We start from the raw sequence: 57,671 nt of genomic DNA on the forward strand, positions 1-57,671 counted from the left end.
GCAGAATTCACGGTGATGCTGGCAAAGGCGCTGAAGCTTCAGAACACAGAAGCAGCGTTGTCCTTCAAGGACAGTGACCGAATCGGTTCGTGGGCCAAGACAGCCGTTGCTCAGGCAGTAGCCCTGGGAATCATTCAGGGCGATAATAACAGCAACTTCCGCCCGGATGCGCCTATGACCAGAGCGGAAATGGCCGTTATGCTGGCTAGAGCGTTGCATCTCGCTCCTGTTGCCCGCTCCGCAGGATTTACAGATGACCGCGATATCCCGGCCTGGGCGGTTGGAGCAGCGGCCGAGATGAAGAAATCAGGACTGATGCAAGGCAAAGGCAACAATAGCTTCTTCCCGAAAGATGCCGCAACGCGGGCAGAGACGGTTACGGTTCTGCTGCGGATGCTGGAAGCTAAGTAAGTATAGCCAACCTTTCATCGCTATACGTTAGAACATAGCAAAGCAGCGATTCTCCTGTTAATAGGGAATCGCTGTTTTGTATTTTTGGGCGTGTAAACGGCTATGATCATAAGGAGATCAATGACAACCAGTACACTTATGCTATAATTTAATAAAGTGTTTTTGTGCTTAGAGAAAATTGGATAAAGGATGCATTGACCAACCATGTATGAGAATCAGACTTCTATGCACCACAAGCTCTTTATTATCGGCGCAGGTGCTGCCGGACTAATGGCCGCTGTTACTGCGAGTGATATGGGGATCGATACTGCCATTCTGGAGAGTAACGACCGGATTGGCAAGAAGATCTTAATGACCGGTGATGGCCGCTGCAACATTACGAATGAATCCACTACGACAGATACGGATGAAGCAGCCGCTTTATCGCGCAAGTATCACAGTAATCAACCCGAATTTCCGCTTGCGGTAGTGCAGCAATATGGCGTCGGCCAGACGATTGATTTTTTCTCCTTTCTTGGGCTTCCGCTGACAAGACTCAAGGGGGGCTTGATGTATCCGATGTCGCTGCAGGCAGCGGCGGTACTTGATATTTTCCAGCTGGCGCTAGAGGATCGGAATGTTCCCGTATACCTTAAGAATAAAGTGGTGGATGTTACTGCTTCGGCAGATCATCCTCGCTTCACGATAAAATGCCTAACCGAGACAGAGGAAGAGGTTGTGTATACTAGCGACTATCTGCTTCTGTCTACGGGTGGCAACACCGGTCCGAATGCAGGCAAAGAACCTCCGGGTTATACCCTTGCCGAACGTCTGGGGCACACCCTGATTGAGCCTTTTCCGGCCATTGTGCAATTGAAGCTGCAATATCCGAATATGAGGGCACTGTCCACTATCAAATCTCAGGGACAAGCCCATATCATTGTTAAGGGTAAAGTCATCGGCAGTGAACAGGGTGAGCTGGCCTTCACAGACTATGGGATTACCGGTCCGCCCATTCTCCAGCTAAGCAGGAAGGCTGCGTATCATTTGGCAAGAGGAGAACAGGTGAAATTGTCGGTGGATCTGACGCCGGGCCGCACAGAGGAAGAGTTAGTTGATTTTTTAGAAAAGCTCTGGGAGACCTTTGGGCACCGGACCGTGGCGGATTCCCTCGTGGGTATCTTCAACAAGAAGCTTGTTACGGTCCTGCTTAAGGAGACGGGCTTAGATCAACAGCCACAGCTTCTTTGCCAGAATCTGCCGCAGAAAACTAAAGAGAACTTTTATAGGCTCTTGAAGCGTTGGGAATTTAAAGTGACGGATACCAATGGCTTTACGAATGCGCAGGTGACAGCCGGCGGCATTGATACGTCGGAGCTCACCCGGGGAACGCTGGAATCCAAGCTGGTGCCCGGGCTGTATCTGGCTGGCGAGGTAATGGATGTGGACGGAGATTTCGGCGGCTATAACCTGCAATGGGCCTGGAGTTCCGGATATGTGGCCGCCATGGCGATAGCTAAGTCCATTCAATAAATTTATTAGGAAAAGGGATGCATCAATTAACATGTATAAGGATCAGACTTCTAGGCACCACGAGCTGTTCATTATCGGTGGGGGTGCTGCAGGTCTAATGGCTGCAGTTACAGCGAGGGATCAAGGTATTGATACAGCCATTATTGAAAGCAATGACCGGCTCGGGAAGAAAATAATAACGACAGGTAACGGGCGTTGCAACATTACGAACCAATCCACCGCCACTGGTACAGATGAAGCAGCTGCTTTATCAGTGAAGTATCATAGCAATCAGGCAGGATTCCCAATACATGTACTGCGGCAATTCGGTGTCCGCCAGACGATCGAATTTTTCTCCTCGCTCGGGCTTCCTTTTATGAGCTTGGAGAATGGCCGGATGTATCCGATGTCGCTGCAGGCGGCTTCGGTGCCGGGGGTGTTTAAGCTGGCCCTGGAGGACCGGAATGTCCCCGTATATTATAAACATAAAGTATTGGATGTGACCGCTTCGGCGGGACATCCGCGGTTCGCGATAACCTGCCAGACCGAGACAGAGGAACAGGTTGTGTATACCAGCGACTACCTTTTTCTATGTACCGGCGGCCTTACCGCTCCCAAAACAGGAACAGACGGTTCCGGTTATACACTTGTCCAGCGTCTGGGACACACCATGATCCACCCGGTGCCAGGCATTGTGCAATTGAAGCTGGATTATCCGTATTTAAAGGAACTGTCGGGCATCAAATTTGAGGGAGAGGCCCATGTGATCGTGAACAATGAGGTTATCCGCACGGAGTCCGGGGAGATTCTTTTTACAGACTATGGGATCTCGGGCCCGCCCATCCTTCAGTTAAGCAGAAAGGCTGCGTATAATCTCGGTATAGGAGAATCCGTGACCCTGTCGGTTGATTTGATGCCGGAGCGCACGGAGGAAGAGTTAATTGATTTTCTGGAGATCCACTGGGGGATCTTCGGACACCGGACCGTTGCCGATTCCTTCGTGGGCATCGTCAGCAAGAAGCTGATTCCCGTGCTGCTGAAGGAGGCTGGAATTGATCAACAGCTGCATCTGCTGTGTCAGGATCTATCCTGGAAAACCAAGAAAATATTCTATAAACTATTGAAGCGTTGGGAATTTAAAATCACCGATACCAACAGCTTCACGAACGCACAGACCACAGCCGGTGGCATCGATACGACGGAGCTAGTCGAAGGAACGCTCGAATCTAAGCTGGTGCCGGGGCTCTATTTGGCTGGTGAGGTGATGGATGTGGACGGCGATTGCGGCGGCTATAACCTGCAATGGGCCTGGAGCTCCGGATACGTCGCCGCGATGGCGCTTGCGGATCAGCGTGCCCGGACCACGTAAGAGTTAGAGGGGCGCTGACAATACAGTACTAATGAAGACATCTTTAGGGGTGTCTTTTTTTGGATTTTCAGACTCCAAAAGATCGCATGGTAAAGGTGAGAATAGAAAGCAAACCAGAATTTAAAATTAATGGCTCCCTAATTCTTCATATGTCCATGCAAATCATTGAGATTGCCATGGAGCATGGCTTTGAATCACAAGAAACCTACAGTCGTGCTTTTATGAAGCAGTTCGGAATTACACTGGGCAGTTACGGGTCTTCAAGCGAGGGTAAATCTAGGCTCCGGCACAGTAAGTCTGGTAAAATTCTATCTGTAGTCAAGTGAATTATTTAACCATAAGGATTGTGCTATAATATTATAAAATGAATTCAAAATCCGAGCGAGGTGCTGTCCTGATGCTGCCCCAAAGAGAAGAATTGAAACGGTTATTAAAAAAGGCTAATCGGCATGCGGTCGCAGAGGCCAAAAAGGCTGGAGCCTCCATCTATTATATAAAAGACGGTAAAAGGATACGTGAAGATGCCACTGGGCAAAAATTTGAGATTACTTACGATGTAGCTGGAAATCGGACTGAGCTTGTTAGTCATGATTGAGACGGAATCTGTAATGACAGTTTTTGCTGGCACTAATGGAGCCGGGAAAAGCACAATCAGTTTTCAGATGAAGGATTATGTTGGAACCATTATTGATCCTGACCAGATTGCCAAAAGAATTAACCCGGAAGATCCCAGAAGTGCAGAGCATATTGACCGGGTAGCTTCAAGAGTGGAACAGGGAGGAAACTGGATTGCTGAAGAAGATATCCGCTACAGATATGGCCAATCTTTGAGTAATCTTAAGCCTGCTTTGGAGATTTCTGATGAAGTCACCATAATCGATAACACCGGTGAACCTGAAGTTGTGGCGGAAATTAAACGCTCACAGATTAGCTTTTGCCGAGATGAGATTCCTGTGTGGGCTAAGGGAGCTTTAGAATCATACACTCATTGAGATCGCCTTCTTAGGGTGGTCTTTTTATTTTGGCAGATGTTGTTTTCCATATCATTCTGCTAAAATGTACATATGTTATAACTTTTATTACTGTTACAAGTTATAACTTAATGTAGAGAGATCATACTATAGGAGGAAAGAATAAAATGAATGGTGTGATCAAAGTGACGAAGGAGCAATCGAAGGTGACCCGTTATTCCCGAAAGATTGGGCGAATGGGGAATAGCTTGGGCGTGAGCTTGCCAAAAGCTCTGGCGGATAAATTGAATATCTCGCAGGGAGATGAAATCGAGTTTATTGAAAATGAACGTGGAGAAGTGGTGTTCAGGAAAAGCCGCGCGGCTCTGTTGAATGAACAGATCCGGCCTGAGGTGCTGGAGGCGTTCTTCGATGTGTTTGAAGAGGATCAGGGCATTCTTGAAGATCTAAGGGATCGTTGATATGGATACCTTTCTTACCAAGGAAGAGGTTATTACCGCACACCACTTCATGATGAAAAGAATGAATGACGCAGATCAGGCAGGAGTGAAGGATCACGGCCTGCTGGAATCTGCGGTACATAGACCGCAACAAAGTATTTTTGGCGAGGATGCTTATCCCTCTATATTTGATAAGGCAGCCGCATTGCTGGAATCGCTGGTCAAAAACCATTGCTTTCATAATGGCAATAAACGTACAGCCTATCTGGTCACGAAATCATTTTTGATTCTGAACGGGTACCATCTAAGAATGCAGCGGGGGTTTGCAGTAGAATTTGTTGTAGACATTGCCAAAGGCGTACATTCATTAGAAATGATCTCTAATATTTTGACAAAATATTCTGAGGAACAATAGAGGTAAGGTGTCCCCCTTACAAGTGAAGGAGGCCTTTCTATATGAGCAAAGCAGCAAAGCAGCAGCTGAACGATGGCCCTAAGATCCGCAAAGAAAAAATGATAGCTGCGAAAATGATCCGTATCTATTGCAAGAAAAAACATCATAAGAAGGAGCTCTGTGAGGAATGCCGGAATTTAAATGAGTATGTCATGAAAAGACTCTCCCGCTGCAAATTCGGTGAAGAGAAAACCGCTTGTGCGAAGTGTCCGATTCATTGTTATACACCCGTCTACCGCCAAAAATAAAGGGGGTTATGCGTTTCTCGGGACCATGGATGTTGCTGTATCATCCGTTAGAGTCCATAAAGCATATCCCCCTACCGGAGAAGTTAAAAAGACCGCTGTCCCGATAGTCGGCAGCCACCTCCCACGGTTGCCGGGCGATTGATGCTACACCTTCCCTTGCCCCAACCACTCCCGCTTCAAAATCGCAAACTGCTGGGTATTCTCGTACTTCAGCGTTCCGTCTTCGTTCGTGGTGAAGGAGATGAATTCCATGAAGCAGCCCTCCCGGCGCATGCCCAGCTTCTCGCAGAGCTTCTGCGATCTGAAGTTGTCGTCCTCGACGTAGGCGTAGATGCGTCTGGCTTCCTGCTCCAGGAAAAGGTAGCGCAGCAGCGCGCGGGCGCTTTCGCTGGCATAGCCGACGCCCTCGTAGGCCGGGTTGAAGTGCCAGCCTACGCTATAGGTATCGGGCTCCTCTTTCATGCAGAACAAATCGCCAATAATCGCCCCGGTCTCCTTCAGAGTGACGGCCAGATGGGAGTCGTCCTGACTTCGTTCAATTGCGGTGGCGATGGCTTCTTCTAACGTGGAGAGGCGTTCGCTCAGGAAGCAGTTCACCCGCGGATTTGCCAGATACTCCAGCATCCCTGGTGCATCCGTCTCCCGGAAGTTTCTGATGACTAAGCGGTCGGTAGTGAATTTTTGCATGATGATCCTCCCTAAATGAAGTGAGCGTGTTATTTACCGGCAAGCGGATGTGAACGGAATACTTGCCGCCAGTGCTTGTGAATGTGATTTCGCCCTTATGCTGGCTGATGATTTTGTGGCAGGTCTTGAGGCCGATTCCGGTGCTATGAACCTCATGGGCCTCCTTTTTTATAACATTCGTGATATCCATCAACAGCCAGCGGTCTTCGATTCTATACGCAATCGTTACGGCCGCAGACGTATCGGCATACTTCGTAATGTTGGAGAAAAGGTTATCGAATACCCGCCTGAAGGAGATCAGGTGAAGATCCACGCGGAAAGGGACAGGGGACGGCTTCCATGCTACCTGGAAGCCGTGATTCTCCAGCAACATCGACTGCTCATCGATTAACTGATCCATCAGCTGAACCCCATCGTAGGACTCGAACTCCAGATCATTCTCCTCTGTGTTGTACACGGTGAAATATTCGAATAGCTTGTCGGACAGATGCTTGATCTGATAGGCTTTTTCCCTGCTGTTATGAATGAATTTCGCTAACGCTTCCTGATCCTGATATTTCTTGTATTCGATGATGTCCAGGTAGCCGACCAATGCGGTGAGCGGTGTCCGCAGATCGTGGGACATGGCGGTGACCAGCTCGCTGTTGGCCAATCTGGCCTGCTCCTCGCTCTCCAGGCGCTCGATGAACGATTTCCTCATCTCATTAATGCTCTGGGCCAGAGACGATAGCTCATCCTTCCCCTTCAGTGTAATCGGATAATCCAGATTCCCGCCCTCCAGAATTTTAATTTCCTTCTCCAGCACGCCAATGTAAGAGGTCTTCTTGTTGATGAAGAACAGAACCAGGACGATGAAGAATAAGAATGACAGAATCACACCCAGAATCGTAATGAGGTTGTAGTACTTGTATTCAAAAAAATACTCCATATAGACCTTCGCAGTCGTATCCGCAAAGGTAACCGTAGAATATTGGGATTTGCTGAAAATGCTAGGGTCCGGTAGAAACCTTGTATTCTCGGTCTTGATGGTGTACCCGTCTGTAGAGTAGAGAAATTGGTTGTCCTTATAGAGATAGAGATTTACGTACTTGGTTTTCCTGACCCATTCAGCTATTTTTGCGTCATCCTTAAGCGACAGATGCTGTCCGGAGATATATTCTTGGAGTGCCGGAAGGGCTTGCTCTTCTTGCTTGTTGATGAACGAGCTTCTGGTCCGGTAATGCTCCAGCAGATCTTCGCCTGTGGACTGCAGCAGCAGGAACAGCATGGCAGAGGCTATGAAAGAACCGATCAGGCACAGGATTAATTTCAGTTTCAGCCTGCTCCACCGCAGCTTGTTATTCAATCCGGTACCCCTTTCCCCAGACGGTTTTGATGAACTTGGGATTCTGCGGGTCCTTCTCCAGCTTCATCCGCAGGTTGCGGATATGAACCATCACCGTATTGTTGCAGCTGTAGAAGTAATGCTCGCCCCACACACTCTCATACAGATTCTGTGCCGAGAAAATTTTATTACGGTTAATGGACATCAGCGCCAGCAGCTTGTACTCAATTTCGGTCAGGGTCAACTCCTTCTCATTCATCCTTACCTCGTTGACGGTAGTATTCACGCTTAGCCCGTTGAAGGTAATCACATCTGAGGGAGCGGAGGAATCCTCCTTGCCTTTGTACACATAATACCGCCTAAGCAAGGCCTTCACCCGGGACACCAATTCGGTGTAGGAGAAGGGCTTGGACAGGTAGTCGTCACTTCCGGCCGAGAAGGCCAAGGTTTTGTCAGAATCCTGGGTCTTAGCCGTCAAAAATAAGATAGGCGCGCTGGTCAGCTCACGAATCTCCACGCAGGCCTTAATTCCCGACTTCCGGGGCATCATCATGTCCAGAATGATCAGATCGATGGTATCGTCTACTTTATTCACGGCATCCTCACCGTCAACAGCCTCAATGACATGGTATTGCTCACTCTCCAGCAGCACCCGGACAATCTCCCGGATCTCGTGGTTGTCGTCGGCTATAAGTATGGTCTTCGCAGAATTCATCATTCCTCCATCCCCCTCCTTTCCCGGGCACTCGTCGTGCTTACATTATAAATTGTCCATAGCGCTTAAACCACCGGATGACAGGCGACTTAAGAATTCTTAAGGAATTCCATGCCCGGATCTTAAGAATATTCACCTAAGCTGGAGATATCATAAGCCAGTGAAGAGAGGGATTCGTAAATGGATTGGTTATTACAAAAAAATCGGGTCAGCAAGGTTCTCCTCGCCTCTGCGGGCCTTGTGACAATTATAGTATTCATCAGATACCTGCCGGAGCTCCTGCGCCTGACGATGTCGCTGGACGGCTTCCGCGATTATATCCTCTCTACGGGGAAGTTAGGGCCGGTTATGCTGGTGCTCTTCCAGATTCTCCAGACGGTAATCGCCCCGATACCGGGGGAGGTCGTTCAAATTGCCGGGGGATACATCTATGGCACCACGTTAGGTGCGGTCTTCGTTACGGGGGGAATGCTGCTGGGGGCGATGATCGCCTTTTACTTCACCAGATTCCTGGGCGGATCTTTCATTGAAGGCTTGCTGCGAAGGGAGAAGTTCAAGTGGATGCGGGGGATGATGGATAATAATAAATTCTCGGTTTTCCTGTTCATTATCTTTATAATTCCCGGACTTCCCAAGGATATGTTCATCTATGCAGCGGGTTTGACGACGATGAAGCCCCTAAGATTCTTTATGATCCTGCTCATCGCCAGATTTCCGTGGCTGCTGGCCTCCGTAAGCATTGGGGCTAATATCTACCACAAGAATTATGGACCCACCATCGTCATCTCCGCTATCTCCGTCCTGGCCTTTATCTTCGGATTAATCTATAAGGACAAGCTAATTGACAAATTATCATCCTTCAAAGGTGGCAAAAGCGGGCTGTAGCCGCAACATGCAGGAATGATGTCTGTAAGTTGGACATAGAGTGGTACTACAGGAGGCGTTGCATATGTTAATTCAGCTTAGTGTTGCTTTGGCTGCGGTTGCTTTTGTCTGTCTGGTTGCATTTGTCATCCTTACGCTGCGCAAGGGAATGACCACACTCGGCGAGACCAACAGGACGCTGGGCGAGGTGAGGAATGCGATTCATGGATTAACGGGAGAGGCGACCCAGCTCATTCACACGGCGAATCAGGTCACCCGGGATGTGAAGGGGAAGATCAAGACCATCGATCCGATCTTTGAATCGGCACACAATGTAGGGGAAGTTATTCAGACGGTGACCGAGACCTTCAAGAAGAACGCTACCGACATCGGCCAGAGCTTGAACCCAGAGCCGCCGGAGAAGGCTGCGGTCAAAAGTAAAAGCGGCCAGATCCGCGTCAATACGAAGTTTCAGTGAGCTTTCCATTATTGATGAAGAAGCGTCAGTTCAAGGCACCCCGGACGGGTGTCTTTTTGTATGCAGGTATCATTTCGCTGCAAAATAATCATTTTCTCATAATAGCGCATAATTGGAGGTGATATGAGCAAATGATTGTTTCAGCACTAATTCGGCTTCTGCTATGCTCGGGGTATCCGACAGGTTCATTTCCGTCTACTTCAAGGGTTCGGATCACCCGGTACAAGAGGAGGGCAGACACCGAAATTCCACAGGTTATTGCAAGCGGTTACAACTGTATTCTGCAACAAATTTAAATCGGGAGGCAAATCAATGAATAGAATCGTTGCGAAGGTAACCAGTATAGGATTGTTATTTTCTCTTGGACTCACTCTGTTATTCAGCGGGTGGGGGACTGCAGTAGTACATGCTGCGGGGCTTACGGTAACAGGCAGTGGAGGCGGAAATGAAGCTGCCTACGTGGAGTGGTCACCTGTCAGTAATGCATCGGGATATAAGGTATTCATCAAAGCGGCAAGCGCCGCAGATTCCCAGTATCAGCAGCTTCATAATGAACTGATCCGCAAATATGCCTCTTACTGGAGAGCAGATGCCGTAGGCCTTGCGGCCGGAAGCTATGTTATGAAGGTGGAAGCTGTGCTGTCAGGCGGGGGAACAGCAAATGCAGTGACGGGTACGCTGGCCGCCGCGCCGTATGACCGGTCAGGGTTTGCTTTTTCCACAGCTTCACCTTATGGTACAGGCTCCGGTGCTTATAATGACAATGGAACGCTGAAGAGCGGGGCACAGGTGCTGTATGTCACCTCTCAGAATGCGCAGACCGTAACACTTCCCGTTGTTGTCAGCAGTTCGGGTACAGTGCAGACGGGAGTTGGTCTTGGCGGCATTCTTACTCTTCGGCAAAAAGGCTATGATACCACCCCGCTTGCCATCCGGTTCATCGGACAAGTGAAGGCTGCTGATCTGAGCGGACAGTTGAACAGCAGCGGGTATCTTGAGCTCAAAGGCAAAACCAATTATACGGAAATGAACATTACCCTCGAAGGAATAGGGAAAGATGCGACTGCCTACGGCTGGGGAATGCTGCTCAGGTATACCGGAAATGTAGAGGTAAGGAACCTGGGCGTGATGTTATTCCCGGATGACGGCATTTCCATGGACACAGGCAACGCGAATGTGTGGGTGCATAATAACGATATTTTCTATGGATCAGCGGGGAGTGATGCCGACCAGACCAAGGGCGACGGCTCCACCGACCTCAAGAAAGGCTCCACCTATATCACCATTTCGTACAACCATTACTTCGATTCCGGCAAAGCAGCTCTGGTCGGACTTAGCGAATCCGCAGAATTCTTCGTGACCTTCCATCATAACTGGTTCGACCACTCCGACTCCCGTCACCCGCGGATCAGAGTAGCTTCGGTCCATGTGTATAATAATTTCTATGACGGCGTATCCAAATATGGTGTGGGCGTAACTACCGACGCTTCGGCCTTCGTGGAAGGAAATGTGTTCAGGAATACCAAGAACCCGATGCTAAGCTCCCTGCAAGGCACAGATGCTCTGGGCGAAGGCACGTTCTCCGGGGAGAATGGCGGGATGATCAAAGCCTACAACAACAGTATCACAGGTGCGGCCAGTCTGATCTATGCGAACTCGAATACCGGAACAGCTCCGGCAAACGCAGCTTCACACGATGCTTACCTGGCCTCATCGAGAAGCGAAGCCGTTCCCGGCTCGTACAAAGCACTTGTCGGCGGAACAGCATATAACAACTTCGATACGCTGGTGGATACAGGTGTCAGCGTAGCAGCTGTCGATAACGTAAGCGTAGTACAACAGAAAGTTACAGCGGGAGCCGGACGCCAAGGGGGCGGCGATTTCAGTTGGACGTTCAACAACTCCGTGGACGACGCATCCTATGCCCTCAATGCGCCGTTAATGTCTGCCATCCGCAGCTACACCTCGGGGCTGGTATCTGTGGGAGGCAACGCTAACCCGGGAGGCCCATCGCCGACTCCGGCAGCAACGCCTGTGCCAACGGTAACTCCGATGCCGACAGTGACACCGGTGCCGACAGCGACTCCGGTGCCGACAACAACTCCCGCGCCGACAGCGACTCCAGTGCCGACAACAGCACCTACGTCAACACCAGCCCCGGGAGCGGCGGTTCACAATTTTACAGCGTCCGGGACTTCGAGCAGCTTCTTTACCATTCAGGGCAATCTCTCTACCAGCAAGGGAACAGTGAATTACAACGGCCTGACCTTAACCCAATGCCTGAAAATCGAAAGCGCCACCCGCATCCAGTTCACCGCAGCCAAGGCCTCCACGCTAACACTGGTCTTCAACTCTGAGGGGACCAAGATTAAGGTGGATGGGACAAGCTATCCCATAACGAACGGCGTGGCCACTATCTCCCTTGCGGCAGGTACGCATACGATTACGAAGGATAGTACTGCTAATTTGTATTATTTGGTGGTGGAATAATATAACTCCTAACTCCATTATCGCTTGGTCATGGCGTCACTGGAAGTGATGGATTGTGTCATGATTCATGAACTGTACCATATTCACCGCATGAATCATGACCGTTCTTTCTGGCGGCGTATTGGTAGTATAGTGCTGGATCAGGAATAAGATACTTGAACACCGTATTGTGTGAAAAAGTGAGTGACTGCATCCATGTCCATGCGGTGATCGAACAAGTGCTCAGGATAATAAATGCCTGGAGCCATCGGCTCATCCGTAGACATCATCAGCAGTAAATTTTCGGCCTGCACCGCAGCGCCAAGCGCAGTCATATGGGTCTGACCGAGTGGATCGGAGACAGTCATCCTGCGTTCCACTACGTTACCCTTCGCATCCATGCCTTTCAACAGAATCACCAGGTGATGAGCACTCCCGGTTCCCGGATTGTACAATAATTTCCGTCTGAAAGGCTTGAATCGATCCCCACTAATCATCTTCCATATTCCGGTTTTGACCAGTCCTGCGAGTGCATAAGTGGAAACCTTATGATCGAAGGAGATGCGAAAGCTGGCAGAATCGATATGATGGGTACGAGGCAAGGTGACATGATCAGGAGTATCCAGTCTGTAACAGTGCGTCGCGTATCCATTTGGAAACTGTATTTTAACCGGGTCAGTCATGGGATAGACAAGCCGGCTCGTATTGGATTGAGTGATATGAAAAGGAATGCTCATCCGGTCCATAAAGGCTGCTGAATCCGGGCCGGCCTTATCCCGCAGGGAGTACAAGGCATGGATGTTAACTTCAACGTTCTGAAGCGATTTCGAGAGCATCATTGCAAACAGGGAGGCCGTTCCCGCCATCCATCCGGAAGAGAGAATCACGGGGGCATGAAGCTCTTCCTGATCTATTGTGCGGATCGCTTGCTGAAAAACTTCTGTCCAGCGTGTGACATCAATGAGTGGAATTTTTCTTCGTACTGCTGCTACCAGTAGTCGGTCATCCAGATCGTTCACCGCACTAATGATTAAAGTTATATTTTCTCCTGCGTGAATCAGCGGATCGACTGCCTGGGTATCAACAACAACCGTGTGCACCCGGTCCGATGGGAAAGGGGCTGCTTTGCCAGCAGAACGACCGCCAAGCACTAACTCCAGATCAGGGTGCCTGTCATGCAAAATGCGGGCAATCTGTACCCCTACAGCACCATAGCCTCCAGCGATGAGAACCTTTTTTCTATTCATTTGTTAACCTCCGTTTATAGGTTTATGTACTTATATGTTTAAACTATTGAACATAATACTGTGAAGAAAAGGAATGCGGTTCACCAGCGCGGCGTGCGCTAGCTCTGACATTCCACTTCTACGAGATGAACGAGCTGTTTGAGCAATTCGATAGCATCGTTGAACTCCAGTTTGTAATACATCTCAGTCCCTTTTTTCTGAACCGACAGCAGCCCGGATTGGCGCAATATTTTCAGGTGATGAGAGACTGTAGGGCGTGACATGGGAACATGCTCTGCAATCTGTGATACGTTCATGCTGTCTCGGTCAATGAGCAGCGATATGATTCGCTGGCGAACGGGATCTCCCAGACCTTGAAGATAAGGGCTTAGATTCTCGAAAATATCAATGACTTGTTGATTACCTATCGACTCGCTCATGGCTCACTCCGTTATAATGTTTAATTGTTTAAACGTATTATAGCCTTACATGCCACCAAAATCAAATTTAATATTCATGCCATATGAAAATAGCTGTTCCGCTTGTACGTTTTGAGTACAATAAAATGGGTGTATAATAACGATATTTTCTATGATGCCTGTACCAACGGCAACGTCTGCCCCTGGAGCAGCGGTCCACAATTTTATGGCGTCCGGGACTTCGAGCAGAGGTTCACCATTCAAGGCAATCTCTCCACCAGCAGAGGAACGGGCCGTCTTTTTTCTCTCGCCTTTGGGCCTATGGGAGAGGTGTCACTGTGCATCTCACTAGTGAGTATTACTATGATCATTATTTGCTATAATGAAAGGTATACGGGTAATACTCCATGTGAGAGGAGTGGTGAAGATGCTGAAGAATTTTTCGTTCCAGAGCTTTAAGAGCTTCGATTCATCTATCTTAGAAATTGAGAAATTAACCTCCATTATAGGTACTAATGCCGGCGGTAAAACCAATGCGATTGAAGGGATGAAGATACTCTCTGAGATCTCCTCGGGAAGAGAGCTGTCCATCATTCTGGATGGCTCTAAGAATGTGGATAGTGAGATCAGAGGCGGAAGTGTAGGCTGTCCTAGAATTGGGACGGATACATTTACACTAGGGTGTCTGGTGGATATTGATGAAGAGTACGACCTGGAGTATTCAATAACGATCAAAGTGAGCAATCGTGTTTTTGTGCTTGCCGAGCATTTGTTGAAGCTATCCTCTAGCGGCGCCAAACCGGTGACCGTTTTTCAGACTAAAGACACACCAGATGATTATAGCGATATTAACGTAGAATATAACAATGGACGTAAGGGGAGAAATCCCGAGGTAACCTGCATTCGTTCTGTTTCTGTACTATCGCAGCTATCGTCCAAGATGCCTACAACTACGGATAATAACAAGAAGAACGTGTCTTATATAAACCTGGTTCTGGAACGTCTGGGGAAGATCCTTTTCTTAGATCCCGTACCTGTCCGTATGAGAGATTATTCAAGGATGAGTGACCATGAGCTAAGACCTACAGCGGATAATATTTCTTCAGTAATTTATGAATTGTGCAAGGATAAAGGGGTCAAGCAAGAGCTGCTGAACGCCTTAAAGGATCTGCCGGAGAATGAAATTCTGGATATTGGGTTCATAGAGACTTCCATTGGCGATGTGATGTTCTGTCTGAAGGAGAAGTATGGTGAACGCTCGGAATTCGTGGAGGCCAAGCGTCTCTCGGACGGTACGCTCAGATATGTAGCTATTCTCGCTGCACTTATCACAGAGGACCCTGATACTATGATTGTGATTGAAGAGGTGGATAACGGAATCCACCCCAGCCGAATTAAGAGCCTGATCCAAACGATATCCAGACTAACCAAAGAGAGACAGATAGATGTCATCATTACTACACATAATCCAACCTTGCTGAATGCTCTGTCGAAAGAAGAATTGTTCGGGGTTGTTTTGTGTTACAGAGATCCTGACAACGGATCGAGTAAATTCTATTCCTTACCGGATTTGGAATCCTTACCGGTTCTTTTGTCAAAAGGTAATCTGGGCGATCTGACTGTCAGGGATGAATTAGTGAAGGCGGTAAAGAAGAATAATGAGAATAAAGTAATACTGAAGTTTAATAAGCATCTGGCTGCAAACTGAATAGTTTAATGATTGTTATTCAATCACTAAACTTGAGTTTCGATTTTATTTGTTACTAAATTTTCAATTGGTGTATATAAGTCGACGCTAGTTGCTGGCGTGGATAGCGTTACCATTAAAGAATATCTTAATTCTTTGTTCCATCGATTTAACCATGGTCGTTTTGCCCACCAGCCACTTATTGGGTAAACACCGATTATATTACTTGTTGCAAGCTCTGAAGCAGTAGTTTCCCAGATATCACTATGAAGGGATCCTTTATTTCGAGCATTTGGTCCTATTGTCCAATTTATACTACTTGGTTGAACCTTACCTTCATCCTCTTCCCGGGCTGCTTGATTGATACGTTTAATAAATTGTTCTTGTGTAGCTGAGCCATTAATATCAAACCTTAAGCCACAAGAGGAGTATGAGTATCTACTTTTCCAACCTACTTCGCCGGGACTCGGCTCAATAAAATAAGATAATGTTACCCTTAACTTTACATCAAGTTCACCAAGACTCAATAAAACTTCTTTTGGCCAAGGTAATTCATACAAGTGCATTTCATTTAATGAGACCGTACCCTTGCTTTTATTAAAAGGCACTATTGTTGACTGCATTACCATACTCACACTGTTTTTAAGGCTATTTAGTGCAACATCGAGATTAGGAACTCCATATCCACACATTCTGATCAAATCATGATAATGCTTTTTGTCAGATCCAGATAGTAACTGTTTTTTTAATCCTTCTGTCCAGTCTGCTGAATGTACTAGGATCCCCCTAACTGTTTCAGGCCATGCTTGAAGATATTTTTCTTGAATGAGTGCTGCCATCCAAGCTGCTTTTGCAGTTGCTGCGCTTGTGGCATTAAATACTGAAAATTGTTCACTTTGAAGTTTATGAGAGGTTGTAAGAACTGAATGATTTTCATCAGACCATGCTCCGAAACTATCCACCACCATATTTCCACCTTCTAACACAATATCCGGTTTGACTGGCCATTTAGTTTTATCCCAAACATAAGAAGTTGTGCTAAACGGTGATAATCCGCCTTTGGGTGCTAAAGGCTTATAATTATCATTTGGGGCATGTAGATCAGTATAAGCTCCAACTGTAAGAGCATTGCATGATTGTCCAGGATTTTGAACTATACTTGTATAATTGCTATCGGGATATTCAGCCTCGTTACTAATATCATTATTGCCTGCTGAAATAATAAATAATTTTTTGATATCATCAATATACCCTGATGTAAGTTCGTCGATTGATGCTGACCAAGATGAAGGGCGCCCATCATCTGATTGATAATTAGGAGCAGTGACTGCCATACATATTATTCTTTGCCTATTAGGATTATCAATGATTGCATTGCTAATTATTTGCCCTGTAATATCACCGTATAACTCAGGGGGATTTTGCCCCTTATCAGGAATGATTTTTAATGATTCAAGCCTATGATTTATTTTAACTTTATCAAAACCCATTAATGCTTCTTTCAAGTCACCATATGCAACAACTCCGCTCATATTAGTACCGTGACCACCAATATCTGAGCTTGTCCAGCTTAAATCAAACGATTTACAATCTTCATCTCTTAATACCGGATTTAGAAGGATATGACCGTTATTAACCCCTGTATCAAGAATACTTATGTATACATTAGTATCTTCTGAGACTTCCAATCTATCTAATAGGTCCGTTGCCCACTCAATTTGTTCGCTATTTTCAATGTCGATAAAGAACGAAATTGCTTCAGATGCTCTTCTCATTTCAGCTATATCATTACATAAAGATAATATATTTTGGAGCGCTTCTCGGTCTGCATTAACTAGTACAACTCTTCGCTCAGGAAAAACAATTGAATTATCTTTTATCTCAAGTCCGAGTGTTGTCTTTGCAACAAAAATAAAGTTATCGTAAACTGACTCACTTTCACTGCTAAGCCAGATTTCACACCAAACCTTGATAGTATTAGGTATCCATTTTATTTCATTAATAGACCAGAACGACTCAAGGATAGCGTGATTAATATCCTCTATACCATCTATTAATGGTGCATTTTTGGGTCTTCCATTAGATGTATCTTCATTCATATATGACTCAATTTTCTTAAGAAAAACATGTCGCTTATCTTTTGGAATAAATACAGTGGCAAACTTCTCTACTTTATCATTTACTTTTTTCTCGCGAATATTTAGAAGTCTTATACCATCTCTTCTACTTTCTAAACTCTCAAATTTCAAATCATACCCGGGTGCATTATGAAATTCCACGTAAACACCATCTCTTGTTACTGCCGAGACAACTGTTTTATTTGCTTCGCTGTCTTCATTCCAAAGATGATCAAACTGTTTTAATAACTTTTCACTATGTGTTTCCCTATTTCTCAATGGATAGTTTGAAACGCCTTGACCTTTGCCTTTATATTTGTGTGATTCAACGGCGTCGATATAAAAATGACCAAACCTTTCATTATCCATTAAAATTCCTCCTATGAATATGCTCCAATCTTTTCTCTAATCATTTGCAAAAGTAATTCCCCTTGTACGATTTTATTATCAGACATAATGGTTGCCTTAATCGCATCGTCACAAGCTTTTGATAATTCTGCATGGCTTAACGACTTGGCAGCATCTACGATATTATCCATGAAATCGTAGATCTGATTAGAAGAGAATTGTCCTAATCTGTTGATTATTAAGCTTGGAATCTGAAGTTCATCGGGTAACAAATAGTGAATAACATCATCGAACCTTCGAAATAGCGCAGGATCTAATTGCTTTGAATTATTTGTAGCCGCAATAATTATGCTTTCAGAATCATCTTGCTCAATAAACTGTAAAAAAAGGTTAAGTATTCTTCTGATTTCTCCAACATCGTTTTCTTTGCTGCGATCGGCACCAATTGCGTCAAACTCATCAAAAAAATAAACTGCAGGTTTTTCCTTAATTGCATCAAAAATACCTCTTAACTTAACCCCGGTTTCACCCATAAATTTAGTCATCAATTTGTCCATTTTTATCGTACATAGTGGAAGACCTATTTCAGTTGAAATTACAGATGCGGTCATTGTCTTACCAGTACCTGGAGGCCCTTCTAAAAGAATCTTTCTTCTATTACTCAAATGATATTTGCGCAATTTTTCTCGCATCTGATATTCTTTTAAAATACGTTTAATTCGATCTTTAATGTCGTTTGCAACAACCAACTCAGCAATCCTCTGGTCACTATAAGTAATTCCTATTAGTTCACTGATTTCTTTACTGAAATGAATTATCTTTACATCTTCATTCCGATTTTTATTTAGTAACTCCCTTATTTCCCTAGCAAATGAGGTGTGACCTAATTTGGCTTCATAGGCTGCTAATTGAAGTACTAAAGTTTTAAATCTATCGTCATTCTTTAATACATGCGCCTCAATAAGCATTTTTATTTGATCTGCAGTTGCCACATAAACACCCCTTTTTACAATATACTCCGCTCGCTATTCTTTAAGCTAATTCTATCAGAAATATGATTCCCACAAAGAGTGAGTTTTAACAAAACTGTGCTTTTATCTAAGTTAAATACAAAAAACAACCGTAATTTTCCTTAATTATGATGCAATTCAGCTGATGGCTGAATTTATCCTTAAAGACTGTCCTGCCTTCAACTCTACAAGGATTGAATTCTGGATCATCATTTACAAGATAATGAAAAGATGCCCTTGATACAAAGACGAAGCAACAGGTAACTAAATCAATCCCTTTCTTTACTGTCAGCCAAGTCAATAATCTCCCGTATATCCTGAATATTTAAAGCCTCTGCGATTCTGACGATATGACTGAAGCTAATGCTTTCTCTCTTTCCATTGGCTAGCTCGCTTAATGCGGCATGGCGAACATCAGAAAGTCTGGACAACTCCCGCATAGAAATTTTATGCTTTTTGGTTAACTCGGCTATTTTCACTACTATTCTCTTTCCCATTGGAATCCCTCACTTATCCTGAAATATTTGCATTGACTATACGCATAAGCGTACCGTATAATAAACTCACGGTTGGTACGTATAAGCGTATATTCCCTTAAATGTTTTAGAGAGGAGGCCCAATGCCAAACATTCTAGAATCGCTTTATCATGGAAGTTTATTCCCGAATGAGGATATTGTCTCCAAAGACCCTGACTACCGCCCGCTCAACAGGCAGATTACCGATTCTCTTGAGGCTTGGAGACGGAGGCTGTCACCGGATGAGTTCGCGGAGCTGGAGGCATTATTGGATCTGTATTCACAGGTGCAGGGAATGGATATGGCGGCTGCATTTGTATCCGGGTTCAAGACCGGGACGGCGATGATGATCGAGGTTTTAGTTGAGGGGTAGTTTTCTTTGGACACCGTGAAAGGTGTCTTTTTTGTTTTATTCGAATATTTTAATTCCATTGAAGGAATATCGTTACAATCTAAAGAATTTCCTACATATCAAACTCAAATACTCCATTATGAGGAAGTGCCATGGACGAAGATAAGTATTTAATATTAGTCAGACAAAAGGATCGCACTGCAGATATCGCTTCATATACACCATGCGGTACCAATATACAAGTGACGTTTCACAATTACCCAACTCTCTATAACTTTCTTGCAAGTGATGTAATAATCCTCAGCAATCCTGCTGCTATAACAATTACTAAAGAGCAGGTGATATTTCATTTGGAGAATCCTTTGAATAATGTAATGAAAGTGCTGGATTTTGGGCCTAGAATCTGCGTTTTTTTTAATAATGGAACCAAACGGGTGTATGAATCACAGAATGTCAGAATCGAGAACAGCGGCGTTAAGACCTCTGATGCACTACAAGTCATGGAGTATTGGCGTTCCATCTCGCTTCATCTCAGAAGCTCAGAAGAGCAGTCGGAAACGAAAGATTTTCTGAAAAAGCAGTTCGCCAAGCTCAACTTTGTGCATCCAAAGAGTGTATTGAGCCATTATGTTAATGGCTCTCCTGAGAGTATTGATGTTTCTACTGAAATGCAGCCGATCTTTCCCTTTCGCTACAACCTAAGTCAAAAAACAGCATTAGACCAAGCGCTACGCAGTAAAATTAGTATCATTGAAGGGCCTCCGGGTACAGGCAAAACCCAGACGATTCTCAATATATTAGCTAATTTGGCGGTCATGCAGCAGAAGAAAGTGGCAGTGGTGTCAGGGAATAATGCGGCAGTGCAGAATGTACGAGATAAGCTGGAGGCAGCGGGATACTCTTTTCTGGTAGCATCGTTGGGGAATACAAAGAACAAAAAGCATTTTTTTGCTAATCTGCCTACTGCGGAGGTTGCGGGGTGGGACAGTGAGATACCGGAAAAAGAGCTTCTGTCTAGAGTGCAAGAGCTGGATGGCCATATTAACCGACTGATGGAGTTAGATGTAGAGAAGGCGAGATTGAGGCAGCAGTTATCTGCGTATGTACTGGAGCAAAAGCATTTTGAGAATTATTATGCTGATCAGGAGATTGAATCTCTGGATAAACTTTCATTTTACCGGGAGACACCAGAGCGGATGCTAGAATTCATGAAGGATAGCCATCTTGCAGTGAGGAAGGGAAAAGAAGCGGGCTTACTGTACAGGTTTAAGCTGTTTTTTAAACATGGGTTTACCGACTTCAAATACTTGCGGGAACAGGGTGTGGATGTAATCCTGAATGTTCAGCGGAAGTTCTATTCTCTGCGAATTGAAGAGCTCTCGAACCGTATCAAACATATCGAACAAGAGCTTTATGCTGCAATGTATGTGTCCTTGTTGGATGAACATCAGCAGTGCTCTGCGCAGCTTTTTCGTCATAGACTGCATAAGAAATATCTTAATCTTCCAGGCGTTAAATGTGGTGTAGACGATTATCGGCAGAGCAAGAAATTTAAATCATTCATTAACTATTATCCCATTATCCTGAGCACGACTCATTCTTTACGTAACTGTATTCCAGAGAATGAGTTATTCGACTATGTCATCATTGACGAAGCCTCTCAAGTGGATCTGATCACAGGCGCACTTGCTCTGTCCTGCTGTAAGCGGGCAATCATTGTGGGTGACACAAAGCAATTGCCACAAATTGTGACGATGGAGATTCAGCAATTGGTTGGAGATACAGCATCAGCCGGTGTGGACGAAGCTTTTAATTATTTTAAACATAGTCTACTGTCATCTATGCTTGCCCTATACGGTGATCATATTCCCAAAGTGATGCTTAAAGAGCATTACCGCTGTCATCCCCGGATCATTCAGTTCTGTAATTACAAGTATTATAACGGTGATCTCATCACTTTCACGGCTGAAGAAGAGGCGGATCTGCCATTACTGATTTACAGGACTTCACCTGGCAATCACTTGCGTGAGGTTACTCGGGGAGAAGGCAAGGGAAAGTTCAACCAACGTGAACTGGATGTCATTGAAAGGGAGATTCTTGCGGGTTTGGAGGAAGTGGCATCCGGGCATCCGGATATTGGCTTCGTTACACCATACAGGAAACAGGTGGAGAAGGCAGCCGGACAGTTCACTGATGATATTGAGAGCGACACGATACATAAGTATCAAGGTCGTGAGAAGCCGATTATGATTATGTCGACCGTGCTGGATCAGACCCGTTCTGGCAAAACTGGTATGAAATTTGTGAATAATCCATGCATGATTAACGTAGCTGTCTCTCGTGCGCAACAGAAGTTCATTCTTGTAACGGATCATGCTCTTTTTCGGAAATATGGCAACGAAATCAGCGACCTCACGCGGTATATGGAATATAGCACACTTGATGAGAATGTGGTTGAGAGCGAAATTGTTTCTATATTTGATCTGATGTATACGGAATACGCAGTTAAGCTTCATGCATTTAGAGAACGAGCTAAACATTTTACAAGATCCAGGTTCCAATCAGAAAATTTAATGGAGGCATTGCTTACAGAGCTGTTACAAGAACCGGCTTATAGCGGATTTACACTTGGAAATCAGATTCTTCTTAAGAATTTGCTTAGAAGTGTAAATAAATTGACAGATCAGGAACGGCAGTATATCAAAAATCGGGCGTCTGTTGATTTTGTCATTTATCATAAACTGGATATGACAGCAGCACTGGCTATTGAGGTGGATGGATTTGCGTTTCATGAAAATAAACCTGAACAAATAGAAAAGGATAAGATGAAAGATCATATATTTAAAACCTACGGTCTGAAGCTGAAAAGATTTGCAACCAATGAAAGCTTAGAGGAGCAGAAGATCCGGAAGCTGCTGGATGAAATCATTCAATCGAGTTGAAAATAAATCTTGCCGGGATCTTCTATTTCCTCGTTTAATTATTCCTCCCCATACCTTCCCAGCGCCATCTCCGCCGACTTCAGCATACGCTGCTTCAGCTGCTCGCCCTGGGTGATCTTCACGCGCAGGCCCAGGAAGCGGATGCGGGAGAGCAGGAACTCGCTGTCGTCCCTCATGTAGTGGACGGTGATGTGGTAGATCCCCGTAGCTTCATCGAAGGCCACTGACTTATCGAAGCAGGAGAAGGTGGACAAGATCCGCGACAGCTCGGCATTGTAGACGGGAATGACCTGAATGCAGGCGGATTCCCTCAGACCGTCTAGGAGTCGGGCGATACGTGCCTTGAGGCCATCTATCCGGTGGGCGGGGATGGGAGAGGAATCGGCAGACACAATGTTCCGCAGCTTCGTGGACATGAGTGAGCGCTGCCGGGTGCTGTACCACTGTAAGTACCACTCCCGCTTATACATATTGTACTCCAGCTTGTGGGGGAAGCCGGATGGGGCGGTTCGTTCCCCGCCATGCTTGATCGCATATGTGAGCTGAATTCCCTGATTCTGCATGATGATGCGGCGCAGGGGGCGGAGCAGCGGATGATAGACCTGACGCTCCTTGCTGCGGGCCTTCTCGATGATAATCTCTCCTACTTCGATAGAAGCTTCGGCTTCCAGCAGGGAATTCATTTTACGTAAGGTTTCGGTTGAAAAAGCTTCAGCCGCCGCCGGATGCCCCAGCATCGTCTTCAGCCAGGAGCGCTCCTGTGAGGTTAACGCCAGGGAGCCGGTCTCTTCCAGGCGGGAGATGATCTGGAAGTTGAATATTTTCTCAAAGGGATTCATAGTAGCTCTTAATCTCCTTCCATTCCTCCATGAACTGCTTGCGTAGCCAGCGGGGCTCCAGAATCTCGCAGCTGGAGCCGAAGCTCCGCAGCCACGGCTTGATCTCAAAGATCTCATTCACCGTAATCTCGTACAGGAAGGTCGTATCGGACTCCTCCGTAATGGTTCCCCACTGCCCCTGCGCCTCGACCCGCTCCCGGATGAAGTTGGCGCCGGACCGGCTGGGGTTATAGAATCGGACGGCGACCTTCACCGCACGGTTGGTATCTGTTACCCAGCTATACTCCAACTGAGCCTCTAATTGCTGAAGTCTCTGCGCAAACTCCTCTTCTTCTACAGGCTCGCCCTCTTCAACCTGGGTCAGGCCGTCCATCCGTAATTTCTTAATCCCGGTCCGGCTGTGATAGCCGATCAGATACCAGCGCCCATACTGATGATCGTAGACGACACGCAGCGGAAGCAGACTGTCCGTAATCCCTGCCGATTCCCGCTCGAAGAGGGGATTGGTGTTCTGGGAGGTGTAGTTCATGCCTTTTTTGGGCGACAGATAGAGGAATTTGATTCTCCGCCGCTGCTGGATCGCCCCGTGGATCGTATAGAGATGAGCCTCATCCAGAATCCGTGAATGGTAATGATATTTGTACCGGTGGGTCTCCGTGGCTTCGGGGAGAATGTCCCTTATCCGCAGTGCCTTCTTCAAGGTGTCACGCAGGAGGTAACCCTGGACAGAAGGAATCTGCGTATTGGCAATGACATCTGTATAATCGAACAGGTCGAGCAGCTCGTCATCCGTAAGCTGGTCCAGCAGTTCGTTGGCTGCCTTGTACCGGTAGGGACGCTTCTCATTCACCCTTACAATCACGCCGACCTCCTCCAGGTATTTCAGGTCTCCCCGGATGGTCTTCTCGTCCGGCAGCGGTGAATCGGCGGGCATCTGGTCACAACAGCCGTCATGCAGTTCCTTGGCCGTCAGTTCTTCGCTCTGAAGTGCGGTTAACAGCAGCGTCAGCCGGATGCTCTCCGTCTCCTTCAGCGATTTCGCCCGGAACAGGAACAGGAGCAGCGGATCGGCCGATTCATAGTAATTGTAGCGGAGCCATTCAGATAGCTCGGTGCCCTGTTCTGTAGTCAGATCCTGCTGCAGGACGGTCACCATCTCCTTGAGATTGCGCAGCGTTTTGTCATAGGTATGTACGGAAATGCCGAGCCGCTCGGCGAATTGCTGCCTGCTGTAAGCTCCCCCGGCTAGTGACAGCATACGGAGAAACTGGATTTCTTTATCGAAGCTTTCCTTGGCCATATGTATACCTCCAGCCTGTAGCGCATTCATGAGTTGTAATAGTTAATACCTCTATTAAGCACCAGAGTTGCATGAAATGGAAGATTTTTGTCTGCCGCCATACTTTCACCCTGTTCCTCCTTGGCAAAATGAGGGAAGATAAGGCCAGCGAAACCGACTTGGAACGGAGGGATGGCATGAATCCTATCAATACGCTCATCCATGAGCAATTGAAGCAGATTGAACAAGAGGAGCAAGTGACGATCCTCTATGCCTGTGAATCGGGCAGCCGGGCGTGGGGGTTCCCCTCACAGGACAGTGATTACGATGTGCGGTTCATCTACCTGCATCGGCCGGAGTGGTACTTATCAATCTGGGATACAAGGGATGTCATCGAGCGTCCTATTAACAATATGCTGGATCTAAGCGGCTGGGATCTGCGCAAAGCGCTGAAGCTGTTCCACAAATCCAACCCGCCGCTGCTGGAGTGGCTGCAGTCCCCGATCCAGTATGCTGAGGAGTTCAGCGTGGCGGAGCAGCTTAGGGGGATCTCACCGTATACCTTTTCGCCGAAATCCTGTATGTACCATTACCTGAACATGGCCAAAGGCAACTACCGGGATTACCTGCAAGGGGAGCAGGTGAAGATCAAAAAGTATTTCTACGTGCTGCGCCCGGTGCTGGCCTGTGAATGGATTCACCGGTACGGGGAGATGCCGCCGATGGCATTCGATGTGCTGGTAGACCAGCTGATCCCGCAGGATGGGGAGCTATGGAATGTCGTGCAGCAATTGCTGGCCCGGAAGAAGTCGGGAGAGGAACTGGACCTGGAGCCGCGGCTGAGTGTGATTAACGAGTATCTGGAGGAGCAGCTGCAAGAGCTGGAGAAGACAGCGACGGCATACCTGAGTGCTAAGACGGACAATAGGGACGGGCAGCTTGATGCCTTGTTCCGGGAGGCCTTGCAGGAAGTGTGGGGGTTGAATTTAAATTTAAACTAAAAGTGAAAAGGATCGAAGGGGAATTTTGGAACTGGAGGAGCGATAGCGGCCGGAAGTCCAAAACTTCACCGAAGTGACGACTAAGCTTTAAGTTAGGTTTTGCTGATAATGAACGACCGACAGGAGGAAGACAATCATGGCTATTGTACAACTGAGATCAACGAACCCGCAGCTGAGCTTCATCATCCGCAAGAATCCGCAGAGCGGCATGCAGCTTCGCCCGGTCCGCCAGGGTATCGCTTACGGCTGGTATTCGGATGAAGCTACTTATAATGTGTATTTCAAGGATGCTGATAATGAGGTCTCCTATAAAAAGAACGAAGGCGAGAGCTTCGAGTACCTCAATGTCTCCCGTTACAATACCCCGCTATTCCCGCTGAATGCGGTGAATGAGTTCTTCTCTACCCCGTTCAAGGCGCGGGATGAGCGGGATGCGGAGGGGTATGAGCACTCTTTTACCATCCAGATGATTCATGTGGAGCGGCTGCATTACATCCGGTTCTTCGAGCAGCATCTGAAGGATTATTCGTTCACCCTGGAGCATCAGGCGCATAAGAGCTATTCCCTGACCATTACTACGCATAAAAGCTTATACCACCTCCTGCATGTGGTCAGTGTGCTGTCCTTATTCTTATCGATCTTCGGGGATGAATATATCGATATTTCGGACCGGATTCTGGACAAATATATCCGCAGTCTGAACGTGATGGACGCCCCTTTCTATATCCGCAGCCTGTTCGCCCGGAATCTCCTGAAGACCCGGGAGCAGTTCAAGCGGTACAAGGCGGCGGTCGAGCAAACGGAGCTGTATCCGATTGGTCTGGAATATGGCAGTACGGCGATGCAGCGGCGGACGTTCATCTCAGGTGTGCTTCCGTTCGATAAGCCCATTCTGGATATCGGCTGCGGGGAAGGCTTCTACGCCATTCCGTATGCCGGAAAGATCGAAGGTGCTTATTATGCGGTGGACATCAACGAGGAGCTGCTGGAGGTCGTGAACCGGAAGGCAAAGGCCAAGGAGCTCGATAACATCGTCACCTTCCGCTCGCTGGAGCATTTCCTGGAGCTGTACAACGGAGAGCAGGTGGATATCATACTGACTGAGGTTGTGGAGCATATGAGTGAGACGGAAGCGGCTGCGCTGATCCGGCAGATCATCCGCCATGTGGATTTCGGGCAGCTGATTGTGACTACGCCGAATGCGGATTTCAATCCTTACTATGAGCTGGAAGGCTTCCGGCACGAGGATCACAAGTGGGAAAAGGGTCAGGCGGCGTTCGAAGAGTGGCTGACTGCCACACTTCAAGGGCTGGGCGTAGAAGCCGAGTTCTCGCTCGTGGGTGACCGGGTAGGCGACATTCGTACTTCGCAGAGCGCGATTGTGCGCAGACAGGAGGGTTAGACCATGGACATTCAGACGAAGGTACACACGATATTCATGCTGGTGGGAGCGACGGAGTGCGGGAAGTCTACTTTTGCCAAAGAAGTGCTGATCCCCCAGCTCGGGCTTGCGGACAGCGCTACAGGTCTGCGTACGAATGTGCAGTACCTCTCCTCAGACCTGATCCGTCAGGAGATCTTGGGCTACGATTACGATAAATACGACCAGGTCATGCTGGAGGCCAGCTCGCATACGTTCGCGCTGTTGTTCGAGCGGCTGAAGCGGGTCACCTCCTGGCCGATTAATGCGGAGTTTGTCATTATGGATACGATAGGTCTCGCCGAGGATTACCGCAGCAAGGTGCGGGCGATTGCCCAGGAGAACCAGTATAATCTGGAGGTCATTCTGTTCGATTACCGTAAGCGGGAGGATTATTATGCCTCGGAGCGCTCGAAGAAGCTGATCTCGGGCCACCTGAACCGGCTGCGCCGCGAAGTGCTGCCAGTGCTGTCCCGTGAGGGCTACCACAGTATTCATAAGGTGCGGGCGAAGGATTTTCTGCTGGAAGGTCTGGAAGGTACTGATGATTCGGGGGAAAAGCGGCCGAACCCGGATTACCGGGTGCACATTCAGGACTGGGAGGCGTATGCCGCTGCGGTGCTTCCGCAGGAGCAGGAATACATTGTGGTCGGGGACGTACACGAGTGTGTTCAAGAGCTGCAAGGGCTGCTGCGCAGCTACGGCTACCGGATTGAAGAAGGGAAGCTAAGCGCTACGGATAAGCTGAAGAATACACGGATCATCCTGGCGGGCGACTGGATCGATAAGGGCAAGCAGACCCGGGAGATCACCCGGTTCTTGTATAGCAATCAGGAGCATTTCTTGTTCGTAATGGGTAACCATGAGAATTTCGTTTACAAGTACCTGCGGGGGGAGATCAAGGGGACTGAGCCGGAGCTGCTGAGAAGCTATTTCGATTCAACTCAGGTATTACAGGAAGATGAGGAGCTGTTCCGTCAATTCTCCGTGCTGGTGGAGAGTGCGAAGCCGTTTTACCGCTATATCGGGAATCGGGGGCCTTCCTTCTATGTGACTCATGCCCCTTGCCGCAACAAGTATATCGGGAAGCTGGATACGAATTCGCTGCGCCATCAGCGCAACTTCCGGCTGGACCGTGAGTCTGCGTACGAGCAGCAGCTCGGCTTCCTGAAGGAGGAGGCGGAGGGGAACCATCCGTTCCATCTGTTCGGACATATTGCCGCCAAGCAGACGTTCCGCATCAAGAACAAGCTTCATCTCGACACAGGAGCCGTGCATGGGAACGGGCTAACTTCTGTCCATATAACCTTCAAGCCGTTCTACAAAAGCCATAGATCCCGGCAGCAGCTATTGCCGGAAGAATTGCCGGTTCTCTTCCGCGAAGTGAGCACGGTCTCTGTGGAGGAGCTGAATGCGGAGTCCATGCGCAGACTGCACTATTCCTCGCAGAATAAGGTTAACTTCATCTCCGGGACGATGTCGCCAGCGGATAAGGATGAAGTAGCAGGCGAGCTGGAGTCACTGCGCAAGGGTCTGGATTATTTTGCCGGACGCGGGGTGTCTGAGGTGGTCCTTCAGCCTAAATATATGGGATCGCGCTGCACGGTGTATCTGTACCGGGACGTAGAGCATTGCTACGCGGTTAGCCGCAACGGTTATAAGGTCAAGGCTGTCGATCTAACGCCGGTCTATGAAGGGCTGCTGGACCGGTTCGGAACGTATATGGCGGAGCAGGGCATCCGTGTGCTGCTGCTGGACGGGGAGCTGCTGCCCTGGAAGGCGCTAGGGGAAGGGCTGATTGAACGCCAGTTCCAGCCGATTGGGCGGGCGCTGGAGCACGAGCTTGCATTCCTGAGGCAGCACGGGTTCGAGGAATCGCTCGGTGAGCTGATCCAGGCGTATGAAGCCAGCGGGTTCGAGCAGGACCAGCATCATCTGACCAAAGAAGCGCTGAACACCAGCTACGGCGCTCACGTATACCAGACGTATAAGCATGTCCGAGGCATCCGGGATGCCTATGTGGGGCTTGACCAGCGGGACGAGGCGTACCGGGTGTATAAGCAGCAGCTGGAGCTGTATGCTGGGGATGCGGAGCTTGCGTATAAGCCGTTTGCCATCCTGAAGGAAGTGCTGGAGAGCGGGGAGGAACGGCTGCCTGAGGGAGTAACCTTGGAGCAGTACCGCTTCCTGAATGACGATGAGATCCTGGTGCTGGATCTGCAGGAACCGGAGGCTTACAGCCAGGCCGAGGAGTATTTCGCCTCTATTACAGTTGAGCGGAAGATGGAGGGCATCGTCATCAAGCCGGAGCGCGAGCAGCCGGGAGTGGTCCCTTACCTGAAGGTCCGTAATCCGGGGTACCTGTCCATTATCTACGGCTATGATTACCGGTTCCCGCACAAATATGCCAAGCTGATGAAGCAGAAGAACATCGTGCCCAAGCTGCGGATGTCTCTTGCCGAGTACCGATTGGGTAAGCAGCTGCTAGAGATTAAGCTGGAGGAGATTTCGGCTGACAACAGCACTTACAAGCAGATTGCCGCGAACCTGTTGTTCGAGGTGACGAAGGAGAAGGAGATCGATCCGAGGTTATAAAAGATAGTCAGGCAGGCTGCCGGGAAGCTCCCGGCAGTCTTGTTCGCGTACCTGTTTAGCCGCAGAAGGAGCTAAAATGAAATAAAACGCCAGATTCCTGCAAGAAAACGCAGATTGATGGTCAAGACGCTTTTAGGATAATAATATGGGTGTTGAGAGGAGGTAGTGCCAGTTGGAGATTAGATTTGAAGCAGACAGCGGGATGGACCGGGGATTGGCCAAGGTCGTTACGCATCCGGCAGAACAGGAACAATGGAAACGCCTTGAGGCTGCCCTTCAGGCGGCAGAGAAGCGGATCACCGTCATCAATGCCCGCAATAACCGCCAGGTCACTCTGGAAGCGGGCAAGGTTGCAGTCATAGAGGCGGAGGGCCGGATGTGCAGTGTGCGGCTCATTACCGGAGAGATGTACCTGCTGAACACGAGGCTGAAGTTTGCGCTGGATGCGCTGGATGCGCCCGGGTTCATCAAGATCAACAACCAGACCATCATCAATACCCGCTATATCAAAGAATTCTCGGCAACCGCTAATGCGCGGGTGGAAGTCCTGCTGACGAATGATAGTTCTTATACTGTTAGCCGCTACTATATCAATCATTTCAGGAGGAGTTATCATGGCTAATCAGCTCAAGCAAGCATTCTTTCAGGTATTTACCCTTACGTCACTCTGGGTCACGCTGCTGTTAACGGTGTTCTTCAGGGATCAGCCAGTGGAGATGCTGTATCTGTGGCGTCTGGCGGTCATCGCCGCCATCGCTGCTGTGCTATTCGGCGTCATGTACAATGTGCTGTGGAATCACTTCACGCTGAAGCCGCTGTGGAATATTCTTATTGGATCGATTCTCAGTATTGCAGGCGGAATGGGCATGGTGTGGTTGTTCTCTGTCGAGATGTTCGATTCCATCAGTGCCTGGTGGCCTGGAATGCTGCTGTTATCCGTGATCCTGCATACGGTTGCGTTCTACTTCTATGCCAGAGCGAGCAGCAAGAAGTCGGCAGAAGAGCTGAATAAGATTTTGAAGTAACATGATGCGTGATGCCAAAAGAAGGAGAGCGCCTGGCGGGGCTGCTCTCCTTCTTCGTATATACACTATGCCGTTCCTTGGACCGGCTTGAAGCTAGCCCATCACGACCAGCACTTCGTTCTCTGCCGCCATCCGGGACACAGGAATCAGGTTGCCCTGGATTTCTTCGCCGTTGATGACGATGCGGGAGACGCCTTTCTGGACGCCGTGCTTGTTCTCTACCTGGATGCTCAGCTTCTTCCCGCGGAATTCGCGCACCATGGAGAAGTCGGTCCAGTCCGAAGGGACACACGGGTCCAGACGGAGGCTGTCCTTCTGCGGCTGAACGCCCATAATGCCCTCTGCCAGTGAGACCATAACAGTGGAGGCTGTGCCGGTCAGCCAGTGGACATGGGCCCGGCCCTGATACGGGCTGTCCTTGGACTCCACGAATTGGCCGTGGACGTAAGGCTCCAGCTTGCGGACCTCCGCATGGTCGTTCATGGTAGCAGGGCTGCAGTTCAGGAAGTACTCGAACGCGCGTTCACCGTTACCAATCATCGTCTCTGCCAGAATGAGCCAGCCCTGCGGTTGACTGAAGATGCCGCCGTTCTCCTTTGTTGAGGCATTGAACAGCGCCATCAGTGCTACCGGCAAGCCATATTTGCGGAACGGCGGGTAGAACAGCATCGTGCCGTAATCGGTCCGCAGATTGTCATAGACCTTGTCCATGGCGAGTTTGGCCTGTTCCGGGCGGGCCGCGCCGCTGAGCACCGACCAGCTCTGCGGATTGAGCCAGATCCGGCCCTCATCGTTCTCCCAGGAGCCGATGGTATAGTTGTCCTCGGTGAAGCCGCGGACGAACTGGTCGTTCTCCCAGGCATACTTCTGGATATTACCGTCCAGCTCCTCCAGCAGACCTTGCGCCCATGCGGCATCCTCCGGCTTGTTCTTGTTCTCCGCGATGCCCATGAAAACCTTGAAGCCCATGTACAGCTGGAAGGCCACGAACAGTGATTCACCCTTGGCGCCAAGCCGCAGGCAATCGTTCCAGTCCGCATGAAGTCCAACCGGCATGCCGTGGGCACCCATCCGGTCGAGACTGAATTGAAGCGCCTGCCGCAGATGCTCATACACCGTTGCTTCGCCTTGATCTGAATAAGGAATGACCTCATCCGTGAAGTCCCAGTTCCCGCTCTCATTCAGGTACTTGATAACCGTCGGGAACAGCCACAGGGCATCGTCGGCCCGGTAGTGGGGATGTCCCGTCTCCCGCACATATTCAGGGTCGTCCGGTGCTCCTTCATGACCCGGATTATGGTCGAATTTCACCAACGGCAGCCCCCCGCCATTGGACACCTGGGCAGAGATCATCAGCCGCAGGCGTTCAAGAGCCATCTCATGGTCCAGATGGATAATGCCCTGGATGTCCTGCACCGTATCCCGGTAGCCGAGCCCGTTGCGCAATCCGGAGTACTGGAAGGAGGCAGCCCGCGACCAGATGAAGGTAATGAAGCACTGGTAAGCATTCCACGTGTTGATCATATGGTTCAGATTGCTGCTTGGGGTCTGCACCTGGAAGCGGTTAAGCTTGCTGTGCCAGAAGGTCTTCAGCTCTTCAAGCTCCCGGTCTACCACGGACAAATCCTGGTAGTGGCTAAGAATGCCGGAGGCTCCCTCTTCATCATATTGTCCCAGCAGGAAGGCGACTTCCTTCTCTTCCCCCGGCTGCAGCTCCACATTGAGCTGCAGGGCACCGCAGGCATTGGCATTATAGTTCAGCGAGTTTGAGCATTGACCGTTCTCCACGGAGAGCGGATTCCCGTAGCTGCGGTAATCTCCAAGGAACGTATCGCGGTCCCCGTCATAACCGGCCACCTCTGCTCCGGCCGCGCCGAAGAATCTCCAGGTTTGCTCTCCCGCGATGTTTTCATTGATGACTTGAAGAATTTTATCATGCTTGTAGTAGGTCCGGGAAATAAACAACGTGTATTGCAGGTTCACGGTATCTTGCTCATAGTTGTTGTCATTGGTGAATTCGGCGAAGCCGAAGAGGGCCAGCTTGCGAGCCGCAGTGCCGTCATTGCGGATCTTCATGCGCCATACTTCATAGGTCTTGTTCAGCGGTACGTAGTATAAGGACTCGGTATGAATGTTGTCATAATCTGAGACGATGTTCGTGTATCCGGTTCCATGATGGCAGACGGACTTGTATTGCTCCAGATCCTTGCCTACCGGCTGCCAGGAGCCGGACCAATAATCCCCGTTCTCCAGGTCTTTGACATAAATGTAGCGCCCAGGCTCGTCCTTGGAGTTGAAGTGATAGCGGATATGCCGTCCGTTGGCCCCGGATTTCACGAAGCTGTAGCCCCCGGCGTTACCTGAGATAATCGCACCGTATTCCGGCGAACCGAGATAGTTGGCCCAAGGAGCAGGCGTATTCGGCTTCGTAATCAGGTACTCTTTGTTCTTGTCGTCAAAATGACCGTATTGCATAACCATTCCTCCTCATGATAGATGATAGGCAGGGCTATGAACGCGCGTTCATAAATGACCGAAGAATCCCGCCCAATTCCATTATAAGACAGTTGCGGTCTGACAATATACCCTATATTTGAGAAAACAACAAACAGTAGAGTCTTTTTATAGCAGTTTCCTATATTTGAATGGGCACATAGCCTTGTTAAGATCAAAAGGAAGGTCTATGTGAGTGCAGCCGAATGGCTGGAGGTATAAGGAGGAGTGCACGATGAGTGTAAAACAATGGTCTGAAGATACGATATCCTACGATTTAGATGGTGAATGGTCTATCCGCAGAGCAGAGCCCGAGGAGTGGGGAGTATATTGCTCCGTCTATTATAACATGCAGTATAACGGCTTTTTTAGAGAAGAAGGTTATACGAATCCGCGCAGGAATGCCTTTTGGATATACAAGGGGGAGAGTAGAATCGGCGGAGTCCGGATGTCACCGAATGTGATCTACCATCTCTTTGTAATCCCTCCGTGTAACGATTCATCCGGAATATTGAAGCAGCTTAAAAAGTTGTTGATTCAGTGGTCTGACCGGAAGGAACCGATACGGACCTATGAGGTTCTGCCGGATCAGGTTCAGCTATACGCGCGGGCAGGCTTCTGGCCGGATGAATTCAGATGCCGCTGGATGCAGCGGCCTACAGAAGAGTTCCAAGTGGACTGGGAGGACAATCTGCGGATTGAGAGTCCTGAAGTGGAAGTAACTGAGGAGGGAGGCAAACGGTTCATCCTTGCAGAAGAGATTGCCCGCTGTGATTTTGAGAGCTTTAGAGGGGGCTTAGATGCGACCCGGCGGAAGCAAACTTTAGTGAAAGATTTCCTGCCTACTGATCCTAGTTACTCTAATGAAAAATTAACACAGGCCTCCACACTGGTATTTGATAAGGCCACGGGACAACTCATTGCCAATTGCCGGCTGTGTCTGCAGGATCATGTGGCGGCAGTCTATAGCATAGGCGTTAACCCCGCCTATCGTGGGAGAAGACTGGCTACACGTATGCTGCAAAGAGCCCTTACCACTCTGAAGGGGACTTATCCGCTGCTGAGATTGTATGTAATGGAGGGAAATGATGCGGAATCTGTGTACTATAATCTTGGGTTTAAGCCCGGGGTGCAGGAGGTTCAGAAGATGTATATCCCGGTGAATTAACGAAATAAGCGATCCGCAAGATCAGCGAAGGCACCCTTAGGGGTGTCTTTTTTACTTTTCAAATGAACCGCAACACAAGGTTGGGAGGAAATTCGTAATTACGCAATGATCTTTGTCACAAAAAAGGGGATTTGTAGAGTTAATGTAGAGGACTGTCGGATAGTATTAGAAACTAAGAGATTATTATACACAACCTGTCGGTATCCGTATCGCACGATTTGGTGAACGCCTGCAAAGGAAGGGAGGATTTTACAGGTAATAGGCAAGCGGTCTATGAACAATAGGAAGTGTCGGCTGATCCCATAAAAGTCCCTTTAGATGAGGAGAACAAAAAAAAGATGACAACATCGAAGAAATGGAATAAAAGAGATTCCCGTGCTCTGGCAGCCTCGTTGTCGATTGCGCTGGTTGCTGCCAACTTTGCGCTGGCCGGACCCGTGGCCCATGCGGCTGTAGCGGAGAATGATGGTTCGGAACAAATTTTTACTTCAGAAGAATACCGGAACTTCACTAAGGATGGCGGGGGTGCTGTAAGCTTAACCTTCCCGGAGCTCTTCATCACCTCAGATCCGGATGAGATGATGTCAGGGGCTACGGTTGTCATTAACGGGTACGAGCAGGGTGACCAGCTTACGTTCGTAACAACTGGTACAGAAATTACAGTTAAATCCGGCGCGGGGAACGGTGTCTATGTATTAGAAGGCGGAGCTTCAACTGCAGAGTATCAGAGCGTATTGGAAAATGCCGAATTCACTATGACATCACCAGGAGAGCGCAGTCTGACCTTCGGCCTTGGTCCTGTCCCGGCCTTTAATAAAAACGGCCATTTCTATGAGTATGTGTCGGAAACTAGCATTACGTGGCCGAAAGCCAAGGCGGATGCCGAGAAGCGGACATACTATGGACGTAAAGGCTATTTAGTGACGATTACTGACCCGGATGAGAACGCTTTTATTGTCGAAAAGACGCCGGTGATTGGCTGGGTTGGCGGGAAAGATGTGGCCCGTGAACAAAATGAACAACAAAACGATAGGGCTACTACGCGCGTTTCCACCTTGCAGAACATTGAAAAATATAAAGGCTACGGCGATTGGCGCTGGGTAACCGGACCGGAAGGATTGGTGCAATTCGAAGGCAAATCAGGACTTCGTTTTTACCAGGGGTACCTCGCCGATGGAGGAAAAAATGATGCCGCCGAGGTTACCGATGCAACTTACGGCCCTATGTACGCTAATTGGGCTCCGAATGAGCCCAATGATAAAACATACGAGCATGTGGTCCATATTTATTCAAGCGGTTCTAATAAAAGTAAATGGAATGATTATCCAACTAACTCCCAGGGGGTGCATGCCTACCTTGTTGAATACGGCGGTATGCCAGGCGATTCCACCACCAGCATTAACACTACCATTACTCTAGTGGACAAAACCCCACTGAAGCAGGACAACGATACAGCAGAGGGCTATCTTAATCTTGAGCCGCAGGAATATACAAAGGCCTCTCTGGCGGTTCTCAAGAATGCATCGGATGCAGCCAAAGCTGTCCTTGAAGATGACCATGCTACCCCGGAAGAAATTGAAGCCGCCCGTAAGGGTCTGGAGGATGCAATTGCCGGACTGGTGAAGCAGCCGCCAGTGGCTGATAGCGCAAGCTATACCGAGGGCAGCAACAATCAGGTATCCATTAAGTTCGACAAGCCGGTTAAGTTCAATGAAGGCGATGCCGACCCTACGGATGACTTCAGAGTGACACTGGACGGAAAAGTGGTGGATCTTACGAATGCTGTAGTATCCGACCAAGATCCTAGTGTCATTATTCTGACCCTGGCCAGCCCGCTGGTTAATGACCCTGTGGTTAGAATCGAATATGATGCCGCAGAGTCGGCAATCCAGGCTCAGACACCGGGGAAGGAGCCAGTGTCCGACTTTACACTCATTGCGAACGGACCGTTTGGTGATTCCTTGGAAATTGAAACGCCTGCTAAGGGAACAGAGGTATATGGAGCAGACTTCCCGCTCCCGGTAACCGGACAAGCTGCACTGGACTCGGTGGTTACGGCTGCTGTGTATAAAGTGGATGTCCACCCGAATGCGCATCTGTTCGACCTTGAGGTAGGGATTACGGTAACCGATGATGTCTATAAATGGGACACCAAGCTGCCGGGTCCGCTGGCACCGGGCTCCTACCATGTGGCGGTGACTTCGACCAAGACATTCGGCGATGAAGTAAGAACAGAAACGAAGCTGTTGCCGTTCACGGTACCGCAGCTGGAATTGACCCATGTGGCGGTAAACGAAGGGCAGCCGGATCACGCGGTACTGACTTTCAACCAACCTGTTGGTTCTGCGTTGACCGATGCTGACTTCACCGGGCTTACCGTCGATGGACGGAAAGTGATTGCTGTGAAGTCCGTACAGGGAGATAAAGTAGAAGTCGTTCTGGAGGAAGCGCTCGGTCCAGATGATGCATTGGTCGTAGGGTACGACCCTGCTGCCGGTAATGTTACGGCTGAAGGCAATGTCCTGAACGAATTGAAGCCGATTCAGGCCGGCGACCAGTCAGGCATTACGAAGAATAATAATGTGATTCCACTTGAGCTCGTTGCTGCGTATCCCGAAGAAGGGCAGCTCAAGCTGGTGTTCAACAAGCCGATCAACGATCTGACCGATCTGTCCGGGTTCACTTACGGCGGTGTGCCGCTTCAGGGACCTTTTGAAATCAACGGCAATGAACTTATCGTTCCCATTCCTTCTGATCATAAGGGCGGTCTGCTCAGCTACGATCCGGAGCTTGGAAGTGTGACCGAGAATGGCAATAAGCATAACCCGCTTACGGGATTGCAGCCGGGGATTGATCTCGGCGGAGACGGCAAATATATCGCAGACGGCGGCAAGCTGCCGGAGAACGGTCTGGGATTGAGTGCCGGGGATAAGCCGGTATCCTTAAGTCCAGGCTTCCAGCCGGATGTACCAAGCGGCTACCTGGCAACCGTGCCTAATGAGACGGATTCCATCGCCCTGAATCTTGCTCCGGCAGGAGATAACGATACGCTGCGCAAGGTAAGCCTGAACGGTGTAGAGGTGCCTGACGGTGACTGGAGCAAGCTGCCGCTTCAGGAAGGGCTAAATACCATTCAGGTGGATATTGTGGATGCGAAGAACCCAGGCATTAAGCTGGGACAATACCAAATTCAGGTCATCCGCGCCAGCGGGAAGCTGGTTTCACTTGAGCCTTCCAGCGGTACCTTGCAGCCGGAGTTCAAGCCCGAAATTGATAAGTATGAAGCAACTGTAAGCAATAGTGTGTATGAAATTTCCCTTAAGCCGTTTACGCTGGACCCGGGAGCCGTAGTAACGCTCAGCATTGCGGGTGAAGCTCCGGTACAGGTGAAGAGCGGCGACTGGAGCGCAGCGCTCCCGCTGAAGGTAGGACAGAATGAGGTTGTAGTGACCGTCAAAGATTCCGCAGGCGGAACCAACACGTATACAGTAATCATTACCAGACAAGAGCCTGTATCTTCAGGCGGAGGCGGAGGTTCCGCTCCGGCTCCAGCAGCTCCTGAAACATCCAAAACTGAAGTGATTCAGGTGGATGTGGCCATCGGCGGAGCCAATGCGGCTGGCATCACAAAAGTGCCGGTACAGCGTACCACTCAGAGCAATGGCATGATCACTGATCTGGTCCGCTTCACCAAGGATAAGGCTGAAGAAGCGGTGAAGATGGCGAAAGAGACGGGACAAAGCATTGCCCGTGTAGTCATCCCGGATGCGGCGGACAATGTCAGCGAAGTGAATGTCCAGATTCCGGCGGAAACCGCCAAATTGCTGAAAGAGAACGGCATTGTACTGGAAATCTATACGGAGAACGCAATTGTACGTGTTCCGAATGAATCGCTGGAAGGCATCGGACAAGACTTCTATTTCCGGCTGGTGCCGGTGAGAAGTGCAACAGAGCGGAGTGAAATCGAGAAGAGAGCCACGCTTGAAGCTGTGGTCCGTGAAGTGGCCAAGGACAACAAAATCGAAGTGGTCGCCAGACCGATGACCATCGAGACGAACCTGTCCAGCAGGGCGGTAACCCTGATCCTGCCGCTAAGAGATGTGAAGCTGCCTGCGAATGAAGCGGCGCGTAATGCATTCCTCGCACAGCTCGGTATTTTCATTGAACATACCGACGGCACGAAAGAGGTTGTCAAAGGCAAAGCGGTTACCTATAAAGAGGGACTGCTTGGACTGGAATTCTCGGTAAGCAAATTCAGTACCTTTACGATTATCAACTTCAATAATCAGTCGCCTGCTACACATGTATCCTATATCGTTGGCTTCCCGGATGGTCAATTCAAGCCGGACGATCGGGTAACGCGCTCGCAGATGGCGCTCATGATTGCCCGGAATCTGGGCTATGATGCTAATGCGGCTGTAGGCACTCCTCCCTTCCCGGATGTGGCTGTCCGCCATTATGCGGCAGCAGCCATTGCCTTTGTGAATGCACAGGGCGTGATGAAGGGTGATCCGGCAGGGAAATTCCGGGGCAATGCACCGATTACGAGAGCAGAGATGGCCGCTGCTGCTGCCAACTACCTGAAGCTTGCCGTACCGGCTGACGGAAAATCGGGCTTCAGCGATACCACTGGACATTGGGCTCAGGCGGTAATTGAAGCCAACGTGTCGGCAGGCCTGCTTAAGGGCTATCCGGACGGCAGCTTCAAGCCGAATGCTTATCTGACCCGTGCGGAAGCAGTAGTCATTGTTAATCAGATGTTTGACCGCGGCCCGCTCCATGGAGCAGATGCGGTGAAATTCCCGGATGTCTCCAAGAATCATTGGGCCTACCTGGACATCCAGGAGGCTGTCATCGACCATCAGTACCGGATCGACAGTGAACAGAAGGAACAACGGGTTACAGAATAAATGGATAGGGGTTGGAGGAGAGATCATTTCTCCTCCAGCCCCTAAATCATTAAATTTAAAGTATAATGGTTATAAAACCGTACCGATTTCCAGTTGCGAAGGAGATCCGAATGAGAGCAATCCTGATTGACGATGAAGAATTGGCACTAAAGGCTTTGGAACGCCAATTGCATGCGCTTGGGTGTTTTGAGATTATCGGCAAATATACCGATCCGCTGCAAGGGCAGCAAAAGGTAGAGGAGACCGAGACCGATATTGTGTTTCTCGATATTCATTTACCGGAGCTGAGCGGGATTGAGATGGCGGAAAGGCTGCTGGAACGGAGACCCGATCTGCAGGTTGTATTCGTAACGGCATATGATAAGTATGCGATCAAGGCTTTTGAGCTGAATGCTCTGGATTATTTGCTTAAGCCGATTCATACGGACCGTCTGAAGCTTACAGTTCGGAGATTGAACGCTCAGCAGAAGCCTGGCCTGGCAGCCCGGGCAGCGTCAGCGCAGACAAGCTGGAGAATGCTGATGCTCGATGCCTTCCGGATCTACGAAGGGAGTCAGGAGCTTCCGTCACTGCAATGGAGAACGGCAAAGGCGCAGGAAATCTTCTTTTACCTACTGCATCATCGCGGCAAAGTGGTCAGTAAAGCCACTTTGATTGAGTTGCTATGGGCTGATTTTGATCCGAACAGGGCCTATCCGCAGTTATATACGGCTGTGTATCATATCCGCAAAATGCTGGAGCCCTTCAGCAGAGAACGGATTCTCCTGCAAAATACGGCGGACGGCTATCTGCTCAAGCTGAATGGAATCTGCCTGGACGTTGATGAGTTTGACCGCTTTATCCAAGCGGGGTTAGAGCTCTCGAATGACACCCTGCCCGAATACGAACGAATCCTGAAGCTGTTCAAGAGCGAATATCTGGAGGGGTACGATTATGTGTGGGCGGAGCTTGAACGGCAGAGATTCCAGCTGCAGTGGATTCGGCTGAAGCTGAATCTGGTCCGCTGGTATATGGGGAATGCAGAATATGAACAGGCCTTCAAGCACATTGAACAGGTCTGCACCCGCTATCCGTTAGAGGAGCAGGCGCAATTATTGTACATGCAAATATCGGATAGAATGGGCTTTCATTTTCTGGTGCAAAGACAGTATGTATTGCTGGAAACGGTCATGGAAGCAGAGGTTGCGGAGAAACCGAGCCGGGAGATTGTCAAATGGTATAGGGATTGGGACAACAAGCGTCAAAAAGGGTGAATCCGTGGATTCATCCTTTTTGCCCTATCTAAATTATGATATATTTAATCTTGAATGAACTGGTTCTGCAAAGACCCGACGAAGGAGCACCCCATGACCCAATTTGTCTACAAGCAGATTATTGCTGACCTCAAAACGAAGATCTTTGCCGGGCAGTACGCCGATATGAAGCTGCCGGATGAGCGCAGTCTCAGCGAGGCGTATCAGGTTAGCCGCAGTACCATTAAGCGTGCGCTGACGAAGATGGAGAGCTCGGGCATTATTTTCAAGAAACGCGGCTCCGGCACCTTCATCAATCCGTTATACATAAAGAACGATTCGATCTTCAATTACGAAGGCTCTAATCTGGGGGTGTCGGATAACTTCCAGATGCACGGCAAGAAGCCGGAGATCAAGGTGCTAAGCTTCGAGGTCATCCGGCCCACGGAGGAGCTTCAGCGGGATTTGTTCCTGATGCCCCATGATTTCGTGTATAAGATCGTGCGTCTGCGCCTGTTTGAAGGTGCGCCCTTCATGATTGAGACGGGATATATTCCGATCAAAATTGTGCAAAATCTCGACCAGACGATTATCGAGGGGTCGATTTTTCATTATCTGGAGGAGTCGCGCAATCTGGCGGTGACCAAGTCCTTTTTGTCTATTTTTGCCGAGCCTTCACTGCTGAATGATCAGGAGCTGCTCCATCTTAAGGAGAATGAACCCGTAGGGATTATGGAGGGGATCTTCTTCCTGGATAACGGCACGCCGTTCGAATTCTCGCATATGCGCTTCCATTATGAGTATCTAAAGTTTAACACGTTTGTATCTGTGCATTAACGGATGGACGGTGTAAATAGCATAACTAAGGTATAGCAGGCCGGGAGGAATCCCGGTCTTTTTGTGTTTTTTAGTATAACAAATTAATCCATAATTATAAAAATAAACATCTTTTTGTGCGTGTTTTGCAGAGAATTTCATACTATGTTCAAAATTTCACAATATTGGACCGTATTAATTTCTAAAAAGATTGAATTTCTGAAATGCCGATGTATGATGTAACTGTAGAAGTGATACATTCAATTTACAAAGAAAAAGATTAGGGAGTGGAAGACATGGGATTAACAATCGAACAGGTGGATTATTCCTCCAAAACGTATCTGGCAAAGCTTGACGCTTACTGGCGCGCAACGAACTACATCTCCGTAGGCCAGCTTTATTTGAAGGATAATCCGTTGTTAAGAGAACCGCTGAAGGATGCAGACGTCAAAGTGAAGCCGATCGGACACTGGGGCACGATCCCTGGGCAGAACTTTATCTATGCGCACCTGAACCGCGTTATCACTAAATATGATCTCAACATGTTCTATATTGAAGGCCCGGGCCATGGCGGTCAGGTGATGGTATCGAACTCTTATCTTGACGGAACCTACACCGAAATCTACCCGCAGATCACTCAGGACATCCCTGGTCTGAAAAAGCTGTTCAAGCAGTTCTCCTTCCCTGGCGGTGTTGCCTCCCATGCAGCTCCTGAAACACCCGGATCGATTCATGAAGGCGGCGAGCTGGGTTACTCCCTGTCGCACAGCGTGGGTTCGATTCTGGATAACCCTGACCTGATCTCAGCAGTCGTTGTAGGTGACGGCGAAGCAGAGACCGGTCCTCTGGCCGCTTCCTGGCTGTCCAACCGGTTCATCAACCCGATTACAGACGGTGCTGTATTACCGATTCTGCATTTGAACGGCTTCAAGATCAGCAACCCGACGATTCTGTCACGGATGAGCAGAGAAGAATTGACCGCCTATTTTGCCGGCAACGGCTGGGAAGCCTTCTTCGTAGAAGGCGAGAACCCGGATCTGATGCACCCGGAAATGGCGAAGGTGCTGGATACAATCGTAGAGAGAATTGCCGCCATTCAGAAGAATGCCCGTGAAAATAACGATACTGCCCGTCCGGTATGGCCGATGCTGGTCTTCCGCTCCCCTAAAGGCTGGACCGGTCCGAAATCGTGGGATGGCGTGCCGAACGAAGGCTCCTTCCGTGCCCACCAGGTGCCGATTCCGGTCGATCAGAAGAACATGAAGCATGCTCCGGCATTGCTTGAATGGCTGAACAGCTACAGACCTGAGGAACTGTTCGATGAGAATGGCCGTTTGAACGCAGATCTGGCTGAAATTCTGCCAACCGGCGACAGACGTATGGGCATGAACCCGGTAACCAATGCCGGCAAACTGATCAAAGACCTGCACAAGCCGAATTTCCGCAACTATACTCTCGATAATTCCGCTCCAGGCCAAGTGATTGCACAGGATATGGCGGTGCTGGGCAAATACCTGAAAGAGGTTGTTACGCTCAACGAAGAGAACCGCAACTTCAGAATCTTCGGACCGGATGAGACCATGTCTAACCGTCTGGGACCTGTATTCGAAGTGACCAAGCGCCAATGGATGGACGCCATTCAGGAACCGCAGGATGAATTCCTCGCTCCGTATGGCCGTGTCATTGACTCCCAGTTATCAGAGCATCAGGCAGAGGGGATTCTGGAAGGGTACGTACTGACCGGCCGCCACGGATTCTTCGCCAGCTATGAAGCGTTCCTGCGCGTGGTCGATTCGATGATCACCCAGCACTTCAAGTGGCTGCGCAAGGCTACAGATCAGACCTGGAGAGAAGACATTCCTTCCCTGAACGTGATCGCCACATCGACAGTGTTCCAGCAGGACCATAACGGTTATACCCACCAGGATCCGGGTCTGCTCGGCCATCTGGCTGACAAGAAGCCTGAATTCATCCGTGAGTATCTGCCGTCCGATGCGAACAGCTTGCTGGCTGTGTTCGACAAGATCCTGAATGACCGCCAGAAGATCAACCTGATCGTATCCTCCAAGCATCCGCGTCCGCAGTGGTTCTCGGCTGACGAAGCTCAGGAGCTGGTGGACAAAGGCCTTAAGATCATTGACTGGGCCAGCACCGACAAAGGCGGAGAGCCGGATCTCGTTATCGCTTCTTCGGGTACCGAACCAACTATGGAAGCCTTGGGTGCCATCTCGATCCTGCATGAGAAGCTGCCTGAGCTGAAGATCCGTTACATCAACGTGGTCGACCTGCTGAAGCTGAGAAGTCAGAAGCTTGATCCGCGCGGCTTGTCTGACGAGGAGTTTGATCAATTTTTCACAAAAGACAAACCGGTCATCTTCGCCTTCCACGGCTATGAAGGCCTGATCAAAGACCTGTTCTTCGACCGCCACAACCATAATCTGCATGTGCACGGCTACCGTGAGAATGGCGATATCACTACACCGTTCGATATGCGTGTCCTCAACCAGATGGACCGCTTCGATCTTACGAAGGAAGCTGTGCTGAGCCTGCCGGAAGCAAGCAAATACCAGGCCATCGCTGACGAGATGGACGCCATGGTGCAGAAGCATCACGCGTACATCCGTGAAGAAGGCATCGACCTTCCAGAGGTAGAGAGTTGGGTATGGAAGGCTTTGAACTAAGGTTAGGACGATAGTGTTATTTCATTAATAATATAGTAGGCTTCAATTAAGGAGCGCTCCGGTAGTCATGTTGATGGCTGCGGAGCGCTCTTTTTGTCCAATGATTGGAGCTGGATTATGGTCTCCGGGACCTCCGGCTGCAATGCCTTCTTCCACTGCCCCGCGGTGAGTACAGGCACACCATTACTGCCGTTCATCTCCACCATGTGCTTCCAGTAGCGCTTCGGCATCTTCGAGGAACGCAGCCGGTCATTGCGGCGCTCCTTGATGCCGATGGCATGATAGAAGCCAGTCCATAAGCGGCGGTACGCTTCCTCCGTCTCATCGGGTTCGGGCGGGGTCCAACCGTTTAGAGGCACGATGGCCACACGCCCGGGCTCATGAATCAGCGCAGCCCCATGGGTCTGATCGTAGATCATGAAGCTCTCCCCCTGGAACCGGTCACAGAAATGCTCCTGGATCACAGGCAGCACATAACCCTGAGGCTCAATCACTGCGGCCATGACCGGGCCGTATACGGAGAAGCGGACGAAACCCGTATACAGATGCGCTTCATGCCGCAGCTGCTGGACAGCCTTCATCAGCGTGTTAACGGTGTCATCCGCCAGCATATTCATCACCTTGCGGCCATGCTGGAAGCCGAGATACAGGAAGTTCAGCAGCAGCATCTCCTTATCGGGGGCGCAGCTCCAGAAGCCCAGACGCACCAGCTCCTCGGCTTCGCGGCTGATCCGAAGCGGCAGGGACTTCAGTACTCGTGCGGCCTTGTCTTTGTCGGTCTCAATCCATTTCGCTTCCAGCAGCAGGCCTATTTCCCCGCCTTCAGCATGAATCGCCAGCGGTTTCTCCTTCCAGGCATAGCTCTCAAATACACAGCACAGCAGACCCTCGAAGCTTCCGTCATAGGTGTACGCCAGTGCGGACGGCTTGAACATCAGGCCTTCGCTCCTTTCTTGAGCAGGTCCCAACCATCTGCTGCCGGAAGGGCCGACAGGTTGAAGTCGTCGAACAGCGTGAGCTGCTCCACCTGCGGCTGCTGGAGAGCGAGCTGCTCCCCGGACATGAGTGAACGAAGCAGCGTATGCTCGCTTACCTTCAGTCCCGCAAGCGGCTTGTCCTTGCAGGTGATGAAGAACTGGGCACGCTTGAGGACCACTCCCAGCTTCTTCAGCGCATGGAAATCGAGCGATCCGGCCCGTCTGGCCTTCACGATCCGCTGTGCACTTCTTACGCCGATGCCGGGTACACGCAGCAGCATTTCGTAAGGGGCGCGGTTGATCTCAACGGGGAACTGCTCCCGGTGGTTAACGGCCCAGCTGCATTTGGGGTCCAGCAGCGGGTTGAAGTTCGGCACGGCCTCATCCAATAATTCATTCGCCTTGAAGCCGTAGAAGCGCAGGAGCCAATCGGCTTGATAGAGCCGGTGTTCCCGCAGCAGCGGCGGTTTGGTGTCTAGTGCGGGCAGGAGGGAATCCTCCACCACCGGGGTGTAGGCGGAGAAGAAGACGCGCTTGAGCGAGTATTTACGGTATAGGCCTTCCGTCAAATTAAGGATTTGGTAATCCGTATCAGGCGTTGCCCCCACAATCATCTGGGTACTCTGTCCAGCCGGAGCGAAGCGGGGAGCATGGTTATACTTGACGATATCGGAGCGGTTCTCCTTGATCCGGCTGGTAATCAGCCCCATCGGCTTCAGGATGGATACCTTGCTCTTATCAGGTGCGAGACGTCCGAGGCTCTCCTGCGAGGGCAGCTCGATGTTGACGCTCATGCGGTCGGCGAGCAGCCCAAGTCTGGACAGCAGGGCTTCGTCTGCTCCGGGGATGGCTTTTACATGAATATAACCGTTGAAATGATAGACATTGCGCAGCAGCTCAAGCGCTGAGATCAGCTGCTCGGTGGTGTAGTCCGGATTGCGCATAATGCCTGAGCTAAGAAATAGTCCTTCTATATAATTACGGCGATAGAATTGCATGGTGATATCTGCGATCTCTTCGGGGGTGAAGGCTGCCCGGCGAATGGGGTTAGATTTGCGGTTGATGCAATAGGCACAATCATATACACAACCGTTGGTCATAAGCACCTTCAGCAGCGAGATACAGCGCCCGTCCGCCGCGAAGCTGTGGCAGATGCCCATCGCGGAGGTGTTGCCGAGCGCCCCGGCCTGACCCTTGCGGTCGGAACCGCTTGAAGTGCACGCCACATCGTATTTGGCGGAAGCGGTCAGAATCTCTAGTTTCTCCATTACATCCACGGTCTCAATCCCCCTCATATGTGAGCATTATATATCGAACATACGTTCTTGTCAAAGGTATACCCCCCTTCTTGGCCGCCTGTAAAATGTATGCGCATTCCTTCTTGTGCTATAATAGAAACTGATGGTTCATGGAATGAGGAATCATATGGTTATTGAAAATCGGGTTAGGAGTGTTGCTGAAGTGAGAGGATATAACATATGGCGGCCCATCATGCTGATTGCGGTTGCACTGCTGACAAGACAGTTAGTGACAAGTGTGTGCCTGATGTTCGGCATGTCGCAGGAATCGGCAGGCAGTGTAGCCATGCTGGGCATGATCGTTGCTGCTCTTATTATGTACAACCGCATGATGAAGGGCCGCCGCCGCAGATAAAATCAATAGAAGATCCGGCCGTATCTCTTCAGGCGGAGCGGATTGCATAGGAACAGGCTTGAAAGACGCCCGCACAGGTGTCTTTTTATTTTAGAACTGTCTTTTTAACTAAAAAAATTTATGCAGACAGATGTGCATCCCGGCGATCCGGCAAGCGGTGCTTGAATAATCTGGCTGGAGCTTATATTCTTAGAAGGATATGCTATATGATGGACCATACAGATTCAAGGCAACGTATATTCCCTGCAGGGAGGGCGTTATCTATAGAATCAACCCACAGCATGGGAAATGAACATACAGGAGGAAACCAATTGAGTACACAGAACATTGGAGTGCCGTTAGAGGGTTTTGCAGAATTTAGCCGGACGGTAGCCGCAGAGGGTGCGGTACTGCTTAAGAATGAGGGACAGGTGCTTCCGCTGGGTAACGGTGAGAGCGTTGCTGTTTTTGGCAGAATACAGGTGAACTATTACCGCAGCGGTACAGGATCGGGCGGTAGCGTTCACGTTGCATATACGACGAATCTGCTGGATGGACTGCGCAGCAAGAAGAACATTAGCGTGAATGAAGAGCTGGCTGCAGCCTACGAGGCTTGGATCGGGCTTAATCCGTTCGATGACGGCGGCAAGGTATGGGCTGCGGAGCCGTGGAACCAGAAGGAAATGCCGCTTACGGACGAGCTGGTGAAACAGGCAAGAAGCCAGTCAGCCAAAGCGGTTGTGGTTATTGGGCGTACGGCGGGCGAGGATCAGGATAATGCCGATACCGCAGGCAGCTACCGGCTGACGGAAGATGAGAAGGCGATGCTTGTCTCGGTTACGGCTCATTTTGAACAGACGATTGTGGTGCTCAACGTATCCAACATTATCGATATGAGCTGGGTAAATGACGCCGCTTATGTGAACCCTATCTCTGCAGTGATCTATTCCTGGCATGGCGGCATGGAGGGCGGCCACGCGATCGCCGATGTTCTGGCCGGCGAGGTTACGCCAAGCGGCAAGCTGACGGACACCATCGCGTATTCCATTGAGGATTACCCGTCGACCCGCAACTACGGCAATGAGTTCAAGAACCTGTACGAGGAAGATATCTATGTGGGCTATCGTTATTTCGAGACCTTCTGTCCCGATAAGGTTCAGTATGAATTCGGCTACGGGATCTCTTACACGACCTTCAAGCTGGAGCCAGAGGAAGCGAAGCTGGTGAACCAGGCGGGCGAGCCGCAGATTGAAATCGGCGTCACCGTAACGAATACGGGAGCCGTATATGCCGGTAAAGAAGTAGTGCAGGTGTATTACGAAGCGCCGCAAGGACAGCTGGGTCAACCGGCCAAAGCGCTGGCAGCCTTCGCTAAGACTAAACTGCTGGAGCCTGGTGAGTCTCAGCGCCTTACTGTAAGCTTCCCGCTCCATTCCATGGCTTCCTATGATGACGCCGGAGTGACCGGGCACGCTTCCGCTTATGTGCTGGAAGCCGGAACCTACCGCTTCTATGCAGGAACCAGCGTCAAAGCGGTATCAGCAGTGCTTCTGGATGGACAAGAAGGCTATGTGCTGGATGAGCTTAAGGTCGTGGAACAGCTGCAAGAGGCTATGGCGCCTACCGAGAGCTTCATGCGGATGAAGCCGGGTGCCCGCAAGGCAGACGGTTCGTATGAGCTTGTCTCCTCCGAGGTGCCAACGCGCAAGGTGGATCTGGCGGAGCGGATTGAACGCAATCTGCCGCAGCAGCTTCCGCAGACCGGCAATCAGGGATATACCCTGAGAGATGTCCATGACGGAAAAGTTAGCATGAGCACCTTCATTGCCCAGCTAAGCGACCAAGATTTGGCGGCGATTGTCCGGGGCGAAGGAATGAGCAGCCCGCTGGTCACTCCGGGTACGGCATCGGCGTTCGGGGGCGTGAGCGACAGTCTGTTCAGCTACGGCATTCCGGTTGCAGCTACAGCGGACGGCCCTTCCGGCATCCGTATGGACAGTGGAGCTAAGGCAACACAGGTATCAATTGGAACCCTGCTGGCCGCTACATGGAATGCGGAGCTGGTGGAAGAACTGTATGTTATGGAAGGCCAGGAATTATTGCGCAACCAGGTGGATGCGCTGCTGGGACCGGGACTGAATATCCGGCGCAGCCCGCTCAACGGGCGTAACTTCGAATATTTCTCCGAAGATCCGCTGATCTCTGGGATCTTCGCTGCCGCATGCACACGCGGAATTATGAAGGGCGGCTCTAATGCGACGCTGAAGCATTTTGCCTGCAATAACCAGGAGAAGCACCGCAGTAAGGTCGATGCTGTCGTATCGGAACGCGCGCTGCGTGAGATCTACTTGAAGGGCTTCGAGATCGCAGTCAAGCAGGGCGGGGCTAATTCGATCATGACCTCCTACAACCCGGTGAACGGGCATTGGGCGGCTTCCAACTATGACCTCAACACCACGCTGCTCCGCGGCGAATGGGGCTTCCAGGGGATCGTCATGACCGACTGGTGGGCGATCATGAACGATGTGGTGAACGGAGGGCCGGCAGACCGTAAGAATATGAACTGGATGGTCCGCGCCCAGAACGATCTGTACATGGTCGTTAGTAATTATGGGGCAGAGGTTAATGCTTACGATGACAATACAATTGCATCTCTGGAGAACGGCACGCTTACCCGCGGGGAGCTTCAACGCTGCGCGATCAATATCTGTGAGTTCATCATGAAGGCGCCGGTATTCTCCAGAAAGCATGAGATTATTGAAGCGGTCGATACGTTCAAGGCTGATCCGGCTATCGGGGCCGAGCAGGTGCAGGTGCTGAGCGAGAACGCTCAGGTAACCCCTGCTGTGTCCGGGCCGACCTATATACAGGCTGACGAGGCGGGCCAGTACCGCATTATTGTCAGCATCATGTCTCCTGAGCCTGAGCTTGCGCAGAGCGCCTGCAACCTGACCCTGAATGGACAAGCGGTAACCACCATTCAGACGAACGGAACGGAAGGCCGGTGGATCCGGCAGAAGCTGGTCAAGGTTGAGCTGGAAGCCGGACGGTATGAGCTGAAGCTTGACTTCGTCAAGCCCGGCCTGCAGGTTGAATGGATTGAATTCAAACAGGTATAGCATCAGGATCATTGATAGCATGAGCAGCAAGGCACCCTCCGGGGTGTCTTTTTTTGCAAATACAAGAATTTACATGCTAAGAGGTTGTCCTGATATCCGCCTGATTCCGCATACCCGCAGGGCTGCCGAATAAAATAGAGATAAAACGGCTACTATGAAGGGATGGCAGGAACGTATGCAAATACATGTAGTGCAGCCGGGCCAGACGCTGTATGGCATTGCGCAGGCCTACGGAGTAAGCACTGATACGATAACTGAGGCGAATCAGCTCTCTGCGCCGGGAAGCCTGGTGGCAGGGCAGGCGCTGGTAATCCCGATTGCCGGGCAGTATTATTGGGTGCAGCCGGGCGACAGCTTCTACAACATAGCCAAGCGGTTCGGCCTGAAGGCAAGCGAGCTGGCGGAGGTGAACGGGCTGACGCTGAATCAGCCGTTACAGGTCGGACTCCGTCTGTACCTTCCACCTGGACCGAGGCGGCAGGCGGAAGTGAACGCGTATGTGGAGCCCCGAGGGGAGAGTGTCTCCCAGCCGCTGCAGAATGCTGCGCGTGAGGCTGCTCCTGAGCTGACGTATCTCGCACCGTTCAGCTTCAGGATCAAGCGGGACGGAACACTGGTCCCGCCGCCTCTGGATGGCCTTGCCTCCATTGCTGCAGAGCATCAGGTGACGCTGATGATGGTCGTGACGAATCTGGAGGATGCCCAGTTCAGCTCGGAGCTCGGGCGCATTATTCTTAATGATCAGGAGGTTCAGGACCGGCTGCTTGAGAACATCATCGCGGAAGCGAAGCGGCTGAACTTCCGGGATATCCACTTTGATCTGGAGTTTCTCCGGCCGGAGGACCGTGAAGCGTACAATACTTTTCTGCGGAAAGCGGCAGAGGTCATTCATAAGGAGGGCTTCCTGCTGTCCACCGCCCTTGCCCCCAAGACCAGCGCGTCACAGGTTGGGGCCTGGTATACGGCGCATGACTATAAGGTCCACGGCGAGGTTGCCGACTTCGTCATTATTATGACGTATGAATGGGGCTATAGCGGGGGGCCGGCGATGCCTGTCTCGCCGATCGGGCCTGTCCGTCAGGTGCTGACCTATGCAGCAAGCGAGATGCCCGCCGGTAAAATCATGATGGGCCAGAATCTGTACGGTTATGATTGGACGCTGCCTTTTGTAGCAGGGGGGCAATATGCCAAAGCGCTCAGTCCGCAGGCGGCCATTGATCTGGCAAGGAACAGGAATGCGGCCATTCTCTATGACTACAGAGCCCAAGCTCCGCATTTCGATTACACCGATGACGAGGGGCGGCAGCATAAGGTATGGTTTGAGGATGCCCGCTCGATTCAGGCCAAGTTCGATTTGATCAAGGAATTAGGGCTGCGGGGCATCAGCTACTGGAAGCTGGGCCTGCCTTTTCCGCAGAATTGGCTGCTGCTTACGGATAACTTCAAGGTGGTAAAAAAATAGACCGGAGACCCTGCTGCCAGCGGCGGCGTAAGAAGCTCCACACCAAAACGGATGTGCCCATGCGAAATGGCGGCACATCCGTTTTTTTGAAAATATAAGTGTTAGCCCATTAAGCCCTTGAGCCCGCCCAGAAAAGGCCGGATTGACTTGATCATGTTGTAGCCCATCTTCATCACCGGCATAGCCTTCTGCATCATTCCGAACATGCCCATGAACCGTCCGAGACCCCCGCCGATACCGGCAGCCCCGCCTCCCCCGCCCATCAGCGAGCCGAGTAGAGGCATGAAGCCGGACACCTCTGCTCTGCGCGCAGCTGAAGAGGATTTCCGTTTCGGGGGTGGCCCCTTACGCGTGCTGGGTCTGGACAGAATCACTGCCTCCTGGTTCAGATCTGTAATCCATCCTACGTAGGAACGCCCATTATGCAAAGTGATGCAGACCGGCTGGCCTTTCAGCTGCTGTGCCCACTTGCGGAGCTTTGTTGAATTTGCCATTCGTCATTCACCTCACTGTTCTATTTACTCTATTTTACTCAGAACCTGGGAGGCGGCTTGTGCGGGTATGGAGTTCTGCGGATTATTTTTGAACAACCCGGGGCTGTCTTTGGGGGCAGGATAGCGTACTATTAGTAGATAGGTGGAATTATCTTACAATAGTCATTCTATGATTAGGGGGAGATCCGTTTGACCGATATCGGGAAGTTAGCGGCGTTCATCTGCGCCCGTAATACAGGAGACCAGCAGTGCGGGTATGTAGGCAGTACGCTGGAGGATGTTATGCATGACCTTAGTGACGGTATGGAGGAAGCAAGTCTGGTGCTGTATGAAGGAGAACGTATTACTGGCGCGGTTATCCTGGACATCTATGACATTGGGGGCGGGCAAGAGGATATTGAGGTATGGGGGCCCTATTATTCAGCTCACCCTGAAGAAGAGCTCCGGCTCTTATTCAACTATGTGAGTGAGACCGCTGAAGCGGGAGCTATAAGGTATATCCATCTTTTTATTAGTGGTGATAATACTCCGCTCATGGAATACGTTGCCCGCTATCAATCCGAGAAGGTGAACACGCATTACCACTACTCGATCGCTACAGCATCAGCGCCTGACAGCAGCCGTCACATGCACCCTGGCTTGTCTGTTCTGCCCGTCACAGAGCCTGCCTCCAGATGGACAGGGCAGATTCTCGATCTGCATAATCAGCAATTTCAAGGTGCAATTCTCACTCCGGAGGAGATTACTGCAGAGATAGAAGACAGCAGCAACAGTGAATATGACGTTCACGCTGTCCTTAATGAGGGCTTATTCACCGGATACATAATTGTTAGAAGAAATGCACGGACCGGCACCCTTCATCTGGAATACCTATGCATCCGGCCCGAAGAGAGAAGCCGGGGCATAGGCAGGCAACTGATTGCCTGTCTGGCAGAGAAGTACAAAGGGGTGGGTTATTCGAGTATTAGTTTGGTTGTCGGCGAAGAGAATACAGCCGCTATCCGCTTCTACGACAAGAACGGGTTCACCAGGGACCGTGTCATGAGGCATATCCTTATCGGGGGCGGGATGTTCTAAAAATATACAAATTGTGAAGATACAAATAGGATTATAGGCACCACAACCCAAGTCATATCTACACTCTAGGCCTCTGCTAAGATCAGTAATGAAAGGAGGAGAACAGCAATGTACGAATGGAATGAGATGGTACAGCGCATGATTGACTGGGTGGAGGAGGATCTTGCAGCTTCGCCTACGCTGCTGGAGATGTCTGAGCAGCTGGGGTATTCGCCGTATTACTGCACCCGGCAATTTCATGTGCTGACCGGAATGACGCTGCGGGATTATGTCTGGCAGCGCCGGATTGGCCGGGCGGCACTGGAGCTTAGGGACACGGAGGCACGCATTCTGGATATTGCCGTAAAGTTCGGCTTTTCCTCTCAGGAGGCGTTCACGCGGGCCTTTTTCAGAGCCTTCAAGCTCACTCCCCATGCCTACCGCAAGGCTCCACAGCCGATTCCGCTGGCTATTCGTGCCGAGGTGTTCTCTCCTTATCATTATCTGATCAGGGAGCGGGATAGAATGAGACAGGTGCATTTGCAGGAAGCGGAGATTAAGCTTGAGTGGATACCGGCGCATAAGTTTATCGGCATCCGCGATATCGGCTCTAACAATTACGGAGGATTCTGGAAGAATGGGCATGACTGCGATGAGGTCTCTGGAACCCTGGAGAGCATGTCGCATCATACGCTTCCCGGCCAGTTGGGCCAGACGGCAGGCTGGTTCTATCAGGAGGGGCGCAAAGGCTATCTGTATGGTATCCTTGTCGCGGCTGATTACGACGGGGCGGTTCCGGAGGGCATGGAATGCCGGGATATCCCGGAATCGGATTACCTGGTCTTTTTTCATCCGCCCTTTGATTACTTGCAGGATAATGGGCAGGTGATGCGTATCGTTGAGGAAGTGGCTTGGAATTATGATCCTGCGGTTATGGGCTATGTGTGGGATGAAGAGGAGAAGCAGGATTATCAGCGGCATTTCCCGGAGGGTTACGGCTATGCGGTGCTGCGGCCGGTCCGTAAATTAGACTAACTTCAGACAGCAGGCTGGCTTAAGCAAAAGCGTTCGGCGCTTCTGCTTAAGCTGCTGCATGTTATACAACAACGCTCCCTTAGGCGAGGCTCAGCACCGTTTGTGCAAGAGTATCTCCCTGATGCTCCAGCGAAGCAACCTTCGCCAGCAGCTCTGCCTGCTGCTCACGCTGCCGGGTCGTCCAGTTGGCTCTCGGGGCAGCGCCGGCTGTTCGGAGTATGGCCGGGTCGGACATCTCCTTATAGTATTTATCCAGCAGGGCAGCCATTTCCCCATAGATTGCCGACATCTCTTCCAAGGCAGCCTGTTTTTGCGGGTCATACACCAGCGGCAGAGAGTCACGTAAGTAGGCGGCGGCGCAGCGGCGGGCATCTGCCAGGGCCATCATGCAGAAGTGATTGACGGATAACCTGCGGCTGAAGGCTCCTTCGTCCGCTGCGGCGTACCAAGGGTGGTCCAGCAGTCCCTCTCTCCAGAGCTCCAGCGCCTTGAAGCCTGATGCATAAGAGCTGCTGTCGGACAGGGTCTCAGCCTGCATAGATTCCAGCTTAACGCGGAGTGATGCATATAGATTCTCAAGCGCAGACGGGGCTTCCATCTGATCGCCCAGCCTGATGATCCGGTAAGGCCATTGATCCACATGGAGATACCCGTGGCTTATCCTCATATGAGCCTGGAACTCAGGATCAGCTTCAAGCTCACTGAAGGTCTCATCGTCAAAATAACTGCGGCACAGCAGCACATCCCCCTCGGCCAGATATCCTGTAATGACTCCCCACTCCGGCGCTACCCTGAGGTTAATCGCAAGTGGCAGTCTGCCTTGGCGGATATCCTCCAGAATCGCCAGCTTCTCGGCTGTGCGCTGCTGCGGCTCTAACCGATTGGCCCGGTGAGCCCTTAGTCCATAAGCCTTGCAGGCGGGGATGGAGTAGTCATAGACGACAAGGGCATCCGCAGCGCTGTAGTCCCATACCGGTTCAAAAGCCACTCTCCAGCAGGCTCCCGAATAGCCCATCACCTGCTCATAGGTGGTCTCTATGCCTCTGGCTGAAAGAGAGAGGGCCATGGCTCCTGCCCAGGAGCAATCCTGACCCCGTCCGAAGCCCAGCCGCGGAATTTCTTCCATAATGCACTGATCCCGGGAGGAGCGGGTCTGATAGAGATGGCTGCGGTCCCGGCTGTAATGAATCTGTTCGCCTTCCGCGCAGCTTACCGCATGAATGCCTTCTGTATTCAGGTAGACCAGCAGCAGGTAGTCCTGCCCCCCACAGTCGATCAGACTGGGAAACAGCTCATGTGTGGCGGTGAACTGAGTCCAGCGGAAATGCTCGTAATGCTTCATTTTGGCCGCGACGCTGCGGTGTGCCTGTTCATTCCCATAATGCGCAGCCATAATCTGCAGCTCATTACTGCTTGAGACATATCCGCTCGATTGGATATCTATCGTAAGCAGCTGGTCTTTCAGCACAAAGGTCGAATACATGCCGTCAGGGGTCTCATAGGTAACAAGCAACAGCTTCAGGCGGCCGTCATTCCATGAGTGGGGAAAGAGGTGCTCCCCGGGGATTAGGCTTAATCGGTCTGAGGCTACGAACTGGTTCACAAGCTGGGTTACATCCAGCTCCTGCTGTCCATCTGTATAGATTGCAGAGAGCACCACAAGCTCCTGGGGCAGCAGGATGCTGTCAATCGAGTGGTTCAATGCGGCGGATAGCAGGGGAAGGGTGGCTGTCTCCGGCAGAGACTTGCCAGTCTCCCATTTGGATACCGCCTGTGCACTGACATGGAGCAGTTCCGCTAATTGTTCCTGGGACAAGCCTTTTATTTTGCGGAGGGTAGCAATCCGTTTGCCAACTTTGTCGCTTACGATCATACTCAGTACAACTCCTATAATGGATTCCGACGTCGTAAGTCTATTATAATCTCCGTTCTCGAAATAACCCATATACTGGAGTAGGGCACGCGGTATAACAAAATCAACCGTAAGTTGAGGCTAGCTATGACGCACCAGCTAGACCCCTTCTCAATGTGGCTGTGTCTCTCTTTAACCATGATTAATAAAAAAAGACTTGTTCTTTTGAAGAATTCATGATATATTACTTCTTGCGTTGCATTGAATGTTTTCTTTGCGGTCATGGCGGAATTGGCAGACGCGCTGGCTTCAGGTGCCAGTGGTAGCAATATCGTGGAGGTTCGAGTCCTCTTGACCGCATAATGGTTTTAACCGTGATGCAAGCGAAGGCCCTTCTTAAATGAAGGGTCTTTTTTTTGCTGCAAATAGAATATATGCTAAAAACCGAACACAATGTGCACGTGCTGAGGTGAACGGGCCAGATGTATTCGGAAAACCGAACACAATATGCTCTCGCCAAAGCGAGCGGGCCGGATGAGTGCGGAAAAACCGAACACAGCCCCCCTTCACCACGTACCCGTGATAAAAGGGGGGCTTTTGCATGATCGTGCAGGGTTCATCTCTACTGCGATACCACGCGCTATATTACCCCTGCCAGATGTCAGCAATCCGCACCGGCTGGCCGGTCTTCATGGAGCGGTTGGCGGCAATGCCGGTCATAATCGACATCGCGCCGTCCTTGTGCGAAGCTGCGCGGTTGAAGCGGTCCTCCTGCTTTTTGTCAAAAATATCGCTCAGCAGCACCGGATCACCGCCGCCATGTCCGCCGCTGCTGCTCTCGAACTCGACGCGGTAAGGCTCCTTGAAGTGTGGATAGATCATAATGCTGACGCCTTCCAGCGCGCCTTCGTTTTCTTTTTTGCCGCCGGAATTGACGTAAGACTGCTCGGTAATCCGCACCTCCATCCGGCCCTGTGTCCCGTTGAACACGATGATGAAGCCCTCCCACGGCATATATGCGTTAAGCGAATAGTTCATGACGGTCTTGTTCTTGTACTTGACCATGACATTCATGGTGTCCTCAATGCTTATATTGTCCCCGAATACACTCTGGTCGCGCTGGTACCCGTCCTCGTGTTCGGCATCCAGGTACATGCTCTTCAGGTGTTCGTTACGGTCCAGGTGAAGCGCGAACGGGTCGTTCTCGGCAGCCTTGCTGCCGTAGGCACGCTGATAGAACTCGGTGATGCCCCGTTTCTCGGCATTCTCTCTCCCGTAGAAGCGCAGATCGCCCATGGCGAAAACCGTGTCCGGCTGCGATCCCAGCCAGAAGTTCATCAGGTCGAAGTGATGCGTCGATTTATGCACCAGCAGGCCGCCGCTGTTCCGCTTGTCGCGGTGCCATCTGCGGAAATAGTCCGCTCCATGCTGGGTATTGAGCAGCCATTCGAAGTTCACGGACAGAATTTCGCCCAGCACGCCGTCCATAATGACCTCACGAATCTTCGTGTTATGCGGCGCATAGCGGTAGTTGAAGGTGACCCGCAGATTCTTGCCGGTGCGCTCAATCGCATCGAAGATCTCCCGGCATTTCTCCTCGTCAATCGTCATCGGCTTCTCGGAAATGACATCACACCCCAGCTCCATCGCGCGGATGATATACTTGTGATGCGTCCGGTCAATCGTAGTCACCAGCACGAAGTCGGGCCGGGTCTCGGTGATCATCCGGTCGAAGTCTTCTGCCTTGTACGTAGGAACCTCATGATAATCGTATTTGCCCGTAAGCATATGATTGGCGAAATTCATCCGCGTCTGATTGACATCGCAGAAGGCCACCAGCTCGGAGGTTTCGTTGTAAGCGGTAACAAGAGCGCCATAGAAAAATTCAGCCCGGCCGCCTGTGCCGACAAGTGCATATTTCTTTTTGGACAAGGGGATCACTCCATTTACTTGGATTTGATTCTATTTTATAGTATAGAAAATGCAGAAAGTAAACGGTATTTAGTCATTTTTGCTCAAAAGTGCGCTTATCTTATCCTTTCAGGAG

45 protein-coding genes, 1 tRNA gene and 3 pseudogenes (1 of these 49 cut by a window edge) are annotated in these 57,671 nt (G+C 50.2%); 32 read left to right on the forward strand and 17 right to left on the reverse strand.

Annotation, left to right across the window (positions count from 1 at the left end; all coding sequences use genetic code 11):
* The 9 genes and pseudogenes from MKY86_RS32895 to MKY86_RS32935 form a co-directional block, all read left to right on the forward strand.
* Positions 1 to 411 carry the end of a polysaccharide lyase family 8 super-sandwich domain-containing protein gene (locus tag MKY86_RS32895; RefSeq protein ID WP_076077131.1) on the forward strand. The gene continues 4,128 nt to the left of window position 1, outside the view, so only the last 411 of its 4,539 coding nucleotides appear in the window; the start codon falls outside the window, past its left edge; its stop codon occupies positions 409 to 411.
* 204 nt (positions 412 to 615) lie between these two features.
* Positions 616 to 1,923 carry an aminoacetone oxidase family FAD-binding enzyme gene (locus MKY86_RS32900; RefSeq protein WP_083684703.1) on the forward strand — a complete coding sequence of 436 codons (1,308 nt, stop codon included), beginning with the start codon at positions 616 to 618 and terminating at the stop codon, positions 1,921 to 1,923.
* 31 nt (positions 1,924 to 1,954) lie between these two features.
* Positions 1,955 to 3,271: a BaiN/RdsA family NAD(P)/FAD-dependent oxidoreductase gene (locus MKY86_RS32905; RefSeq protein WP_076077134.1), complete on the forward strand. Its 1,317-nt coding sequence runs from the start codon at positions 1,955 to 1,957 to the stop codon at positions 3,269 to 3,271.
* A 59-nt stretch (positions 3,272 to 3,330) separates the two neighbouring features.
* Positions 3,331 to 3,597: a hypothetical protein gene (locus tag MKY86_RS32910; RefSeq protein ID WP_076077136.1), complete on the forward strand. Its 267-nt coding sequence runs from the start codon at positions 3,331 to 3,333 to the stop codon at positions 3,595 to 3,597.
* Between the two features lie 71 nt (positions 3,598 to 3,668).
* The gene (locus MKY86_RS32915; RefSeq protein WP_076077139.1) at positions 3,669 to 3,866 is read left to right on the forward strand and encodes a hypothetical protein; all 198 of its coding nucleotides are present in this window, start codon (positions 3,669 to 3,671) and stop codon (positions 3,864 to 3,866) included.
* Positions 3,859 to 4,263, forward strand: a complete 405-nt coding sequence (locus MKY86_RS32920; RefSeq protein ID WP_076077142.1) for a dephospho-CoA kinase — start codon at positions 3,859 to 3,861, stop codon at positions 4,261 to 4,263. The genes MKY86_RS32915 and MKY86_RS32920 overlap by 8 nt, the downstream gene beginning before the upstream one ends.
* A 146-nt stretch (positions 4,264 to 4,409) precedes the next feature.
* Positions 4,410 to 4,703: an AbrB/MazE/SpoVT family DNA-binding domain-containing protein gene (locus MKY86_RS32925; RefSeq protein ID WP_076077144.1), complete on the forward strand. Its 294-nt coding sequence runs from the start codon at positions 4,410 to 4,412 to the stop codon at positions 4,701 to 4,703.
* A 1-nt stretch (position 4,704) separates the two neighbouring features.
* A complete protein-coding gene (locus MKY86_RS32930; RefSeq protein WP_076077147.1) occupies positions 4,705 to 5,097 on the forward strand; it encodes a type II toxin-antitoxin system death-on-curing family toxin in 393 nt (130 codons plus the stop codon).
* A gap of 113 nt (positions 5,098 to 5,210) precedes the next feature.
* Positions 5,211 to 5,491, forward strand: a pseudogene (locus MKY86_RS32935) (nitrous oxide-stimulated promoter family protein).
* Between the two features lie 37 nt (positions 5,492 to 5,528).
* Here the strand turns inward: MKY86_RS32935 and MKY86_RS32940 are convergent.
* The 3 genes and pseudogenes from MKY86_RS32940 to MKY86_RS32950 all read right to left on the reverse strand — a co-directional run bounded on the left by MKY86_RS32940 (position 5,529) and on the right by MKY86_RS32950 (position 8,113).
* On the reverse strand, positions 5,529 to 6,071 hold the full coding sequence (locus MKY86_RS32940; protein ID WP_076077149.1) for a GNAT family N-acetyltransferase: 543 nt from the start codon (positions 6,069 to 6,071) through the stop codon (positions 5,529 to 5,531).
* Between the two features lie 43 nt (positions 6,072 to 6,114).
* Positions 6,115 to 7,338, reverse strand: a pseudogene (locus MKY86_RS32945) (HAMP domain-containing sensor histidine kinase); the annotation flags it as partial.
* Between the two features lie 70 nt (positions 7,339 to 7,408).
* Positions 7,409 to 8,113: a response regulator transcription factor gene (locus MKY86_RS32950; protein WP_076077155.1), complete on the reverse strand. Its 705-nt coding sequence runs from the start codon at positions 8,111 to 8,113 to the stop codon at positions 7,409 to 7,411.
* 177 nt (positions 8,114 to 8,290) lie between these two features.
* Between MKY86_RS32950 and MKY86_RS32955 the strand changes: the two genes are divergently transcribed.
* From MKY86_RS32955 to MKY86_RS32970, 4 genes and pseudogenes are all read left to right on the forward strand, one after another.
* On the forward strand, positions 8,291 to 8,995 hold the full coding sequence (locus MKY86_RS32955) for a TVP38/TMEM64 family protein (RefSeq protein WP_076077157.1): 705 nt from the start codon (positions 8,291 to 8,293) through the stop codon (positions 8,993 to 8,995).
* Between the two features lie 64 nt (positions 8,996 to 9,059).
* Positions 9,060 to 9,452 carry a DUF948 domain-containing protein gene (locus tag MKY86_RS32960; protein ID WP_076077160.1) on the forward strand — a complete coding sequence of 131 codons (393 nt, stop codon included), beginning with the start codon at positions 9,060 to 9,062 and terminating at the stop codon, positions 9,450 to 9,452.
* A gap of 312 nt (positions 9,453 to 9,764) precedes the next feature.
* Positions 9,765 to 11,942, forward strand: coding sequence for a pectate lyase family protein (locus tag MKY86_RS32965; RefSeq protein WP_076077163.1), 2,178 nt, complete (start codon positions 9,765 to 9,767; stop codon positions 11,940 to 11,942).
* A gap of 15 nt (positions 11,943 to 11,957) precedes the next feature.
* A pseudogene (locus tag MKY86_RS32970) lies at positions 11,958 to 12,092 on the forward strand (M48 metallopeptidase family protein); the annotation flags it as partial.
* On the opposite strand, the gene MKY86_RS32975 reads toward MKY86_RS32970, so the two are convergent.
* From MKY86_RS32975 to MKY86_RS32985, 3 genes are all read right to left on the reverse strand, one after another.
* Positions 12,083 to 13,168 (reverse strand): saccharopine dehydrogenase, encoded by a 1,086-nt coding sequence (locus MKY86_RS32975; protein ID WP_076077165.1) that lies wholly within the window; start codon positions 13,166 to 13,168, stop codon positions 12,083 to 12,085. The pseudogene MKY86_RS32970 and the gene MKY86_RS32975 overlap by 10 nt on opposite strands.
* A 98-nt stretch (positions 13,169 to 13,266) precedes the next feature.
* Positions 13,267 to 13,587: an ArsR/SmtB family transcription factor gene (locus tag MKY86_RS32980; protein ID WP_036691332.1), complete on the reverse strand. Its 321-nt coding sequence runs from the start codon at positions 13,585 to 13,587 to the stop codon at positions 13,267 to 13,269.
* A 45-nt stretch (positions 13,588 to 13,632) separates the two neighbouring features.
* Entirely contained in the window at positions 13,633 to 13,830 is a 198-nt protein-coding gene (locus MKY86_RS32985) for a hypothetical protein (protein WP_076077168.1), read from the reverse strand.
* Between the two features lie 163 nt (positions 13,831 to 13,993).
* Here MKY86_RS32985 and MKY86_RS32990 point away from each other — a divergent pair, with 163 nt between their 5' ends.
* On the forward strand, positions 13,994 to 15,274 hold the full coding sequence (locus MKY86_RS32990; protein ID WP_076077170.1) for an AAA family ATPase: 1,281 nt from the start codon (positions 13,994 to 13,996) through the stop codon (positions 15,272 to 15,274).
* A 26-nt stretch (positions 15,275 to 15,300) separates the two neighbouring features.
* Here the strand turns inward: MKY86_RS32990 and MKY86_RS32995 are convergent, their stop codons facing one another.
* The 3 genes from MKY86_RS32995 to MKY86_RS33005 all read right to left on the reverse strand — a co-directional run bounded on the left by MKY86_RS32995 (position 15,301) and on the right by MKY86_RS33005 (position 19,225).
* Entirely contained in the window at positions 15,301 to 17,739 is a 2,439-nt protein-coding gene (locus MKY86_RS32995) for a S8 family peptidase (RefSeq protein ID WP_076077173.1), read from the reverse strand.
* Between the two features lie 11 nt (positions 17,740 to 17,750).
* The gene (locus MKY86_RS33000; RefSeq protein WP_076077175.1) at positions 17,751 to 18,710 is read right to left on the reverse strand and encodes an AAA family ATPase; all 960 of its coding nucleotides are present in this window, start codon (positions 18,708 to 18,710) and stop codon (positions 17,751 to 17,753) included.
* A 287-nt stretch (positions 18,711 to 18,997) separates the two neighbouring features.
* The gene (locus tag MKY86_RS33005; protein WP_076077177.1) at positions 18,998 to 19,225 is read right to left on the reverse strand and encodes a helix-turn-helix domain-containing protein; all 228 of its coding nucleotides are present in this window, start codon (positions 19,223 to 19,225) and stop codon (positions 18,998 to 19,000) included.
* Positions 19,226 to 19,347: 122 nt separating this feature from the next.
* Between MKY86_RS33005 and MKY86_RS33010 the strand changes: the two genes are divergently transcribed.
* Both MKY86_RS33010 and MKY86_RS33015 read left to right on the forward strand, forming a co-directional pair.
* Positions 19,348 to 19,617 carry a DUF6809 family protein gene (locus tag MKY86_RS33010; protein ID WP_076077179.1) on the forward strand — a complete coding sequence of 90 codons (270 nt, stop codon included), beginning with the start codon at positions 19,348 to 19,350 and terminating at the stop codon, positions 19,615 to 19,617.
* A gap of 131 nt (positions 19,618 to 19,748) precedes the next feature.
* Positions 19,749 to 22,538 (forward strand): AAA domain-containing protein, encoded by a 2,790-nt coding sequence (locus MKY86_RS33015; protein WP_076077181.1) that lies wholly within the window; start codon positions 19,749 to 19,751, stop codon positions 22,536 to 22,538.
* Positions 22,539 to 22,576: 38 nt separating this feature from the next.
* On the opposite strand, the gene MKY86_RS33020 is transcribed toward MKY86_RS33015, so the two are convergent.
* Together MKY86_RS33020 and MKY86_RS33025 are read right to left on the reverse strand one after the other, a co-directional pair.
* Positions 22,577 to 23,377 carry a WYL domain-containing protein gene (locus tag MKY86_RS33020; RefSeq protein ID WP_076077184.1) on the reverse strand — a complete coding sequence of 267 codons (801 nt, stop codon included), beginning with the start codon at positions 23,375 to 23,377 and terminating at the stop codon, positions 22,577 to 22,579.
* A complete protein-coding gene (locus MKY86_RS33025; RefSeq protein ID WP_076077187.1) occupies positions 23,364 to 24,677 on the reverse strand; it encodes a helix-turn-helix transcriptional regulator in 1,314 nt (437 codons plus the stop codon). Before MKY86_RS33025 ends, MKY86_RS33020 begins: the two co-directional genes overlap by 14 nt.
* Before the next feature lie 176 nt (positions 24,678 to 24,853).
* Between MKY86_RS33025 and MKY86_RS33030 the strand changes: the two genes are divergently transcribed.
* The 5 genes from MKY86_RS33030 to MKY86_RS33050 all read left to right on the forward strand — a co-directional run bounded on the left by MKY86_RS33030 (position 24,854) and on the right by MKY86_RS33050 (position 30,697).
* Positions 24,854 to 25,657, forward strand: a complete 804-nt coding sequence (locus tag MKY86_RS33030) for a nucleotidyltransferase domain-containing protein (RefSeq protein WP_076077189.1) — start codon at positions 24,854 to 24,856, stop codon at positions 25,655 to 25,657.
* 136 nt (positions 25,658 to 25,793) lie between these two features.
* Entirely contained in the window at positions 25,794 to 27,059 is a 1,266-nt protein-coding gene (locus MKY86_RS33035; RefSeq protein ID WP_076077192.1) for a class I SAM-dependent methyltransferase, read from the forward strand.
* Positions 27,060 to 27,062: 3 nt separating this feature from the next.
* Positions 27,063 to 29,672, forward strand: a complete 2,610-nt coding sequence (locus MKY86_RS33040; protein ID WP_076077195.1) for a metallophosphoesterase — start codon at positions 27,063 to 27,065, stop codon at positions 29,670 to 29,672.
* A 172-nt stretch (positions 29,673 to 29,844) separates the two neighbouring features.
* Entirely contained in the window at positions 29,845 to 30,294 is a 450-nt protein-coding gene (locus tag MKY86_RS33045) for a LytTR family DNA-binding domain-containing protein (RefSeq protein WP_076077197.1), read from the forward strand.
* Positions 30,287 to 30,697 (forward strand): hypothetical protein, encoded by a 411-nt coding sequence (locus MKY86_RS33050; protein ID WP_076077200.1) that lies wholly within the window; start codon positions 30,287 to 30,289, stop codon positions 30,695 to 30,697. Before MKY86_RS33045 ends, MKY86_RS33050 begins: the two co-directional genes overlap by 8 nt.
* A 93-nt stretch (positions 30,698 to 30,790) precedes the next feature.
* Here MKY86_RS33050 and MKY86_RS33055 read toward each other — a convergent pair whose 3' ends face one another.
* Positions 30,791 to 33,172: a GH36-type glycosyl hydrolase domain-containing protein gene (locus tag MKY86_RS33055; RefSeq protein ID WP_076077203.1), complete on the reverse strand. Its 2,382-nt coding sequence runs from the start codon at positions 33,170 to 33,172 to the stop codon at positions 30,791 to 30,793.
* A 253-nt stretch (positions 33,173 to 33,425) separates the two neighbouring features.
* Between MKY86_RS33055 and MKY86_RS33060 the strand changes: the two genes are divergently transcribed.
* The 5 genes from MKY86_RS33060 (at position 33,426) to MKY86_RS33080 (ending at position 43,997) form a co-directional block, all read left to right on the forward strand.
* The gene (locus MKY86_RS33060; RefSeq protein WP_076077205.1) at positions 33,426 to 34,358 is read left to right on the forward strand and encodes a GNAT family N-acetyltransferase; all 933 of its coding nucleotides are present in this window, start codon (positions 33,426 to 33,428) and stop codon (positions 34,356 to 34,358) included.
* 338 nt (positions 34,359 to 34,696) lie between these two features.
* Complete coding sequence (locus MKY86_RS33065; RefSeq protein ID WP_076077208.1) at positions 34,697 to 39,268, forward strand: S-layer homology domain-containing protein; 4,572 nt, start codon at positions 34,697 to 34,699, stop codon at positions 39,266 to 39,268.
* A 110-nt stretch (positions 39,269 to 39,378) separates the two neighbouring features.
* A complete protein-coding gene (locus MKY86_RS33070; protein ID WP_076077210.1) occupies positions 39,379 to 40,521 on the forward strand; it encodes a response regulator in 1,143 nt (380 codons plus the stop codon).
* Between the two features lie 93 nt (positions 40,522 to 40,614).
* Positions 40,615 to 41,337 (forward strand): GntR family transcriptional regulator, encoded by a 723-nt coding sequence (locus MKY86_RS33075; protein ID WP_076077212.1) that lies wholly within the window; start codon positions 40,615 to 40,617, stop codon positions 41,335 to 41,337.
* Positions 41,338 to 41,612: 275 nt separating this feature from the next.
* A complete protein-coding gene (locus MKY86_RS33080) occupies positions 41,613 to 43,997 on the forward strand; it encodes a phosphoketolase family protein (protein WP_076077214.1) in 2,385 nt (794 codons plus the stop codon).
* Between the two features lie 65 nt (positions 43,998 to 44,062).
* On the opposite strand, the gene MKY86_RS33085 is transcribed toward MKY86_RS33080, so the two are convergent.
* Together MKY86_RS33085 and MKY86_RS33090 are read right to left on the reverse strand one after the other, a co-directional pair.
* Positions 44,063 to 44,932 carry a TIGR03915 family putative DNA repair protein gene (locus tag MKY86_RS33085; protein ID WP_083684713.1) on the reverse strand — a complete coding sequence of 290 codons (870 nt, stop codon included), beginning with the start codon at positions 44,930 to 44,932 and terminating at the stop codon, positions 44,063 to 44,065.
* Positions 44,932 to 46,242 carry a putative DNA modification/repair radical SAM protein gene (locus MKY86_RS33090; protein ID WP_340827919.1) on the reverse strand — a complete coding sequence of 437 codons (1,311 nt, stop codon included), beginning with the start codon at positions 46,240 to 46,242 and terminating at the stop codon, positions 44,932 to 44,934. The genes MKY86_RS33085 and MKY86_RS33090 overlap by 1 nt, the downstream gene beginning before the upstream one ends.
* A 193-nt stretch (positions 46,243 to 46,435) precedes the next feature.
* Here MKY86_RS33090 and MKY86_RS33095 point away from each other — a divergent pair, with 193 nt between their 5' ends.
* From MKY86_RS33095 to MKY86_RS33105, 3 genes are all read left to right on the forward strand, one after another.
* Positions 46,436 to 46,627 carry a hypothetical protein gene (locus MKY86_RS33095; protein WP_036691301.1) on the forward strand — a complete coding sequence of 64 codons (192 nt, stop codon included), beginning with the start codon at positions 46,436 to 46,438 and terminating at the stop codon, positions 46,625 to 46,627.
* A 311-nt stretch (positions 46,628 to 46,938) separates the two neighbouring features.
* Positions 46,939 to 49,725, forward strand: a complete 2,787-nt coding sequence (locus MKY86_RS33100; RefSeq protein ID WP_076077220.1) for a glycoside hydrolase family 3 C-terminal domain-containing protein — start codon at positions 46,939 to 46,941, stop codon at positions 49,723 to 49,725.
* 175 nt (positions 49,726 to 49,900) lie between these two features.
* The gene (locus MKY86_RS33105) at positions 49,901 to 51,187 is read left to right on the forward strand and encodes a glycoside hydrolase family 18 protein (protein WP_076077222.1); all 1,287 of its coding nucleotides are present in this window, start codon (positions 49,901 to 49,903) and stop codon (positions 51,185 to 51,187) included.
* Positions 51,188 to 51,288: 101 nt separating this feature from the next.
* Here MKY86_RS33105 and MKY86_RS33110 read toward each other — a convergent pair whose 3' ends face one another.
* A complete protein-coding gene (locus MKY86_RS33110; protein WP_076077225.1) occupies positions 51,289 to 51,681 on the reverse strand; it encodes a hypothetical protein in 393 nt (130 codons plus the stop codon).
* A 189-nt stretch (positions 51,682 to 51,870) separates the two neighbouring features.
* Here MKY86_RS33110 and MKY86_RS33115 point away from each other — a divergent pair, with 189 nt between their 5' ends.
* Both MKY86_RS33115 and MKY86_RS33120 read left to right on the forward strand, forming a co-directional pair.
* A complete protein-coding gene (locus tag MKY86_RS33115) occupies positions 51,871 to 52,758 on the forward strand; it encodes a GNAT family N-acetyltransferase (protein ID WP_076077228.1) in 888 nt (295 codons plus the stop codon).
* Positions 52,759 to 52,866: 108 nt separating this feature from the next.
* On the forward strand, positions 52,867 to 53,772 hold the full coding sequence (locus tag MKY86_RS33120; protein ID WP_076077230.1) for an AraC family transcriptional regulator: 906 nt from the start codon (positions 52,867 to 52,869) through the stop codon (positions 53,770 to 53,772).
* 79 nt (positions 53,773 to 53,851) lie between these two features.
* Here MKY86_RS33120 and MKY86_RS33125 read toward each other — a convergent pair whose 3' ends face one another.
* Positions 53,852 to 55,645: a helix-turn-helix domain-containing protein gene (locus tag MKY86_RS33125; RefSeq protein WP_076077233.1), complete on the reverse strand. Its 1,794-nt coding sequence runs from the start codon at positions 55,643 to 55,645 to the stop codon at positions 53,852 to 53,854.
* A gap of 255 nt (positions 55,646 to 55,900) precedes the next feature.
* On the opposite strand from MKY86_RS33125, the gene MKY86_RS33130 reads away from it, so the two are divergent.
* A tRNA-Leu gene (locus MKY86_RS33130) sits at positions 55,901 to 55,984 on the forward strand.
* Between the two features lie 285 nt (positions 55,985 to 56,269).
* Here the strand turns inward: MKY86_RS33130 and MKY86_RS33135 are convergent.
* A complete protein-coding gene (locus MKY86_RS33135; protein ID WP_076077235.1) occupies positions 56,270 to 57,556 on the reverse strand; it encodes a Gfo/Idh/MocA family protein in 1,287 nt (428 codons plus the stop codon).
* Positions 57,557 to 57,671 lie beyond the last annotated feature (115 nt).

The organism is Paenibacillus sp. FSL R7-0333 (assembly GCF_038000365.1).
GTDB lineage: Bacteria > Bacillota > Bacilli > Paenibacillales > Paenibacillaceae > Paenibacillus_AQ > Paenibacillus_AQ silagei.

What these genes read in the sequence shown, in the direction of transcription:
- MKY86_RS32900 (WP_083684703.1), top strand. Translation starts at nt 616, where the DNA reads ATGTATGAGAATCAGACTTCTATGCACCACAAGCTCTTTATTATCGGC.
- MKY86_RS32905 (WP_076077134.1), top strand. Translation starts at nt 1,955, where the DNA reads ATGTATAAGGATCAGACTTCTAGGCACCACGAGCTGTTCATTATCGGT.
- MKY86_RS32915 (WP_076077139.1), top strand. Translation starts at nt 3,669, where the DNA reads ATGCTGCCCCAAAGAGAAGAATTGAAACGGTTATTAAAAAAGGCTAAT.
- MKY86_RS32920 (WP_076077142.1), top strand. Translation starts at nt 3,859, where the DNA reads ATGATTGAGACGGAATCTGTAATGACAGTTTTTGCTGGCACTAATGGA.
- MKY86_RS32925 (WP_076077144.1), top strand. Translation starts at nt 4,410, where the DNA reads ATGAATGGTGTGATCAAAGTGACGAAGGAGCAATCGAAGGTGACCCGT.
- MKY86_RS32930 (WP_076077147.1), top strand. Translation starts at nt 4,705, where the DNA reads ATGGATACCTTTCTTACCAAGGAAGAGGTTATTACCGCACACCACTTC.
- MKY86_RS32940 (WP_076077149.1), bottom strand. Translation starts at nt 6,071, where the DNA reads ATGCAAAAATTCACTACCGACCGCTTAGTCATCAGAAACTTCCGGGAG.
- MKY86_RS32950 (WP_076077155.1), bottom strand. Translation starts at nt 8,113, where the DNA reads ATGATGAATTCTGCGAAGACCATACTTATAGCCGACGACAACCACGAG.
- MKY86_RS32955 (WP_076077157.1), top strand. Translation starts at nt 8,291, where the DNA reads ATGGATTGGTTATTACAAAAAAATCGGGTCAGCAAGGTTCTCCTCGCC.
- MKY86_RS32960 (WP_076077160.1), top strand. Translation starts at nt 9,060, where the DNA reads ATGTTAATTCAGCTTAGTGTTGCTTTGGCTGCGGTTGCTTTTGTCTGT.
- MKY86_RS32965 (WP_076077163.1), top strand. Translation starts at nt 9,765, where the DNA reads ATGAATAGAATCGTTGCGAAGGTAACCAGTATAGGATTGTTATTTTCT.
- MKY86_RS32975 (WP_076077165.1), bottom strand. Translation starts at nt 13,168, where the DNA reads ATGAATAGAAAAAAGGTTCTCATCGCTGGAGGCTATGGTGCTGTAGGG.
- MKY86_RS32980 (WP_036691332.1), bottom strand. Translation starts at nt 13,587, where the DNA reads ATGAGCGAGTCGATAGGTAATCAACAAGTCATTGATATTTTCGAGAAT.
- MKY86_RS32990 (WP_076077170.1), top strand. Translation starts at nt 13,994, where the DNA reads ATGCTGAAGAATTTTTCGTTCCAGAGCTTTAAGAGCTTCGATTCATCT.
- MKY86_RS32995 (WP_076077173.1), bottom strand. Translation starts at nt 17,739, where the DNA reads ATGGATAATGAAAGGTTTGGTCATTTTTATATCGACGCCGTTGAATCA.
- MKY86_RS33005 (WP_076077177.1), bottom strand. Translation starts at nt 19,225, where the DNA reads ATGGGAAAGAGAATAGTAGTGAAAATAGCCGAGTTAACCAAAAAGCAT.
- MKY86_RS33010 (WP_076077179.1), top strand. Translation starts at nt 19,348, where the DNA reads ATGCCAAACATTCTAGAATCGCTTTATCATGGAAGTTTATTCCCGAAT.
- MKY86_RS33015 (WP_076077181.1), top strand. Translation starts at nt 19,749, where the DNA reads ATGGACGAAGATAAGTATTTAATATTAGTCAGACAAAAGGATCGCACT.
- MKY86_RS33020 (WP_076077184.1), bottom strand. Translation starts at nt 23,377, where the DNA reads ATGAATCCCTTTGAGAAAATATTCAACTTCCAGATCATCTCCCGCCTG.
- MKY86_RS33025 (WP_076077187.1), bottom strand. Translation starts at nt 24,677, where the DNA reads ATGGCCAAGGAAAGCTTCGATAAAGAAATCCAGTTTCTCCGTATGCTG.
- MKY86_RS33030 (WP_076077189.1), top strand. Translation starts at nt 24,854, where the DNA reads ATGAATCCTATCAATACGCTCATCCATGAGCAATTGAAGCAGATTGAA.
- MKY86_RS33035 (WP_076077192.1), top strand. Translation starts at nt 25,794, where the DNA reads ATGGCTATTGTACAACTGAGATCAACGAACCCGCAGCTGAGCTTCATC.
- MKY86_RS33040 (WP_076077195.1), top strand. Translation starts at nt 27,063, where the DNA reads ATGGACATTCAGACGAAGGTACACACGATATTCATGCTGGTGGGAGCG.
- MKY86_RS33050 (WP_076077200.1), top strand. Translation starts at nt 30,287, where the DNA reads ATGGCTAATCAGCTCAAGCAAGCATTCTTTCAGGTATTTACCCTTACG.
- MKY86_RS33055 (WP_076077203.1), bottom strand. Translation starts at nt 33,172, where the DNA reads ATGCAATACGGTCATTTTGACGACAAGAACAAAGAGTACCTGATTACG.
- MKY86_RS33060 (WP_076077205.1), top strand. Translation starts at nt 33,426, where the DNA reads ATGAGTGTAAAACAATGGTCTGAAGATACGATATCCTACGATTTAGAT.
- MKY86_RS33065 (WP_076077208.1), top strand. Translation starts at nt 34,697, where the DNA reads ATGACAACATCGAAGAAATGGAATAAAAGAGATTCCCGTGCTCTGGCA.
- MKY86_RS33070 (WP_076077210.1), top strand. Translation starts at nt 39,379, where the DNA reads ATGAGAGCAATCCTGATTGACGATGAAGAATTGGCACTAAAGGCTTTG.
- MKY86_RS33075 (WP_076077212.1), top strand. Translation starts at nt 40,615, where the DNA reads ATGACCCAATTTGTCTACAAGCAGATTATTGCTGACCTCAAAACGAAG.
- MKY86_RS33080 (WP_076077214.1), top strand. Translation starts at nt 41,613, where the DNA reads ATGGGATTAACAATCGAACAGGTGGATTATTCCTCCAAAACGTATCTG.
- MKY86_RS33085 (WP_083684713.1), bottom strand. Translation starts at nt 44,932, where the DNA reads ATGTTCAAGCCGTCCGCACTGGCGTACACCTATGACGGAAGCTTCGAG.
- MKY86_RS33090 (WP_340827919.1), bottom strand. Translation starts at nt 46,242, where the DNA reads ATGGAGAAACTAGAGATTCTGACCGCTTCCGCCAAATACGATGTGGCG.
- MKY86_RS33105 (WP_076077222.1), top strand. Translation starts at nt 49,901, where the DNA reads ATGCAAATACATGTAGTGCAGCCGGGCCAGACGCTGTATGGCATTGCG.
- MKY86_RS33110 (WP_076077225.1), bottom strand. Translation starts at nt 51,681, where the DNA reads ATGGCAAATTCAACAAAGCTCCGCAAGTGGGCACAGCAGCTGAAAGGC.
- MKY86_RS33120 (WP_076077230.1), top strand. Translation starts at nt 52,867, where the DNA reads ATGTACGAATGGAATGAGATGGTACAGCGCATGATTGACTGGGTGGAG.
- MKY86_RS33125 (WP_076077233.1), bottom strand. Translation starts at nt 55,645, where the DNA reads ATGATCGTAAGCGACAAAGTTGGCAAACGGATTGCTACCCTCCGCAAA.